Consider the following 46159-nt stretch of genomic DNA (forward strand, 5'->3'; position numbering starts at 1 on the left):
CGACGGCGACTCACCGACGGTCACCTCGGTGGGCCTGGGCAACGTCAACGGCGTCACGCTCGCCTACGCTGCGGGCGCCGGCGGTGAGGCCAAGGCCGAGAAGGACGGCAAGACCTTCAAGATCAGCGGCACCGCGACGGGTCTCGACATGGCCAACCCCATGAGCCCGGTCAACAAGCCGTTCACCATCGAGGTCACCTGCCCGAACTGACGGGCGACGCCAACACGACGGCGGCGTCCCCCAGCGGGGGCGCCGCCGTTGTCGTCTGCGCTCAGGCCGGAGCCGGGAGGGTGTAGCCGGCAGCGGATTGGCGCAACTGCCAGATCTGCGCCGGGCACAACTCGTTGACGGCCTGATTGATCAGATAGGCGCCCTGGTAGTTGTCGGAGCTGTTGAACTCGGACATCACCTGCTGGACCAACTGGGCGTAGGACATCCGCCCGGCAACCCGGTCACAGACGGTGTGCCCGTAGGCGATGGCGGCGTCGGGGCCGGCGAAGTTGTAGCCCGGCCGCACCGTGACGTTCACCAGATACGCGACGACGTCCGCATGCGCCGCGGGCGCGGCCACGCCCGCCAGTCCCGCACCGAGCGCGCCCGCGACGATCAATCCCCGCAATGCCTTCATAGCGGTCAACCCTAAACCCGTGACGACGTGCGACGCTCCGGTTCGTGAGGGAAAGGCGGTCAGGGACGCGGGGACACCGGCGCGGGGGCCGGGTGGCGCCGTTGATGACGGCGCAGCCGGGCGAGCAACACCCGCCGGTGCACCTCGAAAGACAACGACATCGGGTCACGCCATAGCGGCGGCCTCTTCACGCTGTTCGCCATAATGCGTCCACTGTCGCACACCGAAGGCCACCAATCCGGTTGGCACACGCCGTCTTTGACAAATCTCACTCGCGAGGCGAACGCCGGGTGAACACGCCCCGACAGCGTCGTCACCACCGGATGACGGAACGGTTCCTGGCCAGCGAAAGAGACCACATTCGCTCTCGCGGCAATCTCATTTTCGCGGTGACACTGCGCAGTTTCGTCCGGCTCAGCGCCCGATGGCAGTGCGCCGGCGAATGAATTGACAGATCGACCAATTCATTCGCCGGAAACAGCCCGCACAGCCACTGACCCCTGTCAGTATGCGGGGCAGGTGTGCTTCCAGAAGGGGTCATTCGTGCAGCGTTTTTCAATGTGGGTGAGTACGGGTCTGTTGACCGCGGGAGTGTCGGCCGGCGTGCTGACCGGCGCGGGAGTCGCAGCGGCCGAGACCGGTTCGGCGCCGTCCTCGGAAGCAGGTACGCCGGGTACCTCTGAGCCCGGTGCCGCCAAGACCGAGTCACCCACCGACCCGAAGACCACCGAGCCCGGTGGCACGACCGAGAAACCGACCACCGCGGAGACCACAGGGACCACCACTGGGACCAGCGCTCCGTCGCAGCCCGAGCCCCCGAAGAAGAAAAAGAAGAAGGCCGCCGCCAGTTCGACGGCGCAGTCCGCCGTCGAGCACAAGGCCTCCACGTCCACCGCGGCCACCGAGACGGCCGCGACCACCAAGCCGGCCACTGCGACGTCCCAACCGGCGAAAACCGTGACGATCCCTACGACCCCATCGGTCGCGAACGCCACGACCGCGCTGCGTCTGGCCCAGGAGCCCGTCACCGCCGCGACCGCACCCACTGCCGTCAATCCGGTCAAGGTGATCGCCAGGGCCGTCACCGGGTTGGTCAACAACATCGGGTCCGCCATCATCAACGCGGTTCAAGCGCTGGAGCAGTTCGTCACCGGGCCGCCAGTGCTGCCGGCCGGCAGCACTGTCACTGTCCGCACCTCAACGATCCTGTTGGCGAACGGGCAACGGGTGAAGGCCAATTGGTACTACCCGGACGGCGATCAGCCGCCTGAGCAGATGATCCTGCTGCAGCACGGATTCCTGGCGCTGGGGCCGATGTACAGCTTCACCGCCGCCAACCTCGCCGAACGCACGAACAGCGTCGTCGTCACGCCGAGTCTCCCGTCGAACTTCCTGGCCGGGGACGACCACTGGCTGGGTGGGACGGGAATGTCGGAGGAGATCGCGAACCTGTTTACCGGCAACCGGGACGCACTCACCCAGAGCGCGATCGACGCCGGGTACGCCACCCGGTACGGCCTGACCGAGGAGACGGCCGCGCTACCGGAGAAGTTCGCCCTCGCGGGCCACTCGCTGGGCGGCAGCCTGGTCTCCGGTGCCGCCGGTTTCCTGGCGACCAACGGTGCCGCCGACAATCTGGTCGGTGTCATCCTGCTGGACGCCGTACCGAGCGAGGGAACGCTCGAGGCCGCCCTGCTCAAGTTGAATACCTATGCCGATTCACCTGGCGGGCACTACATCCCGGTCCGCGAGATCGGCGCGCCGAAGAACGCCTGGAACTCCACCAGCACCGTCAACCAGGCCTTGTCCACGGCTCGGCCGGACCGATTCAACGGCGTGATCCTGTCCGGCGGCGTGCACATGGATTCGATGCAGGGTGGCAACCCCGTGATCCAGTTCTTCGCCTTCCTGTTCGCGGGGTTCCCGCAGGCGCAGAATCCGCCGGCAGTCCAGAATCTGAGCGTCGACTGGCTGACGGCCTGGTTCGGGGGCACCGACGAAGGCGACGTGCCGACGCCGGGCAGCATCATCGACATCGACACCCCGAAGGGCACCGCGCACGGCCGGGTGATCGGGACCGCGCCGGTGAGCGCGGCGCTGACCATCAGCGCCTGATTCCTGACGTTTTGGTGGCGGTGAGTCCGGATCATCCGCTAGAACGTCGGAAACCAAAAGAACGGATCCAGCCGAAGCTGGATCCGTTCTTTTGTGGCGGTGGCGGAGGGATTTGAACCCTCGGACGGGGGTTACCCGTCACACGCTTTCGAGGCGTGCTCCTTAGGCCGCTCGGACACGCCACCGGGAGGCAGCTTACCGGTCGGCTGCGGTTGCCCCTAATCGCGTCGACGAGCACTAGCGCCGGCGCGCGAAGAACTCCTCCAGCGGTGCGGCGCACTCCGCCGCCAACACCCCGCCTCGCACCTGCGGGCGGTAGGTCAGCCGACGGTCGCGCACTACATCCCACAACGAGCCGACCGCCCCGGTCTTGGGCTCCCACGCCCCGAACACCAGCAGCCCGATCCGCGCCATCACGATCGCGCCGGCGCACATGGTGCACGGTTCGACCGTCACCGCCAGCGTGCAACCCTCCAGCCGCCAGCCGTCACCGAGGAGGGTCGCCGCCGCGCGCATCGCGAGGATCTCGGCGTGGGCGGTCGGGTCTCCGAGTTCCTCGCGGGCATTGGCCGCGCGGGCCAGCTCCGCCCCGTCCGGGCCGAACACCACCGCACCGATCGGCACGTCGTCGGGGCCCGCCCCCCGGGCGGCGTCCAGCGCCTGCCGGATCAGGGATTCGGGAGAACTCACCGACCGATCTTGTCGAGCACCTCGGACAGCTCCGAGTCGAAGCCCATCCGCTCGGCGATCGCACTGATCTGCTCGTCGATCTCCATGTCGATGTCGGAGACGATCACCCCGAGCACGCCCTCGGGCAGCCCGACGTCGGAGAGCAGGCCCAGGTCGCCCTCTTCGAACGGGTCCTGGTCCTCGAGGTCCTCGTCGTCGATGTCGGCGTCCAGCTTGTCCAGCACCTCGGCGGCGATGTCGTAGTCCAGTGCCGCGGTGGCGTCCGACAGCAGCAGCCGGGTGCCCGCAGGCGCGGGCCGAACGATGATGAAGAACTCGTCGTCGACGTCGATGAGCCCGAAAACCGCGCCGGCGCTGCGCAATTCGCGCAACTCCGTCTCAGCCGCAGACAGGCTGGTCAGAGCCGCGCGCCGCATCGGCGTGCAACGCCACTTGCCGTCCTCACGGACGACCGCAACCCCGAACCCCTCGGGGTGACCGGCAGCTTCCTGCGCCGGCGCACGCTGTGCTCCCATGGCGCTAACGCTAGTCGCAGACCAGGGGCTTTGACCACCTAATGACCGCCCACCCGCCCCGTATGCCAACCTTGACCCGTGACCGACACACCGGTGTGCGTGCTGGGACTGGGTTTGATCGGCGGTTCCCTGATGCGTGCCGCGCAGGCGGCCGGCCGGGACGTGTTCGGCTACAACCGATCCGTGGACGGCGTGGCCGCCGCCCGGCTCGACGGCTTCGACGCCACCGCCACCCTGGATGAGGCCCTGACCCGCGCCGCCACGAGCAGCGCCCTGATCGTCCTGGCCGTCCCGATGCCCGCGCTGGGCGTGCTGCTGGACCACATCCGCCGTATCGCCCCGGACTGCGCGCTCACCGACGTGACCAGCGTCAAAGGCGCCGTCCTGCGCGAGGTCGAGTCGCACGGGCTGCGATCCCGGTTCGTCGGCGGCCACCCGATGACGGGTACCGCGCACTCGGGTTGGGCCGCAGGCAGCAAGGGACTGTTCGCGGGCACCGCGTGGGTGGCCAGTGTGGACGACGGTGTCGATGCGCAGGTGTTCGCACAGGTGATGAACCTGGCCCTGGACTGCCGGGCGTTCGTGGTGCCGGCCCGCTCCGACGAACACGACGCCGCGGCGGCCGCCATCTCGCACCTGCCGCATCTGCTGGCCGAAGCCCTGGCCGTCACCGCGGGCGACGTGCCGCTGGCCTTCGCCCTGGCCGCCGGTTCCTTCCGGGACGGCACCCGGGTCGCGGCCACCGCCCCCGACCTGGTGCGCGCCATGTGCGAAGCCAACGCTGACGAACTGCTGTCCATGCTGGACCGCACCCTCGGGCTGCTCACGCAGGCCAGGGACCACCTTGCCGCGCACACGTCGGTCGCCGATCTGGTGGACGCCGGGCACGCCGCGCGCGTCCGCTACGACAGCTTCAGCCGGCCCGATATCCTGCACGTGACCGTCGGCGCCGACAACTGGCGCGAAGAACTGGCCGCCGCGGGCCGGGCGGGCGGGGTTATCAGATCCGCTTTGCCAGTCCGGGGTAATCGAGGATGAAGCCGTCGGAGTCCACCGTGATGGTGGTCTCCGCGATCGGCGACTTCAGGCTGATGCCGGCGTCCGTGCTGGTGTAGCTGATGGTCTCCGATTCCACCGTCAGCTCCGGCAGCCGCACATAGACCACGGGCAGGTTCAGTGATTCGGCGCGTTGGTGCAGGCCGGTCCGGCGGATCGGCAGGGCGTTGAAGAACGGGCTGAACACCACGTCGACGTCCAGCGCACCGTCGAAGGCAGCGCGCCTGGTCTGGTTCTGGTGGTCCTGCACCAGCCACATGTTCTCCTCATCGCGGGCGATGGAGAGCTGGCGTTCCCGCTCGGCGAGCGTCATGGTCAGCGACAGCCGCTTGGTGGCCCCGGACTCGTCGGTGACCAGGTCATAGGAGGCGCTGAACGCAGGGTGGACATCCGTGGCGGCGGCGACGATCCGGCCGTAGGCCTTGATGCGGTTCCCGGACAGCTGTACCCGGACCGATTCCATCCGGGGCAGGTCATGGGCCCGCCACGTGAGGATGGCCGGCCAGGGGCTGTCGGCTGGCACAGTGTCTGATTCTGGGCCTGAGCGTGGGGCTGCGTCAGTCACGCCTCTACCGTAGGCGACGGACCCCTGGCTTCGTAGCCGCGTTCGGAACTCCGATTCGGACCCCCGGATTCCAGGGCCACCTCGTCGTCCAGCAGCGGCTGCGGGAAACGGCGCCAGCGGTCGGCTCCCGGCTGCGACAGCCAGACCGCTAACGCCATCGCCGCGTCGAGGATCAGCGCCAGCGCCGTGACCATCAGGGCGCCCACCAGAGCGATGTGGAATTGGCGCACCTTGATGCCGTCGATCAGGTACCGGCCCAGCCCGCCGAGGCTGGCGTAGGCCGCGACGGTCGCGGTGGCCACGATCTGCAGGGTGGCGGTGCGCAACCCGCTGAGGATGAGTGGCAGGGCGTTGGGCACCTCGACCCGGAACAGCACCTGACGTTCGGTCATGCCCATGGACCGCGCCGCGTCGACGACGGCGGGTTCGACGTTGGCGATGCCCGCGTACGTTCCGGCCAGCAGCGGTGGGATACCCAGCAGCATCAGCGCGACGGTCGGCGGGATCAGTCCCAGCCCCCACAGCAGCACCCCGAGCAGCAGGACACCCAGGGTCGGCAGTGCCCGCAGGGCGTTGACGCCGGTGACCACCAGGAACGTGCCGCGGCCGGTGTGCCCGATGAGCAGGCCGATCGGGACGGCGACCAGCACGGAGAACACCACCGCGATCACGGTGTATTGCAGATGTTCGGCGATCCGGATGCCCAGACCGGCCGGGCCGGACCAGTTCGCCGCGGTGAAGATGAAGGACAAAGCCTCCTGCAGAAAGTTCACCGGGCACCCGCCTTCGCGCTGTCCTTTTGGACCCAGGGGGTCAAGGCCTTGCCCGCCAACAGGATCAGCGTGTCGATGACCACCGCGAGAACAAAGATCGCGATGATGCCCGCCACGATCTGACCGCTCTTGTTGGCTTGATAGCCCTCGGTGAACCAGGTGCCCAGGCCGCCGATACCGATCACCGAGCCGACCGACACCATCGAGATGTTCGTCACCGCGACCACCCGCAGGCTCGCGATGAGCACCGGGATGGCCAGCGGCAGTTCGATTTTCACGATCCGGGTGATGGGGCGGTAGCCGACGGCGGTGGCCGCGTCCAACACATCGGCGGGTACCGCATCCAGCGCTTCGGGCACGGCCCGCACCAGCAGGGCGGTGGTGTACAGCGTGAGTGCGACAAGGACGTTGGCCTCATCGAGGATGCGGGTCGGGATGACCAGTGGCAGCGCCACGAACAAGGCCAGCGACGGGATGGTGAAGATGATGCTGGCGATCACCGTGATGACGCGGCGCGGCAGCGTGGTGCGCTGCACGAACGCGCCGACCGGAATCGCGATGAGCAGGCCCAGGACGATCGGCACCAGCGACAGTCGCAGGTGGATCAGCGTGAGCGCCCAGGCCTTGTCCAGATGGGTCAGCAGGTACGTCACGCGGCCGCTACCCGACCTTCGGTATGCGGCGCTGTTGTTGCAGTGCCGCCAGCACATCGTCGGCGTTGATGCCGCCGAGCAGACGGCCGTCCTCGTCGACCGCGACCCCGAGACCGGACGGTGAGGACAGCGCCGCATCCAGCGCGAGCCGCAGCGAGCCGTCGGGCCGGAAGAAGGACCCGCCACCGATCGTGCTGTCGTACAACGCACTTCCCCTGCGGTGCACCTCGACACCCTCGGCGTTGATCCACGCGAACGGCTTACCGTCGGCACGGATCACCAGCGCCCATTCGCCGGGCGCCAGCTGCTGCGCGTCGATCTCGGCCTCGGCGACCTGGCGGATGTCGTGCAGCGGCAGGCCGGTCGCGCCGAAGAACTGCAGGCCGCGGTAGCCGCGGTCGGCGCCGACGAAACCGGACACCAGTTCGTTGGCCGGGTTGGAGAGCACGAACGAAGGTTCGGCGTACTGCTGCAGCACCCCGCCGCGGCCGAACACGGCCACCTTGTCCCCGAGCTTGACCGCCTCGTCGATGTCATGGGTGACGAACACGATGGTCTTGCGCAGTTCGCTTTGCAGCCGCAGGATTTCGGCCTGCAACTCCTCGCGCACCACGGGGTCGACGGCACTGAACGGCTCGTCCATCAGCAGGATGGGCGGGTCGGCCGCCAGCGCCCTGGCCACCCCCACCCGCTGCTGCTGACCGCCGGACAGTTGCGCCGGGTAGCGGTTGGCGAGCTTGGGATCCAGCCCCACGCGTTCCAGCACATCGAGCGCGGCTTTGCGTGCGGCACGGCGGGTTTCACCTTTGAGCACCGGCACGGTGGCGACGTTGTCGACGACGCGCTGATGCGGCATGAGCCCGGCGCTCTGGATGACGTAGCCGATACCGAGGCGAAGCTTCACCGGATCAACCTTGGTGACTTCGTTCCCGTCGACGGTGAGCGTGCCCGAGGTCGGTTCGATCATCCGGTTGATCATCCGCATGGACGTGGTCTTGCCGCAGCCCGAGGGCCCGACGAAGGCGGCCAGGGTGCCCTCGGGAATGTCGAGGGTGAGGTCGTCGACGGCGACGGTCCCGTCCGGATACTTCTTGGTGACGTTGGTGAAGGTGATCATCGCACTACTCACTTACCGGGAAGGGGCTTGTCGAAACCGTTGTCGCTGATCCACTTTCCAGCCGCCTCATCCGGGTCGACGCCCTTGTTGCCTTCGACCGAGGTATTGAGTTCGATCAGGGCCTCGGTGGTCAGTTTCGCACTGACCGCGTCGAGCACACTCTTGAGCGGGGCGGACAGTTTCTGGGAAGCGACCAGCGGCACCACGTTCGCGGCGAGGAACACGCTCTTGGGATCGTCGAGGACCACGAGCTTGTCACTCTCGATGGCCGGCGAGGTGCTGAAGATGTTCGCGGCGGTGACGGTGCCGCCCTTGAGCGCCTGTACCGTCGCCGGGCCGCCGCCGTCGCTGATCGCGACGAAATTGGCAGGCGAGATGTTCAGCCCGTACTTCTCCTGCAGGCCCTTCAGCCCGGTCTGCCGGGTCTGAAACTCCGACGGGCCGCCGACTTTCACCTCCGGCGAGTGCGCCGCGAGATCCGCGATGGACTTCAGATTCCACTTCTTCGCGGTGGCTTCGGACACCGCGAGGGTGTCCTTGTCCTCGGCCGGAGAGGGATACAGGATCGACAGGTCACCCGGAACCGCCTGCAGTAGGGCCAGCAACACCGCGTCGGAGGTGGTGGCCGTGGACTTCTCGTCGAAGTACTGGAGCAGATTTCCGGTGTACTCCGGGATCAGATCGATGGAATGATCCTGCACGGCAGGGATATAGGTCTCCCGGCTGCCGATGCCGAACTGCCGCTTGATGGTGAAGCCGTTGGCTTCCAGCGCCTGAGCGTAGATCTCGGCGATGATCTTGGACTCCGTGAAATCGGCCGAGCCGACGGTGATCGATTTCAGGTCGCCGGAGACCTCGCCGCCGCCCAGCGGATTGGAACTGCCACACCCGGCGCTCATCACGGCAACCATCGCTGCGATGACGACCAACAATCTAGATCTGCAGCGCATACCGTCCCCTCGGCCGTATTGGCTGTTGCTGCGTGCCAATTTCCTCGACAGTAACGGGCCACGCCGCGACATGCCGGGCTTTACTTCACCGTGAGGTGGTTTGCTTCTGACCCGCAAAGGGCAAAGATGGTGTCATGAGCACCGATCCCACCGCGTCGGATGCGGCCTTCAATTCCCCGGGCGAGCCGCTTCCGGAAGTACCCGCGGCGCCGCCACCTCCGCCGGAGGACGCGGTCAAGTTCACCCGGGCCGCGGCGCTGTGGTCGTCGCTGATCATCGGGTTCGTCATCCTGATCGTCCTGCTGATCTTCATCGCGCAGAACACCGATTCCGGCACCTTCCACTTCCTCGGCTGGAACTGGACGCTGCCACTCGGGGTGGCGCTGCTGCTGGCCGCGGTGTGTGGCGGGCTGCTTGCCGTGTTCGTCGGCGCCGCGCGCATCGTGCAATTGCGTCGCGCGGCCCGCAAGAACCTGAAGGCCGCACGGCGCCTCTAGATCGCTGCCTCTAGATCAGCTTGAGTCCCTCGGCGATCAGCGGTGCCACTGCTTCGCCGACGCGGGACGGTGCGCCGCCCTCGCGGGCGCGGAAGTCGATGCCCGCGGCGATGATGGCCAGCTTGAAATACGCCAAGGCCATGTAGAAGTCCCAGTTGGCCAGGTCCTGACCGCTGGCGCGCGCGTAACGCTCGGCCAGACCATCCGCCGACGGTAGCCGCGGCGAGGTCCATGCGGCCTGCATGCCGAGCACATCGTCGAAGTTCGGGTTGCGGTAGACGCACATCAGCGCCGCGTCGGACAGCGGGTCGCCGAGCGTGGAGAGCTCCCAGTCCAGCACCGCGCGCACCACCGAGGCGTCCGAGTTGTCCAGGATGGTGTTGTCGATGCGATAGTCGCCGTGCACGATCGATGCCCGGGAGCTGGCCGGAATCCCTTCTGCCAGAGCGGAATGCAGCCTTGTGACGTCCGCGTCGCGGGTGTCGTCGGCCAGCCGCACCAGATCCCACTGCGAGCCCCAGCGCCGGACCTGGCGCTCCAGGTAGCCGTCGGCCTTGCCGAAATCACCGAGTCCCACGGCTTGCGGGTCGACAGCGTGCAGGTCGGCCAGCACCGTGATCAACGCGTCCACACACTTGTCGATCACCTCGGCGTCGCCGAGTTCCTCCAGTTCGGAGGCGCTGCGTACGACGCGGCCCTCGACGTTCTCCACCATCTGGAACGGCGCGCCAAGCACCGAGTCGTCATCGCGCATGGTGATCGCGCGGGCCACCGGCACGGGTGTGCCCGCCAGGCCGGCGACCACCTTGTATTCGCGGGCCATATCGTGCGCCGACGGGGTCAGCCCGTGCAGCGGCGGCCGGCGCAGCACCCACTTGGACGCGTCGTCGAACACCCGGAAGGTCAGATTCGAGCGTCCACCGGAGATCAACTCGGCGCGCAGCTCACCGGAGCGGGCGATCCCCTCCGCGCGCAGGTAGGCGTCCAGGGCGTCGAGATCGAGTCCTTCAAGGGTGGTCACCGGAACTGTTTACCACTGCACGTTTCGCGGCAGCAGATCCCATACGTGTTCGGTGCCGTTCACCGAGGCGACGGCCAGCTTGCCGCTGCGCGAGGACAGCAACCGCGTCACCGACGCGTAGTCCACGTGGAACGACAGCAGCCGCTCGGTGCCCAGGATGTGGTGCAGCAGGACGTTGATGACCCCGCCGTGGCCGAACACCGCGACGGTGTCCTCGTGAGCGGCGCCCGCGACGATGTCGTCCACCGCCGCCACCACGCGGCCGAGGAACGCCTTCTCGTCGACACTGCTCGGCAGATGCCCGGAGACCAGCCGGGCCAGCTCCTCGGGGTTGTCCTTGGCGATCTGCTCGATCGGCACGTAGTGCGTCATGTCGCGGTCGTATTCGGCGAGCCGCTCGTCGACGTCGATGGGCAGGCCGAGAGCCTCGGCGAGCGGGCCCCCGGTCTGGATCGCGCGGCGCTGCGGGCTGCTCACCAGCCGGGTGATCGGGAAGCGCTCCAGCGCGTCGGGCAGGCGCGCCGCCTGCGCGACACCCTCGCCGGACAGGTCCGGGTCAGAACCCTGACCTGGCTCGCTGCGCAGGGGTAACGCATGTCGGACCAGAAGCAGTTGCACCGTGACACCATATGGCCCGTGCGTGCTTTCGCCTGCCCGGTGTGCGACACCTTCATCGCGTTCGAAGCCGATCACTGCGCCGACTGTGGCACCGAGCTGGGTCTGCACCTGCCGTCACTGAACATACTGGCCCTCGCCGACGGGGTGGCGGTGCACGAGGGCACCCGGTGGGTCCGGTGCAACCAGCACCGGACGCTGGCGTGCAACTGGCTGGCCCCCGAGGAACAGGACGAAGAGTCCCTCGCCGGTCCCCGGGGCCGCTGCCTGTCCGGTTCGTTGATCCGCCGCGAACCGGCCGCCGACGACACCCTGGCCCGGGAAAAGCTGGTGCCGACCACGGCGGCGCTGCGCCGGCTGGTGTTCCAGCTGGCGGACATCGGCTTGCCGATCGAGCCGTACTGGATGCGCGACGGTGGGCTGGCCTTCGACCTGCTGTCCAGCTACACCACGGGCGAGAAGGTGATCATCGGCCACGCCAACGGGGTGATCACCATCGACGTGGTCGAGTCGCTCGACGACTACCGGGAGTCGCTGCGGGTGCGTCTCGGTGAGCCGTACCGCACCATGCTGGGCCACTTCCGGCACGAGGTGGGGCACTACTACCAGAATGTGCTCGTCGAAAATGGTTCCGGCGCAGATGTTTATCTCGACGACTGCCGGAAGCTGTTCGGCGATGAACAGGCCGGTTACAGCGAGGCGATCGCCCGGCACTACAAGCTGGGCGCCCCCGAAGGCTGGGCGGCGACGTTCATCTCCGAGTACGCGACCATGCACCCGTGGGAGGACTTCGCCGAGTGCTTCGCGCACTACCTGCACATCGCCGACACCATGGACACCGCGCGGGAGGCGGGCATGGTGCTGCATGCCGACCGGGTGCGGTTCAACGCGCCGCGCGACATCGTGGCGCTGGAGTGTTACGACGACGAACCGATCGAACGGATGCTGTTCGACTGGAAGTGGATGTCGCTGTTCTTCAACCGGGTGAACACGGCGATGGGCAAGAATCCGTTGTACCCCTTCGAGATCCCGCCCGCGGTGGTGGACAAACTCGCATTCGTCCACCGCGTCATCCGCGATACCGCCAGGAGTTGACGTGGGTTACGCCGACGAACTGTTCGACCTGACCGACCGGGTGGTGCTGATCACCGGCGGCAGCCGAGGCTTGGGCCGCGAGATGGCATTCGCCGCCGCGCGGTGCGGTGCCGACGTGGTGATCGCCAGCCGCAACCTGCAGTCGTGCGTCGAGGTGACGCAGGAGATCACCGCCACCACGGGCCGGGCCGCGTTGGCCCACGAGGTACACGTCGGGCGGTGGGATCAGTTGGAGCCCTTGGCTGATGCCGCCTACGCCCGGTTCGGCAAGGTGGACGTGCTGGTGAACAACGCCGGTATGTCGCCGCTGTACGAGTCGCTGGGCACGGTCAGCGAGAAGTTGTTCGACTCGGTGGTGAACCTGAACTTCAAGGGACCGTTCCGGTTGACCGCCCTGATCGGTGAGCGCATGGTGGCCGACGGCGGCGGGTCGATCATCAATGTGAGCTCGTCGGGGTCACTGCGCCCGGACCAGTACATGCTGCCCTATGCCGCCGCGAAGGCCGGATTGAACGTGCTGACCGAGGGTTTCGCGAAGGCATTCGGTCCGACGGTACGGGTCAACACCTTGATGGCAGGCCCGTTCCTGACCGATGTCAGCAAGGCCTGGGACTTCAGCACAGAACGGCCGTTCGGCGACTTCCCGTTGCAGCGCGCCGGCAATCCACCCGAGATCGTCGGCGCCGCACTGTTTCTCATGTCGGACGCGTCCAGCTTCACCACCGGGTCGATCCTGCGCGCCGACGGCGGCCTGCCCTAGGACACCGCGCCGACTGGCCACTCGACGCAGCTAGGGCGTGATGATGGCGAAACCCGGATCGGGGCGGTCCAGGACACCGAGCAGTGCCGCCAGTGCGCCGGCATCCCCGGTGGTCTCCACGCCGGGCGAATCGGTGTCACCGGCGGCGAAGGCCAGCAACCGCCCCTTGGTGGCGAACGTGACCGTCGCCGTGGCGGTCGAAGGGTCGGCCGGTGTCTTACGGTGCACCAGCACCCCGTTGCGCAACGTCAGCCGGTAATCCGCCGCCAGGTCGACGAAGGTCACGTCGATGGTCAGGTCCAGATCCCAGGCGCGGGGGCCGTTGACGTTGATGGCGAAGGTGTCGAACACCTGCTCCGGGGTGAGCTGACTCATCAGCGACGGGGACGCCGTCTGGGTGGGGGTCCCGAAGTTGCCCTCACGCAACTCGGTGGCGCCCGAGAGGAAGAAGTTGCGCCACACCGCGTTCTCGGCGCCGTAGGCCAGCTGCTCGAGGGTGTCGGCGTACAGCCCGCGGGCCGCCGTGTGCTTCTCGTCGGTGAAGATGACGTGATCCAACAGCGTTGCCGCCCAGCGGAAATCGCCATCATCGAAGGCCTGTTGGGCCAATTCGACGACGCGGTCCACGCCGCCGATGGCCTCGACATAGCGCAGGCCCAGCGCTTGCGGCGGATGCTGCCAAAGCCGGCCCGGGTTCCCGTCGAACCACCCCATGTAGCGCTGGTACACCGCCTTGACGTTGTGGCTGACCGACCCGTAATAGCCATGGGTGTGCCAGGCCTTTTCCAGCGCCGGCGGCATCTGGAACGTCTCGGCGATCTCGATACCGGTGAAGCCCTGGTTGAGCTGGCGCAGCGTCTGGTCGTGCAGGTAGGCGTACAGATCCCGTTGCACGGACAGGTAGTCGACGATGTTGTCGTGTCCCCATGTCGGCCAGTGATGCGAGGCGAACACCACGTCGGCGCGGCCGGCGAAGGTGTCGATGGCCTCGGTGAGGTAGCCGGCCCAGCCGTGYGGGTCGCGGACCAGCGCGCCGCGCAGGGTCAACAGGTTGTGCAGGTTGTGGGTGGCGTTCTCGGCCATGCACAGGGCCTTGAATTTCGGGAAGTAGAAATGCATCTCGGCGGGCGCCTCGGTGCCCGGCGCCATCTGGAACTCGATCTCGACACCGTCGATGGTGTGCTTCTCGCCGGTGCTGCGCACGTCGACGGTGGGCACGATCAGCGCGACCTCACCGGTGGAGCCGACCTGCCCGAGGCCACACCCGACCTGGCCCTGCGGTCCGCGGTCGAGCACCGCGCCGTACATGTAGGCGGCGCGGCGTGCCATGGCCGTGCCCGCGTACACGTTCTCCTGCACGGCATGGTCGGTGAAGCCCTCCGGCGCCAGGATCGCGACCGTGCCGGCGTCCACGTCGGCCTGTGAGGTGACGCCGAGGACGCCGCCGAAGTGGTCGACGTGGCTGTGGGTGTAGATGACCGCGACGACGGGCCGGTCACCGCGGTGCGCGCGGTACAGTCCCAGCGCGGCGGCCGCGGTCTCGGTGGAGATCAGCGGGTCGATGACGATGACACCGGTGTCGCCCTCGATGAAGCTGACGTTCGACAAGTCCAGGCCGCGCACCTGGTAGATGCCGGGGACCACCTCATACAAACCCTGCTTGGTGCACAGCTGGGACTGCCGCCACAGGCTTGGGTGCACCGTGTCCGGCGCATCACCGGTCAGGAAGCCGTAGGAGTCGTTGTCCCACACCACTCTTCCGTCCGGCGCGGTCACCACGCAGGGCTCCAGCGCGCCGATGAACCCACGGTCCGCGTCCTCGAAATCGCGGGTGTCGGCGAACGGCAGACCGTCGTGGTGCTCGTGATTGGCTGAGGAGATGGTGGCGGTAGCGGGCTTCTGCTCCATGCGCCCTAGCCTGCCACCCGGTGCAGGGTGACGTCAGCCAATACGCCGCCCTCCACCGTCGCGGTCATATAGGTGCAGAACGGCTGCCGCCGACGGTCGGTGGGTGACCCCGGATTCAGCAGCCGAAGTCCGGTGGACGCGGTGGCGTCCCACGGAATGTGACTGTGCCCGAACACCAACACATCGGTGTCCGGGTACTGCCGCGCCATGCGTTCGTCGCGCCCGGCCGACGCCCCGGTCTCGTGGACCACCGTGAACCGCAGTCCGTCCAGCGTCGCGTCGGCACGTTCGGGTAGCCGTGCCCGCAGTTCGTCACCGTCGTTGTTGCCCCAGCAGGCCAGCAGCCGTCGGGACCGTGCCGTCAGCTGATCCAGCAGCGCCGGCGACATCCAGTCCCCGGCATGGATCACCACATCGGCGGAGGCGACCTCGCTCCAGACCGCCGCGGGGAGGTCCTTCGCGCGCGTGGGCACATGGGTATCCGCGATGAACAGCAGGCGCACCGCACCACCGTAACGCGGTAGGCAACGCAAACGTTGCTGAAAATTGTCTTGAATGATCAACAAAGCCCCGGAAACCGGGCTTGACATCGCCTGCAAACTGCTCAAGCATGGCTCCAAACTGGGAGTATTAAGTGTCCTCAACCCAAATGCGCACATACCTGGCGGTTGCTTCTGCGGTGCTTGCGGTGTTTGCCTTCGTGCTCTTGAGCGGCGTCGGCGGACCTCGTGTCACGACGACCGTCGGGTACGTGGGCCTGGTCTACTTCACCGCCGTCGCCGCCTTGGCCTCCGCACGTGCCGCGCGCAACGCCCTGGGCCCCCGCCGGTGCAGCTGGCGAGCCATGAGCGTGGGGTTGACGGGCTGGGTCGTCGGCAGCCTGATCTGGGCCTATTACGGCGTGATCCGCAACATCGCTCCGCCGTTCCCGTCGCTGGCCGATCTCGCCTACTTCGTGTTGCCGATCTGCGTCTGCGCGGCGTGGGCGACCCAGGCCTCGACGAGCAAGCTCACCCGTTTGCGCCCCCTGCTGGACGGGATCGTCATCGCCGCGGCGCTGTTCCTGGTGTCCTGGGTGGCCATCCTGCGTGACGTGTTCGAGACGAGTCACGCCAGCACCTTCGCGCTCACGGTGGCGGTCGCGTTTCCCGTCTCCGACGTGATCGTCATCACCCTCGCGGTCCTGGTCGCGTCGTCGGCACCGGTCGGGCACCGCCGCACCGTCGGTCTGGTCGCGGCGGGGATGACGGTGACCGCCCTTGCCGACAGCACTCATCTGTACCTGCGGGCGCACGGCCTGCCGTCCAACTCCGCCATGTTCATCAGCTGGGCCACCGGCGCCCTGTTGATCACCGCGGCGGCGCTGATCTCCAGCCGCACCCCCGGTGCGATCGCCGTCGCGGAGCGCCCACCGTCGCGCCTGGGCATCTCATTGCCCTACATCCCGCTGCTGGCGGCGGTCGGCGCCGGCTTTCTCTATATGTGGCCGATCCATCAGACGCGGCCCATCATCATCGCGGCGGCCGTGCTGGTCACCGTCGCCGCGGTCCGTCAGCTCATCGCGCTGATCGACAACCGCAGGCTGTTCGCGGCCGTCGCCGCCCAGGCCCTCCGTGACCCGCTGACCGGCCTGGCCAACCGGCTGCTGTTCACCGACCGTCTGCACCACGCCATGGGCCTACGGCACCGCGACGGCCGCGCCGTCGCGATCCTCACCCTCGACCTCGACGATTTCAAGCTCGTCAACGACCACCTCGGGCATCCGTCGGGGGACGCGCTGCTGCGCGCCATCGCCATGCGCCTGATGGACACCGTGCCCGACGGCGACAACGTCGCCCGGCTCGGTGGCGACGAGTTCGCCATCCTCATCGAGGGCGGTGACGAACTGCCCGAGGCCATCGCCCAGCGCGTCGCCGAAGCGTTCGACGACCCGTTCGTGCTGGACGGCGAGGAACTGTTCATGCATCCGAGCATCGGGTTGGCGACCGCGCCGGATCCCGAGGCCGAGGACATCTCCGCCGACGAGTTGTTCAAGCGGGCCGACGTGGCGATGTACGCGGCCAAACGCACGGGCGTCGGCGGGGTGCAGTCCTTCGACCCGGAGATGCGGCTGGACCGGGTCGAACTGCCGGAGTCGTTGAGCGACACCGGTAAACGCCGGCGCGCCTCGGTCGCCGGCATCCGCCTGCTCGGGCAGCTACGGCGCAGCATCGACAACGGCGAACTCACCCTGGCCTATCAGCCCAAGGTCTCGCTGACCACCGGCGGCATCGTCGGCGTGGAGGCGCTGCTGCGCTGGCCACACCCCGAACTGGGGATGCTGATGCCCGGCGAGTTCCTCCCGCTGGTCCGCCAGAACGGCCTGATCGGCGCGGTCACCGACCTGGTGCTCGATCAGGCGGCCCGGGACGCCGCCCAGTGGTACGCGGCAGGCAGTTGCGAGGTGCCGGTCTCGATCAATCTGTTCGCGCCGTCGCTCGACGACACCACGCTGCCCGACCGCATCGCCGCGGTGCTGGCCGGCTACCGGCTGCCGGCCGGCTCGCTGATGATCGAACTCACCGAGCACTTCCTGCTGTCCGGCAGCCGGCGTGCCGCCAAGGTGATCGAGCGGCTGCGCGCCTCCGGGGTGGGGGTCTCCATCGACGATTTCGGCACCGGCTACGCCACCATGAGCTACCTGCGCGACCTGACGATCGACGAGCTCAAACTGGACCAGCAGTTCGTGGCGCAGATCCTGGACAGCCCGCGCACGGCGGCGATCGTGTGCTCGGTCATCGGACTGACCCATGCGCTCGGCATCACCAGCGTCGCCGAGGGCGTCGAGGACGCCGCCACCGCCCAGCGGCTGCGCGAGTTCGGCTGTGAAGTCGGCCAGGGGCATTATTTCGCCGAGCCGATGTTCGCCAGGGAACTGCGGGCCCGGCTGGCCGTCAACGAGCGATTCGACACCAGCCGGCTGCCGGTTGTTCAGCCGTTCGAGACGCTCTAAAAGTCGGCGGCCGAACGGAATCGGCCATCGGGCCGTCGTCCCCGCCAATTTCACAGCTGCTACTCAGGGTTTCGCACTAAGGTCCCGCGCGTGCAAGCGAACGCGGCATACCGACGGTTGATTCGACACGTATCCGTCCGCGGGCTGGTGATGACGGCGGCGATGGCGGCGGTGGCAGGACTTGCTGCGCTGACGATCCTGCACACGCCCAGTCGCGGCCCGGCGTACGTACCGGCCGCCCCAGAGCCATCTCCGAGCACGATCGCACCGGTTGTGGTGGCACCCGTCATGAGCGCTGCGCCGACCCGGTCAGCGACCGCGGAGCCCTCGTCCACCGTCGAGCCCTCGGTCACCGTCGAGCCGGCTCCGGCGGCCACCGTCGAGCCGACCGAGACCGTCGAGCGACCGGCGACCGCGGCTCCGTCGACGACCGCGGCTCCGTCGACGACCGCCGCGCCGCCGACTTCCGCCACACCGTCGAAGCGGCCCAATCCGAAGACGAATGTGACGCGGACCAATTCGCCGGCGTACATGCACCCGCCCACTCATCCGTAGGCGAAAATGAAGCGACTCCCGGGGCGTGTCGCTGCTGCCGCGGGAGTCGTCGATGGTGGTGCTCGGTGCGCCCGAAGGGATTCGAACCCCTAACCTCTTGATCCGTAGTCAAGTGCTCTATCCGTTGAGCTACGGGCGCTGGGTGGTGCTGGTCTAACTATTCAGTTGTTCGGCGGAGGCGAGAGGATTTGAACCTCCGGTCCGCTTTAAGGCGGACAACTCATTAGCAGTGAGTCCCATTCGGCCGCTCTGGCACGCCTCCTGAACGATCTGAGGGTACCGGACCCCCGGAACCGCCGAGCGCACAGATTACACACGCCGGAGCGCGGAAGGCAAAGCGCGACATCGGGCGGCCGTCCGCGCACCCCTAGAATGACCGGGTGACTGCCCGCCTGCGCCCCGAAATGGCCGACCTCCCGGCCTACACGCCGGGCCGCACGGTGCCCGGCGCCATCAAGATCGCCAGCAACGAGACCGTGGACGGTCCGCTGCCCAGTGTCCGCGACGCCGTCGCCGCGGCGGTGGACACCATCAACCGGTACCCGGACAACGGCTACCAGGATCTGCGCGAGCGGCTGGCCAAGCACGTGAACTTCGCCCCCGAGAACATCTCGGTGGGCGCCGGATCGGTGAGCCTGTGCCAGCAGCTCATTCAGATCACCTCCACGGTGGGCGACGAGGTGATGTTCGGCTGGCGCAGTTTCGAGATCTACCCGCTGCAGGTGCGCACCGCCGGCGCCACCCCGGTCGCGGTGCCGTTGACCGACCACACCCACGACCTGGACGCCATGCTGGCCGCCGTCACCGAGCGCACCCGGCTGATCTTCGTGTGCAACCCGAACAATCCCACCTCCACCGTGGTGGAGCCGGCCAGGCTGGCCGAGTTCGTCGCCGCGGTGCGCTCGGACATCCTGATCGTCATCGACGAGGCGTATGTCGAGTACATCCGAGACGGCTTGCTGCCCGACAGCTTGGCCCTGGTTCGCAACCATCCGAATGTCGTTGTGCTGCGCACATTCTCCAAGGCGTACGGGTTGGCCGGGCTGCGGGTCGGGTATGCCGTCGCCGACCCGGACATCATCACCGCCTTGGGCAAGGTCTATGTGCCGTTCACGGCAACCACGGTGTCCCAGGCCGCCGCCATCGCCAGTCTCGATGCCTCCGACGAGCTGCTGGCCCGCACCGACAATGTTGTCGCCGAACGCATTCGGGTCAGCGCCGCACTGCGTGAGGCCGGCTACGAGTTGCCGCCCTCCCAGGCCAACTTCGTCTGGCTGCCGCTGCCCGGCCGGACCGACGACTTCGTCAACGCCGCCGCCGAGAGCCGCATCGTCGTGCGCCCCTACGGCCAGGACGGGGTGCGGGTGACCGTTGCCGCACCGCACGAGAACGACGCCTTCCTGGCCTTTGCCCGCAACTGGATCTCGTCCCGAGGAGAAGAAATATGAGCCACCGCAACGTCTTCGACGAACTGAAGGAGCGGGACGACCAGATCGCCGAATCCGAACTCGACGAGTTCTGGGCGACGCTGCCGCCGGCCGACCTGCAGTTCATGCTCGGCGAATGGCAGGGCGGCGAGTTCCAGACCGGGCACAAGGCCAACGGATTCATGAAGCGGCTCAACTGGTTCGGCAAGACGTTCAACTCGATTGAGGATGCCAAACCGCTGGTGTGCCTGGACGCCGACGGCAACAAGTTCTCCAACACCGAGGCCATGAACGGCGAAGCCAGCCTGTGGCTGGAGGAGTTCCGCGGCGAAGCCACGGCCTCGATGGTCTATGACGGCCGGCCCGTGCACGACCACTTCAAGGTGATCGACGACAACGCCGTGCTGGGCATCATGAACGGCAAGGCCGCGGTGGTCGACGGCAAGTACCTCTACTTCTACCTGGAACGCGTCTAGCCGTGAAGCGGGCGGCGGCGACCGGCCTGGCGGCGCTGGTGCTGCTCGCCGGGTGCGCACGCACCACCGAGGGATCGGTGGCGATGACCACAGAACCCGGCCCGGCCTTGACGACGCGGCCGAGCACGTCGGCACCGAGCACGTCGGCACCGAGCACGACGCGTACCCGCACGCCCCGCGGCTCCACCGTTCCCGACGTGCCCGCGCCCCCTGGCGCACTCACCATGACCTGTGGTGAATACAACACCTTGGACGCGGCCACCCAGCAGGCCGTCATCAACGCGATCCTGCAGCAGGAGCAGTCGATCCTGAGCCCGGACAACATCGACGTGGCCAAGACGCTGGCCGACGCGGTCTGCCAGTTCCTGGCCGACAGCACGGTCAGTGAGGTGCTGCTGGGAGGGCCCGTTCCCTAGCGCTAACCTTCACGCCATGGCTTATGAATCCGTCACCGTCGACATCGCCGACCACGTCGCACGCGTCACACTGATCGGGCCGGGCAAGGGCAACGCCATGGGGCCCGCCTTCTGGGACGAACTGCCCGACGTATTCGGCACCCTGGACGCCGATCCCGAGGTCCGCGCGATCGTGCTGACCGGCTCGGGCAAGAATTTCAGCTACGGCCTGGATCTGGCGGCGATGGGCTCGACGATGCCCGGCCTGGATGCGGGGGCCAAGGCGCGCAGCCAGTTCCACACCAAGCTGCAGAAGATGCAGGGCGCGATCAGCGCCGTGGCCGATTCCCGAACCCCGACCGTCGCCTCGATTCACGGGTGGTGCATCGGCGGCGGTGTCGATCTGATCAGTGCGGTCGACATCCGTTATGCCAGTGCCGATGCCAAGTTCTCGGTGCGCGAGGTCAAGTTGGCGATCGTCGCCGACGTGGGCAGCCTGGCCCGGCTACCGCTGATCCTGTCCGACGGTCACCTGCGCGAATTGACGCTGACTGGCAAGGACATCGACGCGGCACGCGCCGAGAAGATCGGTCTGGTCAACGACGTGTACGCGGACGCCGAGGCCTCGCTGGCCGCGGCACATGCCACCGCGGCCGAGATCGCCGCCAACCCCCCGCTGACGGTCGCCGGCGTCAAGGACGTCCTCGATCAGCAGCGCATCGCCCGGGTGTCGGAGAGCCTGCGCTACGTGGCGGCGTGGAACTCGGCGTTTTTGCCGTCGAAGGATCTCGCCGAGGCGGTCACCGCGATGTTCCAGAAGCGGCCGCCCCAATTCACCGGCGAATAGCGGCTTTTCGAATTACACCGCTGTCAGTCGCGACACGGTCACGGATGCGCAAACATCCGCGCACCGGTAGCCACAGGAGCACCACCGGACACTAACGTCACACATACAACGTGCAGACGTCTCTTTCGGCGTCCGCTCCTGAAAGGTGTGACATGTCGCGGCGTCGTCGTATTGCGTCCCTCGCGGTGGCCACGATGACCACCGCCGGACTGTGTGTCGCGATCGGCGTGGCGTCCCCGGTCACAGCCGAACCGTGCACGGGGGCAGCGGCCGCGGCACAGCCGCCCGCAGGCACGGCCGCGCTGCCGAGTCCCGGTGCCGGCGGCCCGCCGATCGGCCACAAGCCGGCCGGCGCCAACGACAACGCGCCGCTGCCGCGCCTGGGCAAGCTGACGCGGTCACTGTTGAGCGCGTTGACGCCCGCTCAACAGGTGCAACAGCAGGCCGCCGTCGTACCCGCCGCGCCGACGAAAACCGCTGCACCCGTAGCGCCCCCGGCGCCAGCGGCGGCACCCATGCCGGCACCGGGCACGGCTCTGATCGGCTGGGTGACCGGCCCGGAGAGCTCCAACAAGACCATCGAGAAGTACTCGATCACCGGTACCGACCTCGGAATCATGTGGGACAACGGCAGTTCCGCGAGCCATCAGGTCCTGATGGCCTTCGGCGACACCTACGGATACTGCAGCACCCCCCAAAAGCAGTGGCGTTACAACGTGTTGATGCGCAGCCAGGACACGGCCCTGACCAACTCCGTCGCGGCGTCCAGCGCGCCGTCGTGGCGGCCGGGACTGGCCAAGCAGATCATCAACAGCATCGACTGGGCGCCGGTCGAGAAGGGCATCATCCCGACCGCCGGTGTCTCGGTCGGCGGCAACCAGTACGTCAACTTCATGTCGATCAAGAACTGGGACGCCGACGGTCGCTGGTCGACGAACTTCTCCGGCATCGCCGTCTCACCGGACAACGGCGAGCACTGGGGCGTCTATCCGACGAGTGTCCGGCCCTCGGCGCCGGACAGCGTCGACCGTGTCGCCTACGTCCCCGGCAATGAGAACTTCCAGATGGGCGCGTTCATGAAGCCCGGGCCCGGCGACAACTACCTGTACTCGTTCGGCACGCCGCCGGGTCGTGGCGGTTCGGCCTACGTCGCCCGGGTGTTGCCGGCGTTCGTCCCGGACGTTACGAAGTACGAATACTGGAACACCGACAACAATGCCTGGGTACCGGGCAATCCCGCCGCCGCCTCGGTGATCATCCCCGGCCCGCTGGGTGAGATGTCCGCGCAGTACAACACCTATCTGAAGCAGTACGTCGTGCTCTACTGCAACGGACTCAACGACGTGGTGATGCGCACGGCGCCTGCGCCGCAAGGGCCGTGGGGTCCCGAGGCCATGCTGGTGAACCACTCGGAGTTTCCCGGTGGCATCTACGCACCGTTCCTGCACCCCTGGTCCACCGGAAAAGTGTTGTACTACAACCTTTCCCTGTGGTCGGACTACAACGTGATGCTGATGCGCACGGTGCTACCGTAACCCGTTGCTGTCACGGCAGATAACGGGCCGCGTGCGGCGCGATCCCGTGCGGCCGGCTGGCATTGCGGTAGCCGATCAGCACACCCAGCGCCGTCAACCCGGCCAGGCCCGCCACCCCGGGCACCGCGAGCGCGATCAGATGAGCGGTGGACGCGCTCTGCAGGTCCGGGCGCTCCGGCGCGCTTGCCTCGCTGCTGAGCGCGGTTCGCTGCGGCTCGGGCACCATGCGACTGTCGGCGTCGATCGTCGCGATGCCGACCGCCGCCGAGAGTGCGGCCAGCACGACGGCACCCGTCATGCACCACAGTCGAGCAGCCACGGTCAGCGCTCCCGCCTGTCGGAGAATTAACTTGCTCGTGCAGAAACAGCAATGCACAGGCTCATAAGTCAGGAATTTAACCGCATATCGTCCGAGTATCAACCCGGACACTTGTGGCGAGTTTAACTGCACAGATGAGGCTGAGATCGTCGACGGCGCGTACGCCCGGTAATCCGTACAGCAAAAAGGAGCAAACTTTATTGATTAAGCAGCAGGCACTCAGACCTCGATCCGGGACCCGATGATCACGGTCCGGTCGAGTGGCAGCGCGAAATGCCCCGCCGCATCCGCGGTGATGTGTGAGGTCGCGATGAACAGTCGTTTGCGCCACGGTGCCATGGTGTTCGCTGAACCGGGCGTCAGCTCGAGCTTGGACAGGTAGTACGTCGCGTCGTCGACCGAGATCGGTCCGTCGACCAACGGCAGGCACTCGACCAGCCGTAATGCCGCCGGCACGTCCGGCTGCTCCATATACCCGAACTTGGCACTGACGAAGATGATGCCGTCGTCGGTGTAGCCGAGATCATCGATGGTGATGCGGTCCTCGTCCCGCACACGGGGCGAGGGCTGGACGTCCAGCGACATGATGATGGCGTGGGCATGCAACACGTGGTTGTGCTCGACGTTGGCGCGCATGGCCAGCGGCGCCGTCTCCCCGCCCCGGTTCAGAAACACCGCGGTACCCGGGATGCGGATCGGTGTGGTGCGGTCGGCGGCCAGCTTGTCGACGAACGTCTGCAGCGGACCCTCGGCTGCCGCCCGCGCCGCGGTCACCACATCTCTGCCGCGCTGCCAGGTGGTCATCACCGCGAAGGCGGTGATCGCGATGAGCAGCGGCAGCCAGGCGCCGTGCACCAGCTTGGTGAGGTTGGCCGCGAAGAACATCAGATCCACCACCAGCAGCGCTCCGCCGCCGAGCACCAGGATCGGCATCGGCGTGCGCCAGCGGACCCGGGCCTGGTAGAGGAACAACAAGGTGGTGATGGTGATGGTTCCGGTCACCGCCATCCCGAACGCGTAGGCCAGTGCGGCCGAGCTGCGGAACGCGAACACCAGGGTGATGACGGCCACCATCAGTACCCCGTTGATCCACGGCACGTAGATCTGCCCGATGGACGATTCCGAGGTGTGCGCTATCCGCAGCCGCGGTAGGTACCCGAGTTGGGCGGCCTGCGCGGCGACGGAGAACGCACCGGTGACCACCGCCTGGGACGCGATGACCGTCGCCGCCGTGGCCAGCACCACCATCGGGATCCGTGCCCACTCGGGAGTAAGCAGGAAAAACGGTGCGCTGACGGCGTTTTCGTCGCCCAACAGCAGTGCACCCTGCCCCAGGTAGCTCAGCACACATGCCGGCAGCACCAACCCGAGCCAGGCGGTGACGATGGCCGGACGACCGAAGTGACCCATATCGGCGTAGAGCGCCTCGGCGCCGGTGACGGCCAGCACGACGGCCGCCAGCGCGAAGAAGGCGATGTTCAGATGACCGATCATGAAGTCCAACGCGTAGGTGGGCGAGAGCGCTCTGAGGATCGCGGGATGAGCCACGATGCCCGAGACCCCGCAAGCTCCGATCGCGACGAACCACACGATCATCACCGGCCCGAAGAAGCGGCCGATGGTGGCGGTACCGCGCCGCTGCACCGAGAACAGCGCCACGATGATGATCACGGTGAGCGGGATGACCCACCGATCCAGCTCAGGCTCAACAACTTTCAGGCCCTCGACCGACGACAGCACCGAGATGGCCGGGGTGATCATGCTGTCGCCGAAAAACAGTGCGGCGCCGAACAATCCGAGCGCGGAGAGCACCGCGGCCGACCGTTCGCGGCCCGCCGGACAGCACCGGCGCACCAACGTGATCAGTGCCATCACGCCGCCCTCGCCGTCGTTGTCGGCGCGCATCACCAGGCTGACGTAGGTGAGGGTGACGATGAGCATCACCGCCCAGAAGATCAGGGACACCACGCCGTAGACATGCGCCTCGCTGATCGGCACCGGATGCGGATCATCCGGATTGAACACCGTCTGCAGGGTGTAGATGGGACTGGTACCGATATCGCCGAACACCACGCCGAGCGCGGCGATCACCAGCGGCGGCCGCAAGGACTGCGCTCTAGTCACGGGCCCAGTATCCCGTGACTAGACCGTGAAATGGCGGTGGCGGAGGGATTTGAACCCCCGGTCGGTGTTAGCCGACTCTCGCTTTCAAGGCGAGTGCATTAGGCCGCTCTGCCACGCCACCGCCGATAAGCGTAAGGGGTCTAGACCCTGCCCAGCCTCGCGGGCGGCGCTTCGGACKGCAGGCCTGCGCTGATCCGCCGGCAGTTCTCCCCCACCGCGGCCATCTGCGGGCGCGACAACCGGCCCAGGTAGTGCGTACGCACCCCGTCGCCGTAGGTCTCCATCGCCTCTTTGAGCAGCGCACGCCCGTCATCGGTGATGGTGGCCAGCACGCCACGGCCGTCCTCCGGGCTGGCCACCCGCTGGACCAGGTTGAGCTTCTCCAGGCGGTGGATCTGCCGGGTGACCCTGCTGGGTAGTGACATCAGACCTTCGGCCAAGTCGCCCATCCGGGCCGACCCCGTCATGGAGCGGTCCAGGATGTCGAGAAGACGCACGTCGTTGAGCGTCAGCCGATGCTCGTCCACCAGGGAACGGTTCAGCGTCGCGTACAGCCGGAGCGCGGAGTCCAGAAAGTTTTGCCAGGACCTCTGCTCAGCGATATCCAGTCCGGGCATGGTGCTGGCCGTCCGCCCCGCAATAGTGCCTTCCATCGCGCCATCGTAAGGCTCTACCGACGAGTAACGTGCACTGAATGCGCGCCATTGTTGCAGAGTCAACCGAACGTATGACAATTCAAGTAGTTCCCGACGTCGCAGCTCACACACGTCAAGTTGTGATCCGAGTGGCCGCCGCCGGCGTCAATAGGGCTGACCTTCTGCAGGCCGCCGGCAACTACCCGCCGCCTCCCGGCGCCAGCGACACACTCGGGCTCGAAGTGTCCGGGACCATCACCGAAGTGGGCACCGAAGTCGCCGGCTTGTCGGTAGGGCAACAGGTTTGTGCTTTGCTGGCCGGCGGCGGCTACGCCGAATATGTGGCCGTCCCCGCCGCCCAGGTGATGCCCATCCCGGACGGCGTCGGACTGCACGAGGCCGCCGCACTTCCGGAGGTGGCGTGCACGGTCTGGTCGAACCTGATGATGACGGCGCACCTGGATCCGGGCCGGCTGCTGCTGCTTCACGGCGGCGCCAGCGGCATCGGCACGCATGCCATCCAGGTAGCCCGCGCACTGGGCAGCCACGTCGCCGTCACCGCCGGGTCCGCCGAGAAACTCGCGGTGTGCACCGACCTCGGCGCCGACATCACCATCAACTATCGCGACGAGGATTTCGTAGAACGCGTCCGCGCCGCCGGGGGCGCCGAGGTGATTCTCGACATCATGGGAGCGAAGTATCTGGACCGCAACATCGACGCCCTCGCCGACGGCGGGCGCCTTGTGGTGATCGGCATGCAGGGCGGTATCACGGCCGAACTCAACCTCGCCAAGCTGCTGGGCAAGCGGGCCGGCGTCATCGCGACCGCGCTGCGGTCCCGGCCGGTCGACGGACCCGACGGCAAGGGCGCGATCGTGGAGCAGGTGGTGGCGAACGTGTGGCCGCTGATCGCCGCAGGCCAGGTCAAACCCATCATCGGCGCAGAGCTGCCACTCGAGGAGGCCGCGCGGGCGCATGCGCTGCTGGCCTCCGGCGAGGTCCACGGGAAGGTGCTGCTGCAGGTCAGCTAGCTAGCCGAGGGAGGCGAGCGCCCGCACCAGCTGGTCGACCTCGGCTGTCGTCGTATACGGCGCCAGACCGATGGTGACGGCGCCGCCGACATCGCTCACCCCGATGAGTTCGAGCACGCGCGAGTTCGGGTCGATCGACGCCAGGATGCCGTTGTCGGCGAGCCGCTGCAGCACCCGCTCGGCCGGTACGTCCTGCACCGCGAAGCTGAGCACCGGGATGTGTTCGGCCGGGCTGCCCAGCACCATCACCAGCGGCAGGGACCGCAACGACGTCAACAGGTAAGCGAACAGCCGGTCCATGTAGGCCGCCGCGGACTCCATCGACACACCGAGTCTCTCGCGCCGGGTGCCGTGGGCCGCCTCGTCGAGCGAGGCCAGGTATTCGACGCTGGCCACCACGCCGGCGAGCAGACCGAACTGGTGGATGCCCATCTCGAGACGGGCCGGGCCGGTGGCGTGCGGATCCAGCGACACCGAACTGAACATGTCGATCACCGAGGGATCGCGGAACACCAGCGCACCGATTGGCGGGCCACCCCAGGCGACGGCATTGAGGGCGAGCACGTCGGCGTCGATGTCGTCGATGTCGATCAGCCGGTAAGGCGCCGCGGCCGAATGGTCGACGATGACCAGTCCGTTGTTGGCGTGCACCAGTTTGGTGACCGGCTCCAGATCGGTGAGGGTGCCCAGCGTCGAGGACGCCGACGTGATGGCCACCAGCCGGGTCGGCTTGGTGATCAGGCTCTCCCACTGCCAGCCGGGCAGTTCCCCGGTCTCGACGTCGACCTCGGCCCATTTGACCTTGGCGCCATAACGATTCGCTGCGCGCAGCCAAGGCGAGATGTTCGCCTCGTCGTCCAGGCGGGTCAGCACCACCTCATAGCCCAGCCCCACCCGGGACGAGGCCGCGTCCGAGAGCAGCGTCAGCAACACCGACCGGTCGGCGCCGAGCACCACCCCGTCCGGGCTGGCGCCCACCAGATCCGCGATGGCCTGACGGGCGGCCGCCAGGACCGTCGCGCTGCGCCGGGCGGACGGGTGCGGACCGGACGCCGAGGGCATCGAACCGCGGAACGCCGTCGACACCGTCGTGGACACCGAGTCGGGCAGCAGCATTCCGTCCGGGGCGTCGAAGTGCACCCAACCGTCGCCAAGTGACGGGTGCAATCCGCGCACCCGGGCGACGTCGTATGCCATGCAAGCCACCTTAGAGCGTCTGCAATTCGTGCAGACGGACACAGTTCAGGTAAGTGCCCGGTGGCACCCTGCCTCGTGGGCCGGGGTCCCGGGCCGGATCACTTCGGCAGCCATACTAGTCCAGTGGGCTTGTCGTTCGGGGTGCTGATTGCCCTGCTGTTGCTGGTGTGCCCCGGAGCAATCGTCGCGCGAACGGCAGGGCTGACCTGGCCGACTGCCGTAGCGGTCGGCCCTCCGGTGACGTATGGCGTTGTGGCACTGGTCATCGTGCCGATGGGCGCCCTCGGTGTCCCATGGACGGCGTGGACCGCGTTGGCGGCCCTGGTCCTTGTGATCGGCATCACTTTCGCTTTGCGACGGCCGCTGGGCCGGTTCCGCGACCAGGGCGCCGAGCAGCGGGCCGCGGAACGCGGACCTGCGCTGGTGGTGGCCGCCGGGGTCGTGCTGGGCGCGCTGCTGATCGGGTTCGCCGCGGTCCGCGGCCTACCGAATTGGCAGTCGATTCCCAGCAACTGGGATTCGGTGTGGCACGCCAACACCATCCGCTGGATCCTCGAAACCCACCAGGCCTCGCCGACCCACATGGGCGAGTTGCGCAATGTCGAGACGCACGACGCGCTGTACTACCCGTCGACGTTCCACGCGCTCGGCGCGATCTTCAGCCAGATCAGCGGTGCCGCGGCGACCACCGCGTACACGGTCAGCTCACTGGTCGCCGCCATCTGGCTGTTCCCTGTCAGCGCCGCGACCCTCACCTGGTTGATGCTGCGACGTTCGGCCTCGCAGTGGCGCACCGCGTGGTGCGCGGCCACCGCGGCCGCCCTGTCGGCGTCGTTCACCGCCATCCCGTACGTCGAGTTCGACACCGCCTCGATGCCCAACCTGGCCGCCTACGGCGTGGCCGTGCCCACGGCCGCGCTGACCATCTCGGCCCTGCGGCACCGCGATCGGATCCCGCTGGCGGTGCTCGCCGTGCTGGGGGTGTTCTCCGTGCACATCACCGGTGGCGTGGTGGCGGTGCTGTTCGTCGCGGCGTGGTGGGTGTTCGACGCGCTGCTGCGGCCCGTGCGCGGCAGGCTGTCCGATTTCCTCACCCTGCTTGCCGTGGGCCTGCCGGCGCTGGTGTTGCTGATCCCCCAGTTCGTCGGGGTGCTGCAGCAGGCCGAGATCATCGTGGGGCACGCCTTCGTCACGCACGAGGGTAAGAAGCGCGGACTCATCGACGCCGTCGTGCAGCACACCCGCCACCTCAACGACTTCCCCATCCAGTGGTTCCTGATCGTGATCGCCGCCGTCGGCGCGGGTGTCCTGCTGTACCGCCGGATCTGGTGGCCGCTTGCCATGTGGTGCCTGCTGGTGGTCTCGATCGTGCACTCGTCGGCCCCGTTCGGCGGCATCATCGGCACACTCACCGGACGGTTCAGCGACCTGTTCTACAGCGACCCACGCAGGCTGTCGGCCGTGGTGACGATGCTGCTCGCGGCAGTCGCCGGCATCGGGTTGTGCACCGCGATCACCTGGGCGGTGGCCACCGTGCGCCGCTTCGCCACACGCGGGACGCCGCGGCTTTGGCATGGGGTGAGCGCGGCGGCGCTGGTCGCCGTCGCCCTGGCCAGCGCCTGGCACTACCTGCCCCGGCACAGCCACCTGCTCGGCGAGAAGTACGACCAGGTGATCATCGACGACAAGGATCTTGAGGCCATGGCCTACCTGGCGTCGCTGCCCGGCGCGCGCGACACCATGATCGGCGACGCCAACACCGACGGCACCGCGTGGATGTACGCCGTGGCCGGCCTGCATCCGCTGTGGACGCATTACGACTATCCGCAGCAGCAGGGCCCCGGCTACCACCGGTTCATTTTCTGGGCTTACGCCGACGACGCAGATCACGACCCCCGGGTGGCCGAGGCCGTGCACGCGCTCAACATCCGGTACGTGCTGACCAGCACGCCGGTGGTGCGCGGGTTCGTCATGCCCGACGGACTAGTGTCACTGGACAAGTCGAAGTCGTGGGCCAAGATCTACGACAACGGGGAGTCGCGCATCTACGAGTGGCGCGGCGACGGCCCTTCGGCACAGACACCAACGGCTGAGAACGGGGTACCAGGAAGGCCATGACCATCAATCCCGACGACGACAACATCGAGATCCTGGCGGGCGAACCCGACGCCGCGATCGCCGACGACAAATCGCTGACCGACCTGATCGAGCAGCCGGCCAAGGTCATGCGGATCGGCACCATGATCAAGCAACTGCTCGAAGAGGTGCGGGCCGCTCCGCTGGATGACGCCAGCCGCAGCAAGCTGCTGCAGATCCACAAGAGCAGTATCCGCGAGCTCGAAGACGGCCTCGCGCCGGAACTGCGCGAGGAGCTGGAACGCCTGACGCTTCCGTTCACCGACGACTCGGTGCCCTCGGACGCCGAACTGCGCATCGCCCAGGCACAGCTGGTCGGCTGGCTGGAGGGACTGTTCCACGGCATCCAGACCGCCCTGTTCGCCCAGCAGATGGCCGCCCGGGCGCAGCTCGAGCAGATGCGCCAGCTGCCGCCGGGAATGGGCGGGCAGCAGCGCGGACCCGGACACCCGGGCACCGGCCAGTACCTGTAGACCGCATCGTGAGCAATCCGCACATCGAGACCCGTAACGCCTGGGTCGAGTTCCCGATCTTCGACGCCAAGTCCCGTTCGCTGAAGAAGGCATTCCTCGGGAAGGCCGGCGGCGCGATCGGGCGCAACGAATCCAATGTGGTCGTGATCGAGGCACTCCGGGACATCACGCTGTCGCTGAAGATGGGCGACCGCGTCGGCCTGGTCGGGCACAACGGCGCGGGCAAATCGACTCTGCTGCGGCTGTTGTCGGGTATCTACGAGCCCACGCGCGGCTCGGCGACGGTCACCGGCCGGGTGGCGCCGGTGTTCGACCTCGGCGTCGGTATGGACCCGGAGATCTCGGGTTTCGAGAACATCATCATCCGCGGGCTGTTCCTGGGGCAGACGCGCAAGCAGATGATGGCCAAGGTCGACGAGATCGCCGACTTCACCGAACTGGGCGACTACCTGTCGATGCCGCTGCGCACCTATTCCACCGGTATGCGGGTGCGGTTGGCGATGGGCGTGGTCACCAGCATCGACCCCGAGATCCTGCTGCTCGACGAGGGCATCGGTGCCGTCGACGCCGAGTTCATGCACAAGGCGCGCAAGCGGCTGCAGGATCTGGTGGCCCGCTCCGGAATCCTGGTCTTTGCAAGCCATTCCAACGAATTCCTGGCCCAGCTGTGCGATACGGCGATGTGGGTGGATCACGGCACCATCAAGATGACCGGCGGCATCGAAGAGGTCGTCGGCGCCTACGAAGGGCCCGACGCGGCGCGCCATGTGCGTGAGGTGCTCGAGGAGAACGCCCGGGCTGATACCGGTGGCTGAAGCTGTCATCGCCGTGGTCGTCACGCACCGGCGCGTCGACACCCTGGCCACCTCGCTGGCGGCGGTGTGCGGCCAGGACCGCGCGCCGGACCATCTGATCGTCGTCGACAACGACGCCGACGACCGGGTGCGCACGCTGGTCGACGGCCAGCCGGTGCCCGCGACCTATCTGGGGTCACACCGAAACCTCGGTGGCGCAGGCGGTTTCGCGCTGGGCATGTTGCATGCGCTGACCCTCGGCGCGGACTGGATCTGGCTCGCCGACGACGACGGCCGGCCCGCCGACTCCTCGGTGCTGGGCACGTTGTTGGCCTGCGCCGCAACACATTCCCTGGCCGAGGTGTCCCCCATGGTCTGCGACATGGACCAGCCGGAGCGGTTGGCGTTCCCGTTGCGCCGCGGGCTGGTGTGGCGGCGCTGGGCCGCGGAGTTGCGCGAAGGTGACAGCGACCTGCTACCCGGCATCGCGTCCCTGTTCAACGGGGCGCTGTTCTCCGCCGCGGCGGTGGAAACCGTTGGGGTGCCCGATCTTCGGTTGTTCATCCGGGGCGACGAGGTGGACCTGCACCGGCGCCTGGCGCTGTCCGGGGTGGCCTTCGGCACCTGCCTGGAGGCCACCTACCTGCACCCGTACGGCACCGATGAGTTCAAGCCGATCCTCGGCGGGCGGATGCACACCCAATACCCGGACAACGACGTCAAGCGCTATTACACCTACCGCAACCGCGGCTACGTACAGGCCCAGCGCGGCCAGCGACGGCTGATCCCCCAGGAATGGGTGCGGTTCGGCTGGTACTTCCTGATCACCCGGCGTGACCCCGCGGGCCTGCGGGAGTGGTTGCGGCTGCGGCGGTTGGGCCGGCAGGAAAGATTCGAGAGGTACCAATCGCCATGACTTTCACCGATGCGGCAGCGCAATCCAAGACCTTCAGTCGCGCCTGGGCCGACCTGGTGGTCGGCTTCGGCAAGCGCGAACTGTGGCTGCACCTGGGCTGGCAGGACATCAAGCAGCGCTACCGGCGCAGTGTGCTCGGTCCGTTCTGGATCACCATCGCCACCGGCACCATGGCTGTCGCGCTGGGCGGGTTGTATTCGCAGTTGTTCCACCTGAAGCTGGCCGAACATCTGCCCTATGTGACCCTCGGCCTGATCATCTGGAACATGATCAATGCGGCCATCATCGAGGGCGCCGACGTCTTCGTCGCCAACGAGGGCCTGATCAAACAGCTCCCCACCCCGTTGAGCGTGCACGTCTACCGACTGGTGTGGCGTCAGGTTCTGCTGTTCGCCCACAACATCGTCATCTTCGTGGTCATCGCCATCATCTTCCCGCAGCCGTGGAAGTGGACCGACCTGATGTTCATCCCGGCGCTGGCCCTGCTGGTGGCCAATTGCGTATGGGTGGCACTGTGTTTCGGCATCCTGGCCACCCGCTACCGCGATATCAGCCCGCTGTTGTTCAGCCTGGTGCAGCTGCTGTTCTACATGACGCCCATCATCTGGAACGACCAGACCCTGCGCGACCAGGGCGCCGGCGGCTGGGCCAAGATCATCGAGTTCAACCCGCTGTTGCACTACGTCGACATCGTCCGGGCGCCGCTGCTGGGTGCCGACCAGGAGCTGCGGCACTGGATCGTGGTGCTGACCTTCACCGTGCTGGGCTGGATGATGGCGGCCATCGCCATGCGGCAGTACCGGGCGCGCGTGCCGTACTGGGTGTAGTCGAGGAGTTCACCTTCACGCAATCGGCGATTCGGGTCCGCCGCGTTGAATGGCCTTATCCCACATCTGACTTTTCCAGATTTCCAGGAGCAGCCATGACCGACGTCATCAACGGCGAGACCACCACGTCCGCCGCGCCCACCACACCCGCCCCCGAGAGCTTCGTCGAAGCCGAGATCGTGCCCGTGCTCGACAAGGCCGAGGCCGCCGCGATCGAGGCCGAAGCAGGAGTGAAGCGCCGCGTGCTGGCAGTCCGCGAGGTGCTGGAGCGCCAGCTCGTCGCGGGTCACGGCCTGTCCGGTGAGCTCGTCACCGCCACCACCGATGCCACGGCCGCCCTGGTCGAGGCCCCCGCGAAGGTGATCGCCGCGGTCCGCGACGGCGCCACGCTGCCCATCGCGTTCGGCGAGACGGGTGACGCCGTGCAGGTGGCCGTCAGCGACGCCGGCACTCGGATCCGCAATGCCGTCGGCGAGTACGTCAGCCAGCAGTCGACCCTGCCCAACGCCGTCATCACCGGCGCTGCCGAGGTCGCGGGCTCGCTGGTGCGCGCCCAGGGCTCGCTGACCGCGTCGGCCGTCGACGGTGCCTTCAGCATCGCGACCGTCGCCAGCAAGGGCGGCGACGTGCGCGACGCCGTCGATCAGGAGTGGAGCGAGCTCAACGCCACCGCGGTCGCCGCGCGCGACGCCGTGGGGGCCCGGGTGTCGACGGCCCGCCAGGGCATCCGCGACGCCATCGCCTGACACCACGCCACCCTCGGGTGTGGGTCTGCTTTGCCCACACCGGCTCAGCTCCTCGGTCATCGCCGGGGAGCTGACTGCTCTCCGGCGACGACCGACGTGCGTGTTCAGCGACGCGGCGCCTTCATCCGGGTCGCGACGTTGAACCGGTTCCAGGCGTTGATGGTGACGGCCATCGCGATGACCTGAGCCAGCTCCTTCTCGCTGAAGACCGCGGCGGCCTTCGAGTACACCTCGTCGGAGACGTGGCCGTGGTGCAGTTCGGTGATCGCCTCGGTCAGTTCGAGGGCGGCGCGCTCCCGCTCGGTGAACAGATCGCCGGCCTCCTCCCAGGCCGCGATGAGCGCCAGGCGCTGCTCGGTCTCGCCCTGCTTGCGGGCGTCCGCGACATGCATGTCCAGGCAGAACGCGCAGTGATTGATCTGACTTGCCCGGATCTTGATGAGCTCGCCGATGGTGGGATCGACATCCTTGGCCGACGCTCCGGACAGCTTCATCATGGCGTCGTACAGCTCCGGGGAGACCTTGTAGATCTGGACGCGGTCGATGGCGGTGGGGTGTTCGAGTGTCTGTGTCATACCTGCAACGTTAGCCACCAAAGGACCATCCACATGGTTCAATTCGTGCATGACTTTGTGGGCCAATTTCGGATCGCGGGATCTGCACCTGGACCTGCGCGAGGTCATCACGCCGGGCGCGCGCGGAGCGCGAGAACTGCTGCTGACCGCCCTGCGCGACGCGGTGCGGTCCGGACGACTGGCCGCGGGCACCATGCTGCCGCCGTCGCGCACCTTGGCCGCCGACCTGGGCCTGGCCCGCAACACCGTCGCCGACGCCTACGCCGAACTGGTCGCCGAAGGCTGGCTGGCCTCCCGGCAGGGCGCAGGCACCTGGGTGGTCAATACTGCGGCCGCGCCCCTGCCCGCCCGGCCGCGCGGCACGCCGGGCACCCCGCTGCACAACCTCATGCCGGGCTCCCCCGACGTCGCGGAATTTCCGCGGGCCGCCTGGTTGGCGTCGACGCGCCGCATGCTCGCTACCACCCCCAATGACGCTCTGCGCATGGGCGATCCGCGCGGGCGCATCGAATTACGCACGGCCCTGGCGGAATACCTCGCCCGGGTGCGCGGCGTGCGCACCACCCCGGATGAGATCGTCATCTGCGCGGGCACCCGCCACGGGGTAGAGATTCTGGCGCGCGCCCTCGGCGGTCCGTTCGCCGTCGAGGCGTACGGACTGTTCCTGTTTCGCGATGCCCTTGCTGCACAAGGCATCTCGACCACACCCATCGACATCGACGAGCATGGCGCCGTGATCGAGAGCGTGGCGGACGGCACGCGCGCAGCGCTGCTGACCCCGGCGCACCACTTCCCGCACGGTGTGCCGTTGCACCCGGCACGGCGCACCGCGGCGCTCGAATGGGCACACCGCGCCGGCAGCTATCTGATCGAGGACGACTACGACGGCGAGTTCCGGTACGACCGTCAGCCGGTCGGCGCCGTGCAGGGCCTGGACCCCGATCGCGTGGTGTACCTCGGCTCGGCCAGCAAGAGCCTGTCCCCCGTGATGCGTCTGGGGTGGATGGTGGTGCCCGGCGATCTGCTGGACCCGGTGCTGGCCGCGATGGGTGGCGACCAGTTCTACGTCAGCGGACTGACCGCGCTGACGATGGCGGACTTCATCGCACATGGCAGCTACGACAAGCACATTCGGCGGATGCGGCTGATCTACCGGCGCCGCCGCGACCGCCTGGTGGCTGCGCTGGAGCCGCTGGGCGTGGGCGTGAGCGGCCTGTCGGCGGGCCTGCATCTCCTGCTCACCCTGCCCGAGGGCACCGAAGCCGAGGTGGTGCGTCGCGCCGGGGAGGCCGGTATCGCGCTGTCGGGATTGGCCATGCAACGCCATCCCGACGCCGGGCCGGGCACCCCCGCGCGTGACGGGGTGGTGGTCAGCTTCGGCACGCCGGCGGAGCACGCCTTCACCGCCGCGGTCGACGCGCTGTGTGGCGTGCTGGCCGGGATCAGTCGCTGAGGGAGCGGAGTTCGTCGTACATGTTGGCGCGGGCGGCGTCCTCCCACAGTCGGCGGCCGCGTTCGGTGCGGTACAGCGACGGCGCGGCCAACAGCGCCTCGATGATGCGCACCCGCCCCGCGCGGAAGTCCGCGTCGGCGACGTGACCGTATTCGGCGCGCACGTTCGCGGTGTTGCGCCGGTAGTCCTGCGACGGCAGGCCCAGCACGGCCAGGTCGGCGTCGGAGAGCACCTGCCCGTTGCGGTCCTGCGGCGCCGGATCGTGCTCGACGGTCAACCGCACCAAGCGGGCCACCTCCGCCACGAAGGCCGGTGCCGCGCCCAGCGCGGTGAGATCCGATTCGGCCAGCAGCGCGCTGTTCTCCTCGTCGTCGGCCTGCCCGGCATAGACGGCGTCGTGATACCAGGCGGCCAGCCGCACCGCATCGGGATCATCGGCGTCCTCGGCAAGGTCCTCGACGGCGTCGAGCACCCCGCGCAGATGCGAGAGGTCGTGGTAGCGGCGATGCGGTTCGGCCCAGCGCTCCAGCAGCGCCGCACCCACCGCGTCCACAGCCGGGGACGCGCTATGGCGCGTAAGCAACGCACGCCACTGCGCGAGCAGATCCGTCACGCGCACATTGTCGCAGCCTTCGCCGCCGCGGTTAAGCTTCCCCGCGATGACTGAGTCAGCACCGTTGAGCCTGAAGACCCAGGCGTGGCGATTCCTGGTCACCGGTGGGTTGTCGGCCTGCGTCGACTTCGGGCTGTACCTGCTGTTCCTCAAGCTCGGCCTGCAGGTCAACGTCGCCAAGACGCTCAGCTTCATCGCGGGCACCACCACCGCCTACCTGATCAACCGCCGGTGGACGTTCCAGGCGCCGCCCAGCACGGCCCGCTTCATCGCGGTGATCGCGCTCTATGCGCTGACCTACGCGGTCCAGGTCGGCCTCAACTACCTGCTCTATCTGAAGTTCGCCGGCCAGCCCTGGCAGGTCCCGGTGGCCTTCGTCATCGCGCAGGGCACCGCCACCGTCATCAATTTCGTGGTGCAGCGCGCGGTGATATTCCGACTGAGGTGACCTGGCCCGGTAACCTTGCGCACTGATATGCCTACCGACCTTCCCCTCACGCCCCGATCCCTGACCGGGTTCGGCCGGACGGCGCCGAGCGTGGCACACGTCCTGTCGACCCCCGACGTCGAGGTGATCGCCGAAGCCGTCCGGCAGGTCGCCGACGCCGACTCGGCAAGTCCCTCCTACCTGCGCCGCGGCATCGTGGCGCGCGGGCTCGGCCGCTCCTACGGCGACCAGGCCGGCAACGGCGGCGGCATCGTCGTCGAGATGACCCGGCTCAACCGCATCCACTCACTGTCCGCCGAGACCGCGATCGCCGACGTCGACGCCGGGGTCAGCCTGGATCAGTTGATGAAGGCGGCGCTGCCGTTCGGCCTCTGGGTCCCGGTGCTACCCGGCACCCGGCAGGTGACCATCGGCGGCGCCATCGGCTCGGACATCCACGGCAAGAACCATCACAGCGCGGGCAGCTTCGGCAATCACGTGCTGTCCCTGGATCTGCTGATGGCCGACGGTGAGGTCCACACGCTGACCCCGGACGGCCCGGAGAGCACGTTGTTCTGGGCGACGATCGGCGGGAACGGGCTGACCGGCATCGTGGTGCGCGCGCGCGTCGCGATGACCCGCACCGAGACCGCGTACTTCATCGCGGACGGCATCGCGACCGCCGACCTCGACGAGACCGTCGCGGTGCACCAGGACGGTAGCGAGGACAACTACACCTACTCCAGCGCCTGGTTCGACCTGATCAATCCCCCGCCCAAGCTGGGCCGCGCGGCCGTCAGCCGGGGCAGCCTGGCCAAGCTGGACCAGCTGCCGCCGAAGCTGGCCAAGGATCCCCTGCAGTTCACCGCGCCCAAGCTGCCCGGCGTGCCGAACCTGTTTCCCGTCAGCGTGATGAACAAGCTGTCGCTGGGCCTGGTGGGCGAGGCGTTCTACCGGGTGAGCGGCAACTACCAGAACAAGATCGTCAATCTGACGCAGTTCTACCACATGCTCGACATCACCACGGGATGGCAATACGCCTACGGCCCAGCGGGTTTCGCGCAGCATCAGTTCCTGGTGCCGCCCAATGCGCTGGACGAATTCAAGGACATCATCCGGTGGATCCAGACCCAGGGCCACTACTCGGCACTGAACGTGTTCAAACTGTTCGGGCCGGGCAACCGGGCGCCGCTGAGCTTCCCGATGGCCGGCTGGAACGTCGCCATGGACTTCCCGAACAACGCGGGCGTCAACCAGTTCCTCAACGAACTCGACGACCGCGTCATGGAATTCGGCGGCCGGGTCTACACCGCCAAGGACTCCCGGGTCAGCGCGGAGAAGTTCCACAAGATGTACCCGCGTATCGGCGAATGGATTGCCGTGCGGCGCAAGGCCGATCCGAACGGGGTCTTCGCCTCCGACATGGCCCGGCGACTTGAACTGCTCTAGCTCGAATGCTTTAGAAAGGCACCCCGCGTAAACATGATCGACGCCACCGGCAACCCGCAGACCATTCTTCTGCTGGGCGGAACCTCCGAGATCGCGCTGGCCATCGCCGAGCGTTACCTGCGCAATGCGAAGGCCCGGATCATCCTGGCCGACCTGCCCAACGCTCCGAAACGCGCCGAAGCCATCGCCCACCTGGAGGCGGCGGGCGCGAAGTCGGTGGAATACCTCGACTTCGACGCGCTGGACACCAAGTCTCATCCGGCAGTGATCGAATCGGCTTGGGCGGGAGGCGATGTCGACGTCGCCGTGGTTGCGTTCGGCGTACTCGGCGACGCCGAGGAGCTGTGGCAGAACCAGGCCAAGGCCGTCGCGACCGCCCAGATCAACTACGTCGCGGCGGTGTCGGTGGGTGTGCTGATCGGTGAGAAGCTGCGCGCCCAGGGCTTCGGGCAGATCATCGCGATGTCGTCGGTGGCCGGCGAACGGGTACGCCGCTCCAACTTCGTGTACGGCTCCACCAAGGCCGGGTTGGACGGGTTCTACCTGGGCCTGGGAGAAGCGTTGCGCGAGTTCGGCGTTCACGTGCTGGTGATCCGCCCCGGGCAGGTACGCACCACCACCACCCTGGAGCACTGGAAGGCCACCGGCGCCAAAGAAGCTCCGTTCACGGTCGACAAGGAATACGTCGCCGACCTCGCGGTGACCTCGGCCGCCAAGGGCAAGGACCTGGTGTGGGCGCCCGGACAGGTACGCGTGCTCATGTCGGTGTTGCGCCACATCCCGCGCCCGATCTTCCGCAAGCTGCCGTTCTGATGGTGCGGAGAGCGAAGCGATCCGGTAAGTGAACACTCGGCTGCTGGCGGTCCCCGCCCGGGTCGCGGGCCAGATGGTGGTCGCGGTCGTACTGGCGGCGACCGTCACGGGCGTCGCGCTGATCGCGATCGAGCGCGTGGAATGGCCCGCGTACAACTCGTCGAACCAGCTGCACGCCTTGACCACCGTCGGCCAGGTGGTCAGCCTGGCCGGGATCTTCGGCGCCGGCCTGCTGTGGCGCCGCGGCCGCCGGGTGCTGGCCCGGATCTCGGCGGTGTTCATGATCTCGGCGCTGTCGGTCGTGACGCTGGCGATGCCGCTGGGCGCGACCAAGCTCTACCTGTTCGGCATCTCGGTGGATCAGCAGTTCCGCACCGAATACCTGACCCGGCTGGCCGACAGCCCCGCCCTGCACGACATGACCTATCAGGGTCTGCCGCCGTTCTACCCGCCCGGCTGGTTCTGGATCGGCGGCCGCCTGGCCGCCCTGACCGGCACGCCGGCCTGGGAGATGTACAAGCCGTGGTCGATCCTGTCGATCACCGCCGCGATCGCGGTCGCCTTCGTGCTGTGGAAGGCGATGATCCGGTTCGWGGCGGCGCTGGTGGTCACCACCGCCACCGCCGTCGTCACCCTCGCGTACACCTCGACCGAGCCCTACGCCGCCGTCATCACGGTGTTGTTGCCGCCGGTGTTCGTGCTGGCGTGGTCGGGGCTCGGAGGGCAGGAGCGAAGCGACCCGGGGAATGGGCTCGGAGGGCAGGAGCGAAGCGACCCGGGGAATGGGCTCGGCGGGCGACCTAGAGGTGGCGGCTGGGGCGCCGTGCTCGGCGTCGGGATCTTCCTCGGGGTGGCGGCACTGAGTTACGCCCTGCTGCTGGGCTACGCCGCGTTCGCGATCACCCTGATGGCCCTGCTGCTGGCGATCAGCCGGCGCAGCCTCGAACCGCTGCTGCGACTCGTCACCATCGGCGTCATCTCCGGCGCCATCGCGCTGATCGGCTGGGCGCCATGGCTGCTGGCAGCAGCGAAGGGCACCCCCGCCGACACCGGCACCGCCAACCACTACCTGCCCAACGACGCTGCGGTCCTGACGTTCCCGATGTTCCAGGCCACCCTGCTGGGAGCGCTCTGCCTGCTCGGCACCGTGTGGCTGGTTCTGCACGCGCGTAGTTCGACGCGCGCGGGCGCACTGGCCGTCGGCGTGCTGGCGGTCTACGCGTGGTCGCTGCTGTCCATGCTGACCACCCTGGTCGGCACCACCCTGTTGTCCTTCCGGCTGCAATCCACGCTGACCGTGCTGCTGTCGGCGGCCGGTGCATTCGGGTTCATCGCCGTGACCCAGGCGGTCGCCGCGCGATTCCAGCACCCCGGCCGGCATGTGGTCGCGGTCGCCGCCACCATCGGTGCCATCGGCGCCATTACCTTCACCCAGGACGTCCCCGACGTACTGCGCTCGGACATCAACGTCGCCTACACCGACACCGACGGCTACGGCCTGCGCGCCGACCGCCGCCCACCCGGGTCCGAGCAGTACTACCGGCAGATCGACGCGCGCATCCAGCAGGTGACCGGGCGCCCCCGGTCCGACACCGTGGTGATGACGGCCGACTACAGCTTCCTGTCGTACTACCCGTACTACGGGTTCCAGGGCCTCACCTCGCACTACGCGAACCCGCTGGCGCAGTTCAAGGAACGCTCGGCGGCCATCGAGAGCTGGGCCCTGCTGACCAAGCCGGACCAGCTGATCGGCGCGCTCGACGCCCTGCCCTGGGCGCCGCCGTCGGTGTTCCTGATGCGCCGCGGTGGCCCGGACAGTTACACGCTGCGCCTGGCCGCCGACGTCTACCCCAACCAACCGAACGTCAAGCGCTACCAGGTTGAGCTGAACTCGGCCCTGTTCGACGATCCGCGCTGGGACGTCTCCACCGCCGGACCCTTCACGCTGGCGATTCGTCGATGAACCGGCCGTTAGCATCTTCATCCGTGACCAACCACCGAACTGCGCGGCTGGTGGCCATCGTCGCGGGCCTGCTGGGCACCGTGCTCGCGGTGGCGACGCCGTTCCTGCCCGTCACCCAGACGACCGCGCAGCTCAACTGGCCGCAGAACGACACGCTCACCAGCGTCGACGCGCCGCTGATCGGCTACGTCGCGACGGACCTGAATATCTCCATCCCGTGCAGCGCCGCGGCCGGGCTGGCGGGCAGCCGCAACATCCTGTTGTCCACCGTGCCCAAGCAGGCGCCCAAGGCCGTCGACCGTGGGCTGCTGATCGAGCGAGTCGGTAACGACCTGCTGGTCATCGTGCGCAACACCCCGGTCGTCAGCGCGCCACTGAGCCAGGTGCTCAGCCCCGCCTGCGAGCAGATCACCTTCACGGCGCACGCCGACAAGGTCACCGGCGAGTTCGTCGGGCTACGGAAGGCACCCGACCAGGAAGACTCGGCCAAGCCCGGGGCGCCGCTGCGCGGAGAGCGCAGCGGCTACGACTTCCGGCCGCAGATCGTCGGTGTCTATACCGACCTGTCCGGCCCGGCGCCCCCGGGACTGACGTTCTCGGCAACGATCGACTCCCGCTTCAGCAGCTCCCCGACGTGGATCAAGATGCTGGCGATGATCCTCGCGGTCGCCACGACGGGGATCTCGCTGATCGCCCTGCACAGCCTCGACGTCGCCGACGGCGTGCGGCGGCGGCGGTTCCTGCCCCCGCGCTGGTGGTCGATGAAACCGCTGGACGGTCTGGTCGCCGTGATCCTGGTGTGGTGGCACTTCGTCGGCGCCAACACCTCCGACGACGGCTACATCCTGACCATGGCCCGGGTCTCCGAGCACGCCGGCTACATGGCCAACTACTACCGGTGGTTCGGCACCCCGGAGGCGCCGTTCGGCTGGTACTACGACCTGCTGGCGCTGTGGACGCACGTGTCCACAGCCAGCGTGTGGGTGCGGCTGCCCACTCTGCTGATGGCGCTGGCCTGCTGGTGGGTGATCAGCCGTGAGGTGATCCCCCGCCTCGGCCACGCCGTCAAACACAGCCAGGCCGCGGCGTGGACCGCCGCGGCGATGTTCCTGGCCTTCTGGCTGCCGCTGAACAACGGGCTGCGACCGGAGCCGATCATTGCGCTGGGCATCCTGCTGACGTGGTGCTCGGTGGAACGCGGGGTGGCCACCAGCCGGCTGCTGCCGGTGGCCATCGCGGTCGTCATCGGCGCGCTGACGTTGTTCTCCGGACCCACCGGCATCGCCGCGGTCGGCGCGCTGCTGGTCGCGGTCGGGCCGCTGCGCACCATTGTCGCGGCCCACACCTCACGGTTCGGCCATCTCGCGCTGCTGGCGCCCATCGCCGCCGCGGCGACCGTCACGATCGTGTTGATCTTCCGCGATCAGACGCTGGTCGGGGAGATCGAGGCTAGCTCGTTCAAGTCACTGGTCGGCCCCAGCCTGAGCTGGTTCGACGAGCACATCCGCTACGAGCGGCTGTTCACCACCAGCCCGGACGGCTCGGTGGCTCGGCGCTTCGCGGTCCTCACTCTGCTTCTCGCACTGGCCATTTCGGTGGCGATGACCCTGCGCAAGGGCCGGATTCCCGGCACCGCCGCCGGGCCCGCGCGGCGCATCATCGGCATCACCATCATCTCGTTCCTGGCAATGATGTTCACCCCCACCAAGTGGACGCACCACTTCGGGGTGTTCGCCGGGCTGGCGGGCTCCCTGGGCGCGCTGGCGGCGGTGGCGGTGACCGCGGCGGCCATGCGCTCCAAACGCAACCGCACGATCTTCACCGCGGCCGTGCTGTTCATGATGGCGTTGTCCTTCGCCACCGTGAACGGCTGGTGGTACGTCTCCAATTTCGGCGTCCCGTGGTCAAATCAGTTCCCGGAGTGGCACTTCGGCTTCACGACGATGCTGCTCGGGCTCGCCGTGCTGGCCTTGCTGGTGGCGACCTGGCTGCACTTCTCGGGTCGGGACCGACCCCGGCCGTGGGCCCGGTTCACCCAGGCGCCGCTGGCGGTGGTGGCCTGGGTGGTGGTGATCTTCGAGGTGATGTCGCTGACGCTGGGCGTCACCGAGCAGTATCCGGCGTGGTCGGTGGGGCGCTCCAACCTGGACGCGGTCACCGGAAACACCTGCGGCCTGGCCGCCGACGTGATGGTCGAGCAGGACCCGAACCTCGGCCTCCTGCTGCCGGTCGACAAACCGGTCGCCGACGCCCTGGGCGGGGTGACGGCCCAGAACTTCAGTCCCAGCGGCATTCCCGCGGACGTCTCGGCCGACCCGGTGATGGAACAACCCGGCGGCACGAACTTCGCCGACACCGACACCGGCCCTGTCACCGGAAGCGAACCCGGCACCGAGGGCGGCACCACCGCCGCCGCCGGGGTGAACGGCTCCAGGGCGCGACTGCCGTACGGGCTGGACCCGGCCCGCACCCCGGTGATGGGCAGTTGGCGCGCCGGCGCCCAGCAGCCGGCCGCACTTCGCTCGTCCTGGTACCGACTCCCGCCGCGCGGTGAGCGCGGACCGCTGTTGGCGGTCGCCGCCGCGGGCCGGTTCGATCCGGGCGAGGTCGTCGTGCAATGGGCCACCGACGAGCAGGCCGCCAAGGGCGTCTCCGGCGGCAGCCTCGGCTTCGCCGATGTCGGCGCGGCGCCCGCGTGGCGCAATCTGCGCGCGCCCATGTCGGCGATCCCGGACGACGCCACCCAGGTGCGACTCGTTGCCACAGATGACGATCTCGCACCACAACACTGGATCGCGGTCACTCCGCCGCGCATTCCGATGTTGCGGAGTTTGCAAGACGTCGTCGGTTCGTCGGATCCGGTCCTGCTGGACTGGCTGGTCGGTCTGGCGTTCCCCTGCCAGCGTCCGTTCGGGCATCAGTACGGTGTGACCGAGGTACCCAAGTGGCGCATCCTGCCGGATCGATTCGGTGCTGAGGCAAACTCGCCCGTGATGGATTATCTCGGCGGTGGACCGCTGGGCATCACCGAGTTGCTGCTGCGTGCCACCCCTGTGCCGACCTACCTGAAGGGCGACTGGTTCCGCGACTGGGGCTCTCTGCAGCAACTGACGCCGTTCTATCCCAACGCCGTCGCGGCGCGCATCGATCTGGGCACCGCGACCCGCAGCGGACTGTGGAGCCCGGGACCCCTGCGACCGTCCTGAGGTCCTTGCAGACGCCAAATTTCTTGGCAGAGTTCTGATCCCGTTCTAAGCGGGTATTAAGGAATCAGCCACGCTCCGGCATGCCCGCTATCGTGGAGTGGGGAATGTGATTCTGGGGAATCCAAAAGTTTGCTGACAATGATGTCATGCACCGCGCGCTAAATCTGACGAGACGGGAATCAGGGTTCATGGACGTCGTGCTTGGGGTAGCGCTGACGGTCGACAGCGTTCGATTGGTAATGGTCGAAGGATCCGGCGGGGACGGAGACCTGATCGATCAGGACACGTTTGACATCGATAGGGGTGGCGGCGTCGAAAGTGCCACTGTCACAGAACATGTCGTGAATGCGGTGCTGGGCACCTACGGCGTGGCCGCCGCGAACGGGCACAACGTCGAGCGGATCGCCGTCACCTGGACCGACGACGCTGCCGAGGACGCCGATTTGCTGATCGAGGCGCTCGGCGAGGTCGGCGTGTCGAATGTCGTTGCCGTGACAGGCTGCGACGCCGCCGAGACCTTCGTCGAGCAGATGGCCGCGGAGGCCGACGAGACCTGCGCCGCCGCCTGCCTGATCGAAGGCACCCAGGCTCCCGTGGCGTACATCGCCGTCATGCACGCCGGCGCGGGCGGGGTCCGCCGCATGCGCAGCCGCGTCGTGGATGCCGCCGATCACCGGCAGCTCGCACTGTCGGTGCGCGGCGCCTGCGCCGACTGCACTGCCGAGGCCGACCGGGTCGCCGTGTTCGCCGCCGGTTCGGCCGGCGTCCTGACGGGAATGCTTGCCGGAGAACTCAATTCGACGTTGGCCACCCAGGTGGTCATCCCCCAGAACGCGGCGCTGGCCTTCGCAAGGGGCGCCGCCCAGACCAACGCGGGCGCACACCGGCGGCTGCACGTCGTCGGCACCCGTTCCGCGATCGCGTCCGGGGGCGGCGTGGCGCCCCCCGCGGTGTTCGTGCCGCGCACCGCCAAATTGATGGCCATCCCCGGTGTCAGCGCCCCTGTCACCTCCGTCGCGCCTCCGGCAGTTGTCATGTCGGACAACGGTCGTCAGTTGCGGACGCTGACCGCAGTGGTCGGCGGCGGCGTGCTGGCCTTCGTCGCGGCGCTGTCGATGTATGTCGGCAGCCAGCTGCGGGACACCGGCGAGCAGACCACCGAGGCCAAGTCACGCCCGGCCWCCGTGGTCCCGGCAGGCGCCGCCGAGGCGGTGGCGCCTCAGGCCGCCCCCGCGCCCGAGGCCGCCGCTGCCCTGCCCCCCGCGGCACCGCCCGC

45 protein-coding genes and 4 tRNA genes (1 of these 49 running past the window's edge) are annotated in these 46159 nt (G+C 67.9%); 26 read left to right on the forward strand and 23 right to left on the reverse strand.

Annotation, left to right across the window (positions count from 1 at the left end):
- Window positions 1-211: the final stretch of a lipoprotein LpqH gene (locus AC1DY7_RS09685; protein WP_477493450.1), read on the forward strand. Its footprint begins 293 nt before the window's first position; the window shows 211 of its 504 coding nt (coding positions 294-504); its start codon lies beyond the left edge, outside the window; its stop codon occupies window positions 209-211.
- A gap of 61 nt (window positions 212-272) precedes the next feature.
- Here AC1DY7_RS09685 and AC1DY7_RS09690 read toward each other — a convergent pair whose 3' ends face one another.
- Window positions 273-629: a DUF732 domain-containing protein gene (locus AC1DY7_RS09690; RefSeq protein WP_477493451.1), complete on the reverse strand. Its 357-nt coding sequence runs from the start codon at window positions 627-629 to the stop codon at window positions 273-275.
- A gap of 558 nt (window positions 630-1187) precedes the next feature.
- Here AC1DY7_RS09690 and AC1DY7_RS09695 point away from each other — a divergent pair.
- A complete protein-coding gene (locus tag AC1DY7_RS09695; RefSeq protein WP_477493452.1) occupies window positions 1188-2744 on the forward strand; it encodes a dienelactone hydrolase family protein in 1557 nt (518 codons plus the stop codon).
- A gap of 94 nt (window positions 2745-2838) precedes the next feature.
- Here AC1DY7_RS09695 and AC1DY7_RS09700 read toward each other — a convergent pair.
- From AC1DY7_RS09700 to AC1DY7_RS09710, 3 genes are all read right to left on the reverse strand, one after another.
- Window positions 2839-2929 (reverse strand) — tRNA-Ser (locus AC1DY7_RS09700).
- Between the two features lie 52 nt (window positions 2930-2981).
- Window positions 2982-3434 (reverse strand): nucleoside deaminase, encoded by a 453-nt coding sequence (locus AC1DY7_RS09705; RefSeq protein ID WP_477493453.1) that lies wholly within the window; start codon window positions 3432-3434, stop codon window positions 2982-2984.
- Complete coding sequence (locus AC1DY7_RS09710) at window positions 3431-3949, reverse strand: tRNA adenosine deaminase-associated protein (protein WP_477493454.1); 519 nt, start codon at window positions 3947-3949, stop codon at window positions 3431-3433. The genes AC1DY7_RS09705 and AC1DY7_RS09710 overlap by 4 nt, the downstream gene beginning before the upstream one ends.
- A 93-nt stretch (window positions 3950-4042) precedes the next feature.
- Between AC1DY7_RS09710 and AC1DY7_RS09715 the strand changes: the two genes are divergently transcribed.
- Window positions 4043-4987, forward strand: coding sequence for a prephenate dehydrogenase (locus AC1DY7_RS09715; RefSeq protein ID WP_477493510.1), 945 nt, complete (start codon window positions 4043-4045; stop codon window positions 4985-4987).
- On the opposite strand, the gene AC1DY7_RS09720 is transcribed toward AC1DY7_RS09715, so the two are convergent.
- From AC1DY7_RS09720 to AC1DY7_RS09740, 5 genes are all read right to left on the reverse strand, one after another.
- On the reverse strand, window positions 4950-5468 hold the full coding sequence (locus AC1DY7_RS09720) for a putative glycolipid-binding domain-containing protein (RefSeq protein ID WP_477493511.1): 519 nt from the start codon (window positions 5466-5468) through the stop codon (window positions 4950-4952). The two genes, AC1DY7_RS09715 and AC1DY7_RS09720, sit on opposite strands and share 38 nt — an antisense overlap.
- A 98-nt stretch (window positions 5469-5566) precedes the next feature.
- Entirely contained in the window at window positions 5567-6343 is a 777-nt protein-coding gene (locus AC1DY7_RS09725; protein WP_477493455.1) for an ABC transporter permease, read from the reverse strand.
- On the reverse strand, window positions 6340-6996 hold the full coding sequence (locus tag AC1DY7_RS09730) for an ABC transporter permease (protein WP_477493456.1): 657 nt from the start codon (window positions 6994-6996) through the stop codon (window positions 6340-6342). The genes AC1DY7_RS09725 and AC1DY7_RS09730 overlap by 4 nt, the downstream gene beginning before the upstream one ends.
- 7 nt (window positions 6997-7003) lie before the next feature.
- Window positions 7004-8113 carry an ABC transporter ATP-binding protein gene (locus tag AC1DY7_RS09735; RefSeq protein WP_477493457.1) on the reverse strand — a complete coding sequence of 370 codons (1110 nt, stop codon included), beginning with the start codon at window positions 8111-8113 and terminating at the stop codon, window positions 7004-7006.
- An 8-nt stretch (window positions 8114-8121) separates the two neighbouring features.
- The gene (locus AC1DY7_RS09740) at window positions 8122-9063 is read right to left on the reverse strand and encodes an ABC transporter substrate-binding protein (RefSeq protein WP_477493458.1); all 942 of its coding nucleotides are present in this window, start codon (window positions 9061-9063) and stop codon (window positions 8122-8124) included.
- Between the two features lie 134 nt (window positions 9064-9197).
- On the opposite strand from AC1DY7_RS09740, the gene AC1DY7_RS09745 reads away from it, so the two are divergent.
- Window positions 9198-9560, forward strand: coding sequence for a LapA family protein (locus AC1DY7_RS09745; RefSeq protein ID WP_477493459.1), 363 nt, complete (start codon window positions 9198-9200; stop codon window positions 9558-9560).
- Between the two features lie 10 nt (window positions 9561-9570).
- Here the strand turns inward: AC1DY7_RS09745 and AC1DY7_RS09750 are convergent, their stop codons facing one another.
- The gene (locus AC1DY7_RS09750) at window positions 9571-10581 is read right to left on the reverse strand and encodes a phosphotransferase family protein (RefSeq protein ID WP_477493460.1); all 1011 of its coding nucleotides are present in this window, start codon (window positions 10579-10581) and stop codon (window positions 9571-9573) included.
- 9 nt (window positions 10582-10590) lie between these two features.
- A complete protein-coding gene (locus AC1DY7_RS09755; protein WP_477493461.1) occupies window positions 10591-11199 on the reverse strand; it encodes a histidine phosphatase family protein in 609 nt (202 codons plus the stop codon).
- A gap of 18 nt (window positions 11200-11217) precedes the next feature.
- On the opposite strand from AC1DY7_RS09755, the gene AC1DY7_RS09760 reads away from it, so the two are divergent.
- Window positions 11218-12291, forward strand: a complete 1074-nt coding sequence (locus AC1DY7_RS09760) for a zinc-binding metallopeptidase family protein (protein ID WP_477493462.1) — start codon at window positions 11218-11220, stop codon at window positions 12289-12291.
- A gap of 1 nt (window position 12292) precedes the next feature.
- On the forward strand, window positions 12293-13051 hold the full coding sequence (locus AC1DY7_RS09765; protein WP_477493463.1) for an SDR family NAD(P)-dependent oxidoreductase: 759 nt from the start codon (window positions 12293-12295) through the stop codon (window positions 13049-13051).
- 30 nt (window positions 13052-13081) lie between these two features.
- On the opposite strand, the gene AC1DY7_RS09770 is transcribed toward AC1DY7_RS09765, so the two are convergent.
- Together AC1DY7_RS09770 and AC1DY7_RS09775 are read right to left on the reverse strand one after the other, a co-directional pair.
- Complete coding sequence (locus tag AC1DY7_RS09770) at window positions 13082-14959, reverse strand: alkyl/aryl-sulfatase (protein ID WP_477493464.1); 1878 nt, start codon at window positions 14957-14959, stop codon at window positions 13082-13084.
- Between the two features lie 5 nt (window positions 14960-14964).
- On the reverse strand, window positions 14965-15462 hold the full coding sequence (locus AC1DY7_RS09775; RefSeq protein ID WP_477493465.1) for a metallophosphoesterase family protein: 498 nt from the start codon (window positions 15460-15462) through the stop codon (window positions 14965-14967).
- A 146-nt stretch (window positions 15463-15608) separates the two neighbouring features.
- On the opposite strand from AC1DY7_RS09775, the gene AC1DY7_RS09780 reads away from it, so the two are divergent.
- Window positions 15609-17951, forward strand: a complete 2343-nt coding sequence (locus AC1DY7_RS09780) for a putative bifunctional diguanylate cyclase/phosphodiesterase (protein WP_477493466.1) — start codon at window positions 15609-15611, stop codon at window positions 17949-17951.
- Window positions 17952-18010: 59 nt separating this feature from the next.
- On the opposite strand, the gene AC1DY7_RS09785 is transcribed toward AC1DY7_RS09780, so the two are convergent.
- The 3 genes from AC1DY7_RS09785 to AC1DY7_RS09795 form a co-directional block, all read right to left on the reverse strand.
- The gene (locus tag AC1DY7_RS09785) at window positions 18011-18484 is read right to left on the reverse strand and encodes a hypothetical protein (RefSeq protein ID WP_477493467.1); all 474 of its coding nucleotides are present in this window, start codon (window positions 18482-18484) and stop codon (window positions 18011-18013) included.
- Window positions 18485-18572: 88 nt separating this feature from the next.
- Window positions 18573-18645: transfer RNA gene (locus AC1DY7_RS09790), tRNA-Arg, on the reverse strand.
- A 34-nt stretch (window positions 18646-18679) separates the two neighbouring features.
- A tRNA-Ser gene (locus AC1DY7_RS09795) sits at window positions 18680-18768 on the reverse strand.
- 118 nt (window positions 18769-18886) lie between these two features.
- On the opposite strand from AC1DY7_RS09795, the gene hisC reads away from it, so the two are divergent.
- The 5 genes from hisC to AC1DY7_RS09820 all read left to right on the forward strand — a co-directional run bounded on the left by hisC (window position 18887) and on the right by AC1DY7_RS09820 (window position 23186).
- Window positions 18887-19954: a histidinol-phosphate transaminase gene (hisC, locus tag AC1DY7_RS09800; protein ID WP_477493468.1), complete on the forward strand. Its 1068-nt coding sequence runs from the start codon at window positions 18887-18889 to the stop codon at window positions 19952-19954.
- On the forward strand, window positions 19951-20409 hold the full coding sequence (locus AC1DY7_RS09805; protein ID WP_477493469.1) for a DUF4334 domain-containing protein: 459 nt from the start codon (window positions 19951-19953) through the stop codon (window positions 20407-20409). The genes hisC and AC1DY7_RS09805 overlap by 4 nt, the downstream gene beginning before the upstream one ends.
- Window positions 20410-20411: 2 nt before the next feature.
- Window positions 20412-20825, forward strand: a complete 414-nt coding sequence (locus AC1DY7_RS09810; protein WP_477493470.1) for a hypothetical protein — start codon at window positions 20412-20414, stop codon at window positions 20823-20825.
- A gap of 16 nt (window positions 20826-20841) precedes the next feature.
- A complete protein-coding gene (locus AC1DY7_RS09815; RefSeq protein WP_477493471.1) occupies window positions 20842-21651 on the forward strand; it encodes a crotonase/enoyl-CoA hydratase family protein in 810 nt (269 codons plus the stop codon).
- A 152-nt stretch (window positions 21652-21803) separates the two neighbouring features.
- Entirely contained in the window at window positions 21804-23186 is a 1383-nt protein-coding gene (locus AC1DY7_RS09820; RefSeq protein ID WP_477493472.1) for a DUF4185 domain-containing protein, read from the forward strand.
- Window positions 23187-23196: 10 nt separating this feature from the next.
- Here the strand turns inward: AC1DY7_RS09820 and AC1DY7_RS09825 are convergent, their stop codons facing one another.
- The 4 genes from AC1DY7_RS09825 to AC1DY7_RS09840 all read right to left on the reverse strand — a co-directional run bounded on the left by AC1DY7_RS09825 (window position 23197) and on the right by AC1DY7_RS09840 (window position 26282).
- A complete protein-coding gene (locus AC1DY7_RS09825; RefSeq protein WP_477493473.1) occupies window positions 23197-23484 on the reverse strand; it encodes a hypothetical protein in 288 nt (95 codons plus the stop codon).
- A gap of 240 nt (window positions 23485-23724) precedes the next feature.
- Window positions 23725-25629, reverse strand: coding sequence for a potassium transporter Kup (locus AC1DY7_RS09830; RefSeq protein WP_477493474.1), 1905 nt, complete (start codon window positions 25627-25629; stop codon window positions 23725-23727).
- A 31-nt stretch (window positions 25630-25660) separates the two neighbouring features.
- Window positions 25661-25750: transfer RNA gene (locus AC1DY7_RS09835), tRNA-Ser, on the reverse strand.
- A 19-nt stretch (window positions 25751-25769) separates the two neighbouring features.
- Window positions 25770-26282 carry a MarR family winged helix-turn-helix transcriptional regulator gene (locus tag AC1DY7_RS09840; RefSeq protein WP_477493475.1) on the reverse strand — a complete coding sequence of 171 codons (513 nt, stop codon included), beginning with the start codon at window positions 26280-26282 and terminating at the stop codon, window positions 25770-25772.
- Window positions 26283-26323: 41 nt separating this feature from the next.
- Here AC1DY7_RS09840 and AC1DY7_RS09845 point away from each other — a divergent pair, with 41 nt between their 5' ends.
- The gene (locus tag AC1DY7_RS09845; protein ID WP_477493476.1) at window positions 26324-27295 is read left to right on the forward strand and encodes an NAD(P)H-quinone oxidoreductase; all 972 of its coding nucleotides are present in this window, start codon (window positions 26324-26326) and stop codon (window positions 27293-27295) included.
- Here the strand turns inward: AC1DY7_RS09845 and AC1DY7_RS09850 are convergent, their stop codons facing one another.
- Window positions 27296-28492, reverse strand: coding sequence for a cysteine desulfurase-like protein (locus tag AC1DY7_RS09850; protein ID WP_477493477.1), 1197 nt, complete (start codon window positions 28490-28492; stop codon window positions 27296-27298).
- Between the two features lie 123 nt (window positions 28493-28615).
- Here AC1DY7_RS09850 and AC1DY7_RS09855 point away from each other — a divergent pair, with 123 nt between their 5' ends.
- From AC1DY7_RS09855 to AC1DY7_RS09880, 6 genes are all read left to right on the forward strand, one after another.
- Window positions 28616-30610, forward strand: coding sequence for a DUF6541 family protein (locus AC1DY7_RS09855; RefSeq protein ID WP_477493478.1), 1995 nt, complete (start codon window positions 28616-28618; stop codon window positions 30608-30610).
- Window positions 30607-31101, forward strand: a complete 495-nt coding sequence (locus AC1DY7_RS09860) for a bacterial proteasome activator family protein (RefSeq protein WP_477493479.1) — start codon at window positions 30607-30609, stop codon at window positions 31099-31101. Before AC1DY7_RS09855 ends, AC1DY7_RS09860 begins: the two co-directional genes overlap by 4 nt.
- A gap of 8 nt (window positions 31102-31109) precedes the next feature.
- A complete protein-coding gene (wzt, locus tag AC1DY7_RS09865; protein WP_477493480.1) occupies window positions 31110-31916 on the forward strand; it encodes a galactan export ABC transporter ATP-binding subunit Wzt/RfbE in 807 nt (268 codons plus the stop codon).
- Window positions 31909-32811 carry a galactofuranosyltransferase GlfT1 gene (gene glfT1, locus AC1DY7_RS09870; protein WP_477493481.1) on the forward strand — a complete coding sequence of 301 codons (903 nt, stop codon included), beginning with the start codon at window positions 31909-31911 and terminating at the stop codon, window positions 32809-32811. Before wzt ends, glfT1 begins: the two co-directional genes overlap by 8 nt.
- Window positions 32808-33638: a galactan export ABC transporter permease subunit Wzm/RfbD gene (wzm, locus tag AC1DY7_RS09875; RefSeq protein WP_477493482.1), complete on the forward strand. Its 831-nt coding sequence runs from the start codon at window positions 32808-32810 to the stop codon at window positions 33636-33638. The genes glfT1 and wzm overlap by 4 nt, the downstream gene beginning before the upstream one ends.
- A gap of 95 nt (window positions 33639-33733) precedes the next feature.
- The gene (locus AC1DY7_RS09880) at window positions 33734-34384 is read left to right on the forward strand and encodes a hypothetical protein (RefSeq protein WP_477493483.1); all 651 of its coding nucleotides are present in this window, start codon (window positions 33734-33736) and stop codon (window positions 34382-34384) included.
- Window positions 34385-34488: 104 nt separating this feature from the next.
- Here AC1DY7_RS09880 and AC1DY7_RS09885 read toward each other — a convergent pair whose 3' ends face one another.
- Window positions 34489-34959 carry a carboxymuconolactone decarboxylase family protein gene (locus tag AC1DY7_RS09885; protein WP_477493484.1) on the reverse strand — a complete coding sequence of 157 codons (471 nt, stop codon included), beginning with the start codon at window positions 34957-34959 and terminating at the stop codon, window positions 34489-34491.
- Between the two features lie 49 nt (window positions 34960-35008).
- Between AC1DY7_RS09885 and pdxR the strand changes: the two genes are divergently transcribed.
- Window positions 35009-36412 (forward strand): MocR-like pyridoxine biosynthesis transcription factor PdxR, encoded by a 1404-nt coding sequence (gene pdxR, locus AC1DY7_RS09890; RefSeq protein WP_477493485.1) that lies wholly within the window; start codon window positions 35009-35011, stop codon window positions 36410-36412.
- Here pdxR and AC1DY7_RS09895 read toward each other — a convergent pair.
- Complete coding sequence (locus AC1DY7_RS09895) at window positions 36402-37025, reverse strand: HD domain-containing protein (RefSeq protein WP_477493486.1); 624 nt, start codon at window positions 37023-37025, stop codon at window positions 36402-36404. The two genes, pdxR and AC1DY7_RS09895, sit on opposite strands and share 11 nt — an antisense overlap.
- Before the next feature lie 46 nt (window positions 37026-37071).
- On the opposite strand from AC1DY7_RS09895, the gene AC1DY7_RS09900 reads away from it, so the two are divergent.
- The 6 genes from AC1DY7_RS09900 to AC1DY7_RS09925 form a co-directional block, all read left to right on the forward strand.
- Window positions 37072-37473, forward strand: coding sequence for a GtrA family protein (locus tag AC1DY7_RS09900; RefSeq protein WP_477493487.1), 402 nt, complete (start codon window positions 37072-37074; stop codon window positions 37471-37473).
- A gap of 27 nt (window positions 37474-37500) precedes the next feature.
- Window positions 37501-38901, forward strand: a complete 1401-nt coding sequence (locus AC1DY7_RS09905) for an FAD-binding oxidoreductase (RefSeq protein WP_477493488.1) — start codon at window positions 37501-37503, stop codon at window positions 38899-38901.
- A 33-nt stretch (window positions 38902-38934) separates the two neighbouring features.
- Window positions 38935-39714 (forward strand): decaprenylphospho-beta-D-erythro-pentofuranosid-2-ulose 2-reductase, encoded by a 780-nt coding sequence (locus AC1DY7_RS09910; RefSeq protein ID WP_477493489.1) that lies wholly within the window; start codon window positions 38935-38937, stop codon window positions 39712-39714.
- 73 nt (window positions 39715-39787) lie between these two features.
- Entirely contained in the window at window positions 39788-41677 is a 1890-nt protein-coding gene (locus AC1DY7_RS09915; RefSeq protein WP_477493512.1) for a galactan 5-O-arabinofuranosyltransferase, read from the forward strand.
- Window positions 41674-44883 (forward strand): arabinosyltransferase domain-containing protein, encoded by a 3210-nt coding sequence (locus AC1DY7_RS09920; RefSeq protein WP_477493490.1) that lies wholly within the window; start codon window positions 41674-41676, stop codon window positions 44881-44883. Before AC1DY7_RS09915 ends, AC1DY7_RS09920 begins: the two co-directional genes overlap by 4 nt.
- Before the next feature lie 188 nt (window positions 44884-45071).
- A partial coding sequence (locus tag AC1DY7_RS09925; protein ID WP_477493491.1) for a DUF7159 family protein occupies window positions 45072-46159 on the forward strand: 1088 nt, incomplete at its 3' end.

It is taken from the genome of Mycobacterium sp. P2_H7, assembly GCF_056403275.1.

Excerpts from the sequence above, each read along its gene's own strand:
- AC1DY7_RS09690 (WP_477493451.1), bottom strand. The coding sequence starts at position 629 with ATGAAGGCATTGCGGGGATTGATCGTCGCGGGCGCGCTCGGTGCGGGA.
- AC1DY7_RS09695 (WP_477493452.1), top strand. The coding sequence starts at position 1,188 with ATGTGGGTGAGTACGGGTCTGTTGACCGCGGGAGTGTCGGCCGGCGTG.
- AC1DY7_RS09710 (WP_477493454.1), bottom strand. The coding sequence starts at position 3,949 with ATGGGAGCACAGCGTGCGCCGGCGCAGGAAGCTGCCGGTCACCCCGAG.
- AC1DY7_RS09720 (WP_477493511.1), bottom strand. The coding sequence starts at position 5,468 with ATGGAATCGGTCCGGGTACAGCTGTCCGGGAACCGCATCAAGGCCTAC.
- AC1DY7_RS09735 (WP_477493457.1), bottom strand. The coding sequence starts at position 8,113 with ATGATCACCTTCACCAACGTCACCAAGAAGTATCCGGACGGGACCGTC.
- AC1DY7_RS09740 (WP_477493458.1), bottom strand. The coding sequence starts at position 9,063 with ATGCGCTGCAGATCTAGATTGTTGGTCGTCATCGCAGCGATGGTTGCC.
- AC1DY7_RS09745 (WP_477493459.1), top strand. The coding sequence starts at position 9,198 with ATGAGCACCGATCCCACCGCGTCGGATGCGGCCTTCAATTCCCCGGGC.
- AC1DY7_RS09780 (WP_477493466.1), top strand. The coding sequence starts at position 15,609 with ATGCGCACATACCTGGCGGTTGCTTCTGCGGTGCTTGCGGTGTTTGCC.
- AC1DY7_RS09785 (WP_477493467.1), bottom strand. The coding sequence starts at position 18,484 with ATGTACGCCGGCGAATTGGTCCGCGTCACATTCGTCTTCGGATTGGGC.
- AC1DY7_RS09805 (WP_477493469.1), top strand. The coding sequence starts at position 19,951 with ATGAGCCACCGCAACGTCTTCGACGAACTGAAGGAGCGGGACGACCAG.
- AC1DY7_RS09815 (WP_477493471.1), top strand. The coding sequence starts at position 20,842 with ATGGCTTATGAATCCGTCACCGTCGACATCGCCGACCACGTCGCACGC.
- AC1DY7_RS09820 (WP_477493472.1), top strand. The coding sequence starts at position 21,804 with ATGTCGCGGCGTCGTCGTATTGCGTCCCTCGCGGTGGCCACGATGACC.
- AC1DY7_RS09825 (WP_477493473.1), bottom strand. The coding sequence starts at position 23,484 with ATGACGGGTGCCGTCGTGCTGGCCGCACTCTCGGCGGCGGTCGGCATC.
- AC1DY7_RS09845 (WP_477493476.1), top strand. The coding sequence starts at position 26,324 with ATGCGCGCCATTGTTGCAGAGTCAACCGAACGTATGACAATTCAAGTA.
- AC1DY7_RS09850 (WP_477493477.1), bottom strand. The coding sequence starts at position 28,492 with ATGGCATACGACGTCGCCCGGGTGCGCGGATTGCACCCGTCACTTGGC.
- AC1DY7_RS09860 (WP_477493479.1), top strand. The coding sequence starts at position 30,607 with ATGACCATCAATCCCGACGACGACAACATCGAGATCCTGGCGGGCGAA.
- wzm (WP_477493482.1), top strand. The coding sequence starts at position 32,808 with ATGACTTTCACCGATGCGGCAGCGCAATCCAAGACCTTCAGTCGCGCC.
- AC1DY7_RS09880 (WP_477493483.1), top strand. The coding sequence starts at position 33,734 with ATGACCGACGTCATCAACGGCGAGACCACCACGTCCGCCGCGCCCACC.
- AC1DY7_RS09885 (WP_477493484.1), bottom strand. The coding sequence starts at position 34,959 with ATGACACAGACACTCGAACACCCCACCGCCATCGACCGCGTCCAGATC.
- pdxR (WP_477493485.1), top strand. The coding sequence starts at position 35,009 with ATGACTTTGTGGGCCAATTTCGGATCGCGGGATCTGCACCTGGACCTG.
- AC1DY7_RS09900 (WP_477493487.1), top strand. The coding sequence starts at position 37,072 with ATGACTGAGTCAGCACCGTTGAGCCTGAAGACCCAGGCGTGGCGATTC.
- AC1DY7_RS09905 (WP_477493488.1), top strand. The coding sequence starts at position 37,501 with ATGCCTACCGACCTTCCCCTCACGCCCCGATCCCTGACCGGGTTCGGC.
- AC1DY7_RS09910 (WP_477493489.1), top strand. The coding sequence starts at position 38,935 with ATGATCGACGCCACCGGCAACCCGCAGACCATTCTTCTGCTGGGCGGA.
- AC1DY7_RS09920 (WP_477493490.1), top strand. The coding sequence starts at position 41,674 with ATGAACCGGCCGTTAGCATCTTCATCCGTGACCAACCACCGAACTGCG.